Source organism: Spongiivirga citrea, from assembly GCF_010671565.1.
Lineage (GTDB): Bacteria > Bacteroidota > Bacteroidia > Flavobacteriales > Flavobacteriaceae > Spongiivirga > Spongiivirga citrea.
In genome coordinates this window covers 1-57671 of record NZ_JAABOQ010000001.1, presented here as the reverse complement: position 1 = coordinate 57671, position 57671 = coordinate 1, and the positions used below count along the sequence as shown (strand labels likewise).

The window sequence follows — 57671 nt, the reverse complement described above, 5'->3', positions numbered from 1 at the left end:
ATCCAATAGGTTTTACAGGAGTCTAATTCGGTATTACTCTTAGAAAAGTCTACATCGCCAGAGCGGAGTATAGAAAACACTTTGGTCGAATCTAGACCTGTCTCTGCATAATTAAACTGTTTCCCGCTTATGTTTTTAATTACACGGGCATTCGGCCCATAGCTACAGGATGCTTTCTTACCGCTTAAGAAAAAAGATAGAACGATTAATCCAATAGCGAATCCACCTAAATAATATCCGGCACGTTGTAATACAGTCATCTTTTTAATTCAGAATTATTGTAATGCAAAAATCGGATTTTTAATGGTCATAGTTCAATTTACAATCCACAAATTCCCAATGTTAGTTCGAGTGTTTTAAATTAATGACTATCAATTTAAAATGTATCGAGAACATTTTAAAATATCAACAGATTAATATCGCTATAAGAAAGTCCAAACCAATCGGCGACTGATTTATTAGTTAACACTCCGTGATAAAAGTAAAGTCCATTTTTAAGTCCACGATCAAAACGTAAGGAGTTTTCAAGTCCACCTGCTTCTCCGATTTTTAGAAGATAGGGTGTGAAAATATTGGAAATCGAAACGGATGAAGTTCTGGAATAGCGCGCTGGAATATTAGGTACACAATAATGTATGACTCCGTTTTTTACAAAAGTTGGATTGTCGTGGTTGGTGACCTCACTAGTTTCAAAACAGCCACCCATATCTATACTCACATCGATAACAACCGCTCCTTTTTTCATATTTTCCACCATCGGCTCAGTCACCATAATAGGCGAACGATTTTTACCGCGCACAGCACCTATAACTACATCACAACGACGCAATGCCTTGATCAAGTTCTTAGGTTGTACGGTTGAGGTATATAATTGTTTGCCGATATTAGTTTGTAAGCAGCGAAGTTTTGTAATGGAATTATCAAAGACTTTTACGTTAGCACCTAGACCAGTAGCTGATCTTGCAGCATATTCACCTACGGTACCAGCACCAAGTATCACCACCTCAATAGGTGGGACGCCACTAATATTTCCAAACATCAATCCATTACCTGATTTACTGTTTGTTAGCAATTCTGCAGCGATCAATATTGATGCTGTGCCAGCAATCTCGCTTAAGGTTCTGACAGCGGGAAAGGTGCCATCTTCATCACGAATAAACTCAAATGCAATAGCCGTTATGCGTTTTGCAGCGAGTGTTTCGAAGTATTTTTTTTCTTGTGTTTTAAGTTGTAAGGCAGATATGATAATCGTTTGCGGATTGATCAACTCTAATTCAGTTAACGAAGGTGGTTCGACCTTTAATAACATCGGGCAGCCAAAAACCTTTGCCGTATCCTGAGTGATCTCGGCGCCAGCTTCACTATAATCCTTATCACTAAAATTAGCGCCTAAACCGGCCTCGCTTTCGACTAAAACGCGATGACCGTGCGCTGTAATGGCCGCAACAGCATCTGGAGTAAGACAAACACGTTTTTCTTGATAGGATGTTTCTTTAGGAATACCAATAAACAACTCGCTTTTACTTTTAAGCACTTCTAGCATTTCCTCTTGCGGGAGCAGTTGCGCTTTGGTAAAGGGAGTGATTGGTGTACTCATATACTATTCTATTTCGAGTGAGTCATCATGGTAATCTTCCAGATGTTCTAGCCTTTCTAATTCTTCATCTAATTTTTTCAGATCAATACCATGGACCACTTTATCAAATATTTTTAATCTTATAAGATATACAAATGGTATAATCACCATCATTATAGGAATTAAATAGTAAATTTCTACTACATCGAAAATTCCATTTTCACTGTTGAACAAGGAAAATAATTGAAAAACATACATGGCAATTGGAATTAGTATTACATGATACCACCAATGTTTACATGTAAAGAACCAAAAAATAAGTAAGATTAAGGGAATAACTTTACCTGTCCATATCCACAACATTAGATTAACAGATGCGTAGACGTTGGTTTTAATATCAAAAAAGTAAGTGTTCCACACTTGGGAATCTGTTGGTGCAGACTCATATAAATAAAATAGATAAGGGCTTATTGCTATTACTAGTGCGATTAAAGAACCAGATAATACACTCTTTTTTAATAGTTTTCTTGAAGTCACTTTTTTTTTGTCCATGGGGTTTGAAACATTCATTGGATAAATTATCCTTACCAAAGTGAAACTAACAATTATTTTATTAATAGCGTAGTTTTAAAACGAAATAATTGTTGACACCTTTTTGTAAGACAAAAAAAAGCCCTCAGCTAAGGAGGGCTATATATTTTATAACTAAATTAATCTATCCATTCTTAGGTGCGGCATCTAGTTGTTTAGCATCAACACCTTCAATTGTATCATAAGTGTTGGTATCATCCGCAATGCTGTCAGGAGTACAAGATGCGAAAAGAGCTACAGAAAAAATTACTAATAATAGGGCCGAGATAAGTCTTTTAGTTGTCATTCTAATTTGTTTAAGGGTTTTACAGGGACAAACATAAGGCGAAATAACATACGGATATTCAGAAAGTTAGTCGTACTTTTGCAAACTTATGTTGTTATAAACAACTATTTTTTAGAGGAAATTATAAGAAGAGGTTACGAATATATACAAATCTTTCTTAAATTATTGTTAAGTCTAACTATTTGTACTTCAGCGTAATTATAGGGTATTTCATCGACTAATAGTTCAGGCCATTCCACTAAATTCCACTCTCCGGAATGAATATACTCTTCAACCCCAAAATCATACAGTTCTTCGGTTTTCTGTATGCGATATAGGTCAAAATGATACAAGAACCCGTCAGAAATTTCATATTCATTGACAATTGAGAAGGTTGGAGATGTTAAAGTTTTGTTAAATCCCAACTGTTTTGCAATCGATTTAATCAAAGTTGTTTTTCCAACCCCCATTTCACCCTTAAATAAAATGGTTTTTGAATCGACTAATTCTAAAACTTTTTGAGCAATGAAATCAATTTCATTTATGGTATACTCAAAACAATATGCTTTCTTCTCCATATAGGCAAAATTAGAATTTGTTAATTAATTATCTTGAAAAATGTAATTAACCTACTTAACAATTTTAAAAGTTGGCTATATTACCCGCCTTTTAAATTCTTCCCCCTAATGAGGCAAGTTGTAATAAGTAAGTCTTTTGTTTTTGAAGTTTTGATAATGATGTTAGTTGCATCATCATCTTTTTTATTCTACTGTTATTTGTTAGTGCCTAACGAGAAAGATGTTGTTTTTTTTGGATTTAGATATAGCACACCTTATTTCGAATCGGCTCAGTATGCAGCGTGGCATTTAGTTTTGAAAGGGCAAGTTGTCTACCTTCTTATTATTTGGTATCTGTTTTGTAATTACTGGTGGAGGAATTTTTTATTATTTCCGTTTTACTTCTTCACTTATCTCTTTGTTTCGATTTTCATAGTTGATGTAATTGGTTTTTCTGTTTCAACTAAGTTAGTTCTGCATATGTACACTATTATACTTACGTCGGGTTTAGTAGTATTTAGAAACTACTTGTTCAACTTTTCAAAAAACGCCATGTATCTTAGACATATCAGAAATTTTGAAAAAAGTTTGATTTCCTCTAATAAATTGAATGAATCGAATCTTGCATTTAGAACAATTTTATCGGACGATTCAATAAACAATATTAAAATTCGACTTAAAAACCTAGTTTTACTTAAAAGTAATTTACAATCAAATTCAAAAATCTCATTAGGAGAAAGTGACTTGAATTTACTTGAACGGTCACGTGCTGATTACATTTTGTGTTTATTTTTGATAACCTCACCACTTTTGTTTTTTCTATATAAACTCGTGCCGGTAAAAGAATCGATTGAGATAGGCAATTACACAATTACCGCTACTATTTTTTATGATTTAAATATGATGTCTTGGTATTTAATGAATAAGATAATTCCCTTGATTTTACTCTGTATTTGGTTTGTGAAATCTGAAAATTGGTGGAAGCATTCTATTTTGATCCCGATTACCGTTTACATTTATCAAATTGTTGCAGTTTTGGGTCAAAAAATTGATATTGTAGACGAATACGAATTCATCCAATCACTTCCAATAACCATCCCAATAATCCTATTATTAATCTGGCTCTCCAGAAAAATGAATTATGTCTCTCTTACCAAAGACCTAATCTTAGAAATTGAAAAAGAAATAAACCGTACGCTCGACCAGCTTGCAAGTCAAGAACGTGAAAAAGAAAAGCAAAGTTTTACTGAAAGATTAGCTCATTTAAAAGCAACCAAAAGCCAGTATACAAAAGATGAATACCTATTGCAAATGGTCAAATTACGTAATGAGATTGAATAAATGTAATTCATTGTACAAATGGTCTTAAGGAAGTTGAGTAAGCAGCGAAAGAAGTTTTGGATTGAGGTTTTAATGCTTTTAGTTCTAGCTACTTCTCCCTTTCTTTTTTATTTGTATACACTTGCTCCGGAAGACAAGAAGATTATTAGTTTGTTTGGCTACGATTTTGAAGCCAAAAACTTTAGTGATTTCAATCTGTTTTTATTTTATGTTGGAAATAAAGTCTTGCCAATTATTCTGCTATCCATTTGGTTCATTTTTAATAGAAACAGATGGTATATTCTAATATTAATTCCGTTACTGATGTATCATTATCAATTGGCTTTGGTATTAAATACTGCTGAGTTTGGATACTTTGTATCCCAGTGGCATCTTTTTTATTTCGTGGGATCGATTTCAATTGTCGTATTATTATTACTACGGATATTACTAATCAATTATTTTAGTTTAGACGATTTGAGACGGGAAATGAGCTTCCTTATTGACAAGATTGGAAAGAATTTTTATAAAAAAACAGCAAACGTTTATCAAAAACTTGTTAATAATAAATCAATTCTTTCGTATAAGAATCAGCTTTATGAATTACTTAGATTAAGACATGCCGTTGATAACTCTGGCCATGTTCACTTAAATCTGAAAGAAAAGAAGAGTAATAAATGGCAAGATTACTTTTTCTCTATAATGTTGATTTCCTCTCCATTAATAACTTATTCTTATCTGCTTATTCCGGAAGGCACTTCTCAAATTGATTTATTTTTTTTCAATTTACACTCAGGTTCGTTTCTTTCAGTTGATGTGCTTATATGGTATGTTCTAAGTAAATTAATTCCTTTCCTATTATTATCAATTTGGTTCATAAGTTCAAATGATTGGTGGAAATATGCAGTACTAATTCCCTCCACAATTTATTTATTTCAATTTCGGTCCGGGATGTTGTCGAGAAGTCGCGTTGACGAATACGAATTCATCCAATCACTTCCAATAACCATCCCAATAATCTTATTATTAATCTGGCTTTCAAGAAAAATGAATTATGTCTCCCTTACCAAAGACCTAATCCTAGAAATTGAAAAGGAAATAAACCGTACGCTCGACCAGCTTGCAAATCAAGAACGTGAAAAAGAAAAACGCAGTTTTACTGAAAAGCTAGCTCATTTAAAAGCCACGAAAAGCCAGTACACAAAAGATGAATACCTATTGCAAATGGTCAAATTACGTAATGAGATTGAATAATATTGAAGTGTAAAAGGAACTTCAATAATTAAACAGTAGTTAAAAAGTAAATCTAACTATTTGCTTTGATCTCGTGATCAATTTCAGCAATAATCTCTTTTTTAAGCTGCTTACGCTCTTCTATCATACGAGCGTCAATACGTTCGTTTACGATTTGCTCAATAATAGAAGGTGCAACTTCAGAAGTAGCGAACTCTTCAGCGGGTAAAAACATTTCGCCTTTACCAGTCATTAACCATACAAGGTTAATACGAGGATACACTTTTAAGATTTTTTCAATAACGTCACTTCCGACAGATGCATTGTTTTTATGCATGCGGAGTGTGTAGCCATTAGAAGCGCCGATGGAAATATCAAATTTCCGTGCGCTTAATTTCATATGCTTTATAAAAAGCATGATGCGATCGATGGTTTTCATTTTATTAAAGTATTGTTAGGGTGTATAAAAGTATCAAATTAATTGCAATTTCTCTTCAATTTGTTCTAATTGTAACTAATATGTACTAAATACCACACCCTTGGGTTTATATGAACATTGTTTTTTCGGATTTTGATTAAGAATCCACAATGCTAATTTTTATTATCTGGGTTGTAAAACCACGAAGGGAATGATCATTTCTTGTAAACTAACACCACCATGTTGATAGGTATTTCGGTAATAACTTACATAATGGTTGTAGTTGTTAGGGTATGCAAAAAATAAATCGCCTTTCGCAAAAATAAAACTACTACTTACATTTATTGCAGGAAGATGGATGTCCTTAGGTCTTTCAGCAGCTAATACATCTTTACTTTCATAAGTCAGGCTTTTACCTGTCTTATAACGCAAATTTAAACTCGTATCGCGGTCGCCAACTACCTTAGATGGGTTTTTAACGTTAATCGTACCGTGGTCGGTCGTAATTATTAGTTTAAAACCTAGTTGCTGCGCTTGTTGAATAATCTCTAACAAAGGTGAGTTTTTAAACCAACTTTGAGTGAGTGATCGGTATGCCTTGTCATTAGATGCAAGTTCTTTTACAACTTCCATCTCTGTCTTACTATGACTTAACATATCAACAAAATTGTATACCACTACAGTAAGATCATTGTCTTTTTGCGATTTAAAATTATCAGCAAAACGCCGTCCACCTTTTAAGCTCGTTATCTTGTGGTATTCGCATTTAATATTAAGTCCTAAGCGCTTTAACTGCGCCTTTAAAAAGTCTTCTTCATGCAAGTTCTTTCCTCCTTCGTCTGTATCGTTCTTCCAAAAATTAGGATGTAAACGTTCCATATCAGCTGGCATTAAACCTGAAAAAATTGAGTTCCTGGCGTATTGCGTAGCTGTTGGGAGTATACTGTAATATGGAGTTTCTATATTCTTTTTGTAGTAATTGTTTACCGTCGGTTCAAAGGCTTTCCATTGATCGTAGCGTAAATTGTCAATTACAACTAACAAAGTCGGTTGCTCCTTGCTTAATTCGGGCTCGATCATCTCCTTAAATAGGGTATGCGACATTACTGGTGCATCATTACCACTAAACCAATCTTTGTAATTATTGTCGATAAACTTTGAGAATTGGGTATTAGCCTCCACTTTTTGAGATTCTAGAATTTCGATCATCCCAATATCTTCAATATCTTCTAGCTCGATTTCCCAATAAGTAAGACGTTGATATAAATCAGCCCATTCTTCCCAGCTATTTACCATCGATAAATCCATGGCAATTTTCCGGAATTCTTGCTGGTAGTTTGAGGTTGTTTTTTCTGAAATTAAACGAGAATGATCAAGGTTCTTTTTTAAACTAAGAAGTATTTGACTGGGGTTTACCGGCTTTATCAAGTAATCGGCAATTTTACTACCGATAGCTTCTTCCATTATATATTCCTCTTCACTTTTCGTAATCATAACTACCGGAATATTAGCTTGTTTTTCCTTTATTTCGGCCAGCGTTTCTAGGCCAGTTAAGCCGGGCATATTTTCATCTAGAAAGACAATGTCAAAGCTTGCTTGGTCAATTACTTCAATTGCTTCAGTACCGCTTTGACAGGTCGTTATTCCGTAATTTTTTTGTTCTAAAAAAAGGATATGTGGTTTTAAAAGATCAATTTCATCATCAACCCAAAGTATATTTATCTTGTTCATTATATGTAGCTATATTTGCGATACATTAAACCTTCGCCTGTTTGAGTAAAAGTAACAAACTTAAGATTTTAAACGACCCTATTTACGGATTTATTACGATTCCGAATGAGGGAATATTTGACCTGATTGCCCATAAATATTTTCAGCGTTTGCGGCGTATTTCTCAAATGGGATTGTCGTATTTGGTATATCCTGGCGCACATCATACTCGTTTTCATCATGCTTTAGGTTGTATGCATCTCATGAAAAAAGCGGTTAATGTGCTGCGTTTTAAGGGTGTTGCTCTTTCTAATGAAGAGGAAGATGCATTGTTAAAAGCTATATTACTACATGATATAGGTCACGGACCTTTTAGCCATGCTATGGAGCATAGTTTAGTGGAGAATGTTTCACACGAGGAAATATCCCTGCTATTTATGCAGAATTTGAATGCTGAATTTAACCAAAGTTTAACGCTGGCAATCCAAATTTTTAAAGGCGAATACCATCGAAAGTTTTTAAATCAGTTAATATCGAGTCAACTTGATATGGATAGAACTGATTATTTGAAACGAGATAGTTTTTATACTGGTGTTGCCGAGGGTAATATTAATAGCGAGCGTATTATCACCATGTTAAATGTGGTAAATGACGAATTGGTAGTAGAAGAAAAAGGTATATACTCAGTAGAAAAATTCTTGGTAGCTAGGCGCCTTATGTACTGGCAAGTGTATTTGCATAAAACTAGTTTAGTCGCTGAGCAATTGCTAATAAGAGTTTTAAAAAGAGCCAAAGAGTTATGTTCTTCTGGAATAGAAGTTCCAGCCAGTAAGGCATTCTCCTTCTTCTTAAATAATAAGATTACTTTAAATGAGTTTAATGAGGATGTACTTGATATTTTTTCAAACTTAGATGATGTTGATATTTTGTCTGCAATGAAAGAATGGATGTATCATGATGATTTTGTCTTGAGTAATTTAAGCCAGATGATTATTGAACGAGACCTTCTCAAAATCGAAATTGCCGACGAGCCTCAAGAAATTGAATCTCATAAAGAACATATAGATTATTTAACCAAAACATATGGCATATCGGATGACGAAGCTAAGTATTTTGTGTTTGGTGGTGCTATTGCCAACCAAGCGTATATGTTAGATAATCAAAATATTAATATTTATTATAAAGACGGAACTGTAAAAGATGTAACTGAAGCCTCTGACCAGTTTAATTTAAGGTCATTATCCAATAAGATCACAAAGTATTATCTATGTTATCCAAAGCGAAAATGATCTTTCAAAAATTTCTATTTTTGCGATAATGAAATTTACAGCCAACCAGATTGCCGGAATACTCGAAGGGGCTATTGAGGGAAACCCAGAAGCAGAAGTTTTTAAACTATCTAAGATAGAAGAAGGAGCAGTTGGGTCACTAACCTTTTTAGCTAATCCGAAATACACTCCCCACCTATATACTACTAAAGCATCGGTTACAATAGTTAATAAAAATTTTGAAGCGGAAGCTGATTTTTCAACCACACTTATTCGGGTTGATGATGCCTATAAGTCCTTTTCCAAATTATTAGAATATTACAACCAAGTAAAGATGAACAAAACTGGAATTGAAAACCCAGTTTATATTTCGGAAAGTGCTACTTATGGAGATGATATATATTTAGGAGCATTTTCTTATTTAGGAGATCAAGTTGTAATAGGTGATAATGTAAAAATATATCCTAATACATATATAGGTGACAATGTGACGATAGGAAACAATGTAACAGTTTTTTCTGGTGCTAAGATCTATTCTGAATCCGTTATTGGAGATAATTGTGTTATTAATAGTGGTGCTATTCTTGGTGCCGATGGTTTTGGATTCGCACCAAATGAAAAAGGGGAGTACAATAAGGTACCACAAACTGGCAACGTAATCTTAGAAGAGTATGTAGATATTGGTGCAGGTACGACCATAGATCGAGCAACCTTAGGTTCTACTGTAATAAGACGAGGAGTAAAACTTGACAATCAAATACAAATAGCACATAATGTAGAAATAGGAGAAAATACTGTTATTGCAGCTCAAACCGGCATTGCGGGTTCTACAAAAATCGGTAAAAATTGTATGATTGGTGGTCAAGTAGGAATTGTAGGGCATATTACTATAGGCGATAATGTTAAAATACAGGCACAATCAGGTATTAGCAGAAATGTAAAAGATAATGAAGTACTGCAAGGCAGTCCGGCATTGGGCTATGGAGACTACAATAAGTCGTATGTTCATTTTAAGAACTTACCCAGATGGGTCGATAAAATTCATAAGATCGAAAAACAATTAAAGGGCGATGATTGAAACGATTACTAGCAAACAAACAACAATAAAAAAGGAAGTTACGCTCAAAGGGGTAGGACTTCATACTGGAAAAGAGGTTACCTTAACCTTCAAGCCAGCACCTGTAAATCATGGGTACGCTTTTATGCGTATTGATCTTGAAGGAAACCCAATAATTGAGGCTGACGCGAATTATGTTATCAATACACAGCGCGGGACAAATTTGGAGAAAAAGGGTGTGAAAATTCAAACTTCAGAGCATGTATTGGCAGCCCTAGTAGGTTTAGATTTTGATAATGTACTTATAGAGCTAGATGCATCAGAACCCCCAATTATGGATGGCTCTAGTCGCTATTTTGTAGAAGCTCTAGAAAAAGCTGGTAAAGAAGAACAGGATGCCAGTCGCGAAGAATATGTTGTTAAAGAGGTTATATCGTATGCCGATGAACAATCAGGCAGCGAAATTACCATTATTCCGGCTGAAGAATATCAAGTGACGACGATGGTCGATTTTGGGACCAAAGTATTGGGAACTCAAAATGCAACCATGAATCACATATCCGATTTCAAAAATGATATCGCTGATTCTCGTACGTTCAGTTTTTTACATGAGTTAGAAGCATTGTTAGAGCATGGCCTAATAAAGGGAGGAGATTTAAATAATGCCATTGTGTATGTCGATAAAGAATTATCTGCTGATACTATGGAAAAACTTAAAGTCGCATTTGGCAAAGACTCTATTAAAGTTAAGCCAAATGGGATTTTAGATAATTTGACTTTACATCATCCTAACGAGGCAGCAAGGCATAAATTATTGGATGTTGTAGGGGATTTGGCATTAATTGGTACACGAATTCGTGGAAAAGTAATCGCTAATAAACCGGGGCATTTTGTAAACACCCAGTTTGCAAAGAAGATGTCTAAGATCATTAAAAACGAGAGACGAAATAACGTTCCTTCTGTTGATTTGCATGCAAAACCTTTGATGGATGTGAATCAGATCATGGAAATGTTACCTCACCGACCACCTTTTCTGTTGGTTGATAAGATTTTAGAATTATCTGATAAGCATGTTATAGGAATGAAAAACGTGACCATGAACGAACCATTCTTCGTAGGTCATTTTCCAGGCGCACCTGTAATGCCAGGTGTTCTTCAAATTGAAGCTATGGCACAAACAGGAGGAATTTTGGTTTTGAGTACAGTACCAGATCCGGAAAACTACCTGACATATTTATTAAAAATTGATAATGTACGTTATAAACATCAAGTTGTGCCCGGGGACACACTTATTTTTAAACTAGACTTAATGTCTCCTATTAGAAGAGGTATTTGTCAAATGCAAGCTCGGGCATATGCCAATGGTAAATTGGTAAGTGAAGCTGAAATCATGGCTCAAATAACTAAAGTAAAAAACAACTAATTATGAACCAGCCTTTAGCCTATGTTCATCCGAGTGCTAAGATCGCTAAGAACGTGGTGATCGAGCCATTTACAACAATCAGCGCCAATGTAACCATTGGCCAAGGAACTTGGATTGGCAGTAACGTAACCATTATGGATGGCGCACGTATCGGAAAGAATTGTAATATTTTTCCAGGAGCTGTTATATCGGCAATACCACAAGACCTTAAATATAATGAGGAAGAAACTGTCGTAGAGATAGGTGATAATACCACAATAAGAGAGTGTGTTACAATTAATAGAGGTACTGTTGACAGACTAAAAACCAAGATTGGAAAAAATTGTTTGTTAATGGCATATAGCCATGTTGCACATGACTGTTTTGTTGGAGATAATTGTATTTTCTCGAACAATAGTACCTTAGCTGGGCATATTACTGTAGGAGATTTTGTTGTATTCGCTGGAATGACTGCAGTTCAACAATTTTGCTCTATAGGTAGTCATGCTTTTGTAACTGGAGGGTCACTAGTGCGTAAAGATGTTCCACCTTTTGTTAAGGCTGGGCGTGAACCATTATCTTATGTTGGTATCAACTCTGTTGGCCTTCGAAGACGTGGTTTCACTACTGAAAAGATCAGAGAAATTCAGAATATCTATCGCATTTTATATCAAAAAAACTACAATAATAGTCAGGCAGCATCTATTATTGAAGCTGAGATGGAAGCGACTCCAGAACGCGATGAAATTCTACAGTTTATAAAAGATTCACAACGAGGTATTATGAAAGGATACCTTACCAATAACTAAAACAACGAAACATATAATGGCAAGTACTTCAGATATTAGAAACGGTTTATGTATTAAATACAATCATGATATTTTTAAAATAGTTGAATTTCTTCATGTAAAACCGGGAAAAGGACCAGCTTTTGTTCGTACTAAATTAAAAAGTGTTACTACAGGAAAAGTAATTGATAATACTTTTTCTGCGGGGCATAAAATTGATGAGGTTCGTGTAGAGACCCATAAATTTCAATATTTATATAATGAAGGTGAGACATTTCATTTTATGAATACTGAAGATTATAATCAAATTACCTTAGAAAAGTCAACGCTAGATGCACCTGGCTTATTAAAAGAGGGAGAGGTTGTAACTGTCTTGATAAATACAGAAGATGGTATGCCACTTTCAGTAGAAATGCCACAAAGTGTAATTCTGGAAGTAACAGCTACTGAACCTGGTGTAAAAGGAAATACTGCAACAAACGCCACAAAACCTGCAACTGTAGAAACAGGTGCGACGGTTATGGTTCCTTTATTTATTAATGAAGGTGATAAAATAAAAGTGGAAACGGAAAAAGGCACTTACAAAGAGCGTATTAAGGAGTAATGAAGTTTTCTAAGCGGCAAACACTTAAACGTATAGCGTCTATTATTGATGCGAAATATGTAGGGCCTGATGATTTTCCGGTACAGGGAATGAATGAGATTCATGTCGTAACTCCAGGAGATATTGTTTTTGTAGATCACCCTAAATACTATGACAAGGCATTGTCATCCGCTGCAACCGTTGTTTTAATTAACAAGGAGGTTGATTGTCCAGAAGGAAAAGTTTTGCTGATTTCCGACGATCCATTTCGTGATTTTAATAAATTGACTAGTCATTTTTCGGCTTTTCAACCTTCCCAAAATGTCATTTCACCATCCGCTGTTATTGGAAAAGACACACATGTACAACCCAATGCTTTTGTTGGAAATAACGTAGTGATAGGGGATAACTGTATCATCCATTCTAATGTAAGTATTGGTGATAATTGTATTATTGGTGATAATGTAATTATCCATGCCGGAACAGTATTAGGTGGTGATGCATTCTATTATAAAAGGAGACCGGAAGGCTATGATAAACTATTGTCTTCAGGGAGGGTGGTTGTAAAAGATAATGTTGAAATTGGTCCGCTTTGTACATTAGATAGAGGTGTTACTGGTGACACGACTATTGGTCAAGGTACCAAGTTAGATAGTCAAGTTCATATAGGGCATGATACCATAATAGGTAAAGATTGCCTAATCGCTGCCCAAACGGGTATTGCAGGATGTTGCATTATAGAAGATGAAGTAACCTGCTGGGGGCAAGTCGGTACTACTAGCGGAATTACAATTGGCAAAGGAGCCGTTGTACTTGGACAAACAGGAGTTACAAAAACCATAGGGGGAGGAAAGGTATATTCTGGTACGCCAATAGAAGAGGCGAGGGAGCGTCTCAAGCGTTTTGCATATACCAAACAAATCCCAAACATGATTAATGAAATAAAAGAAATTAAAAAGAATGAGTAGAAACGCGAAGGAAATTGTTAGAGACTTTTATGAGTCTGATTTTATGCACAATACTGGTGTGCTTAAAGACTATTTACATGAAGATTGCCAATTGCATTGGAATAGTAGTAAGGGTTTCACCATTCTTGGTTTTAAAGAAATAGAGGCGCTTATTTCTGAGACTGGAAAATCGTATGAATCGATCAGGGGAGAGATAAGTCATTTATTAGAAGATGACAATTTTGTAACCGTTCGTTACACCTATGTTGCCAGAACTATTGAGCAGCCGGACAAGGAAACGGCAATAGCCCATTTTATAACAATTTGGGAAATGAAAGACGGTAAAATGTATCACGGCTATGAAATGAGCCAGCTTGCAGATGAAGACCCAAAAAACATTCAATCATATACACAGATAAAAGTTTAAAAAAGCTTTTTAAAACAGCCCCCAACAACTATTTTTGTCGGGAATAAAACAATCAGAAATGAGTGTACTTGTAAATAAAGATTCTAAAATAATTGTCCAAGGATTCACAGGTAGTGAAGGCACATTCCACGCAGGTCAAATGATCGAATACGGAACTAATGTTGTTGGTGGTGTTACTCCAGGAAAAGGTGGACAAACACATCTAGATAAGCCTGTTTTTAATACTGTTAAAGAAGCTGTAGAAAAAGTCGGAGCTGATACCACAATTATTTTCGTCCCACCAGCCTTTGCTGCTGACGCAATTATGGAGGCAGCTGACGCCGGGATTAAAGTGATTATTACTATCACAGAAGGTATTCCAGTGGCGGATATGATCACGGCATCAAATTATATCAAAGGGCGTGACTGTCGTTTGGTAGGTCCTAACTGCCCGGGTGTTATTACACCAGGAGAAGCGAAAGTGGGTATCATGCCTGGTTTTGTTTTCAAAAAAGGAAAAGTAGGTATCGTATCTAAATCAGGTACATTGACATACGAAGCTGCGGATCAAGTTGTAAAGCAAGGTTTAGGCATTACAACGGCAATTGGTATTGGTGGTGACCCAATTATTGGAACAACTACTAAGGAAGCCGTTGAGCTATTAATAAATGACCCTGAAACGGAATGCGTAGTAATGATCGGTGAGATTGGTGGTCAGTTAGAAGCGGATGCAGCACAGTGGTACAAAGAAAGCGGATCTAAAAAACCGGTTGTTGGTTTCATCGCTGGAGAAACTGCACCCGCGGGTCGTACTATGGGACATGCTGGAGCAATCGTAGGTGGTTCTGATGACACCGCACAAGCTAAGAAACGCATCATGAGAGAATGTGGTATTCACGTAGTAGATTCTCCTGCAACAATAGGTATCAAAGTTGCCGAAGTATTAGGCTAGCCTGTTAAAAATTATATAAAAAAATTTTAGTTTAAATCCATCCTCATACCTTGGGGGTGGATTTTTTTATTAATCAATATTCAACCATATGAAATTCAATAAAATACTTGTATTTGCTGCACTTGCTCTAGCAGTAATTAGTTGCGACAAAAAGGAAACTAAAACATACAAGGTAAGTACTCAAACTGATGCTAATGGCTATTCCTACGAAACCGTTGAAAATGACCCTACAGGATTGCGGTTATATACTTTAGATAATGGCCTAAAAGTTTATCTAAGTAAAAACGAAGAAGAGCCTAAAATTCAAACATTTATTCCCGTAAGGGCAGGGTCAAAATATGATCCCGCAGATAATACTGGACTTGCTCATTATCTAGAGCATATGGTATTTAAAGGTACAGATGAAATAGGCACTACAGATTATGAAGCAGAGAAAGTGTATCTAGATCAGATAAAACAGTTATATGAAGACCATAAGGCCGAAACTGATCCTGAAAAGAAAAAAGCCATTTACAAAAAGATTGATGAGGTTTCACAGGAAGCTTCAAAAATTTCGATTGCGAATGAATATGACAAAATGGTTGCTTCTTTAGGTGCCGAAGGTACAAATGCCTGGACATCGTTTGAAGAAACGGTGTATGTAAACAAAATACCATCGAATGAATTGGACAAATGGTTGAAAGTGGAAAGTGAGCGTTTTAGTCAGCTGGTACTTCGACTATTCCATACTGAAATTGAAGCAGTTTATGAAGAATTCAATCGCGGACAGGATAGTGACGGTCGTAAGAAATACTTTGCCGTATGGGAGGAGTTGTTTCCTACACATCCCTATGGTACCCAGACAACAATTGGTACTTCTGATCATTTAAAGAATCCATCGTTGGTAGCTATCCAAAATTATTTTGATACCTATTATGTGCCTAATAACATGGCTGTTGTAATGGTAGGCGACCTAGATTATGATGAAACAATACAAAAGGTAGATAAAGCATTTGGTGGGTATAAATCAAAAGAAGTAACCCACCCAGTTTTCGAAAGTGAAGCTCCTATTACGGCTCCTAAAGTTCGCGAGGTATTTGGCCCAACAGCGGAATCAGTTTATGTAGCTTATAGAACCGAAGGTGGGTTAGGAAGTGAAAATGAGAAATATGTATATCTCATCGATTTCATTTTAGCCAATAGCCAAGCCGGTTTAATCGATTTGAATTTGAACCAATCGCAAAAGGTACAAAGAGCAAGTTCATTTACGACTGTTAATATTGATAATGGTGTGCACTTTTTAGATGGTACACCAAAGGCGGATCAGACTTTAGAAGAAGTTAAGGATTTACTGCTTTCACAAATTGAAGAAATTAAAAAAGGAAATTTCGAAGACTGGATGATTGATGCCGTAGTAAATGATTTAAAGCTTAGCGAAATGCGCCAGTACGAAAACGCATCCTCAACTGCATTTGCCTACGTTGATGCGTTTACGAAGTTCCAAAATTGGAGTGATAAAGTTAAGTTTGCTGATGATCTCAAGAAAATTACCAAACAGGAGTTAGTTGATTTTGCAAACAATCACTACAATGACAATTACGTAATTGTATACAAAAGAAAAGGCCTTGATGAAAATATTGCCAAAGTTGAAAATCCAGGGATTACCCCAGTGCAATTAAATAGAGACAAACAGTCGGATTTTATCAAGGCATTTAATGAGACCCCTTCATCTAAATTAACGCCAAAGTATGTTGATTATGCAAGTGAAATTAAGAAGACAAAAACGAAGTCTGGATTAGAAGTTGCCTATATTGAAAATAAGACCAACGACCTTTTCAATCTTAATATCATATTTGATATGGGACGTGATAATGATAAAAAACTCGCTACAGCTATTGGGTATTTAGAGTATTTGGGCACAGATAAGTACTCGCCTGAGGAATTGAAAAAAGAGTTTTATAAACTTGGTATCAACTATTATGTAAGTGCAGGAAATGATAAATCATATGTTGGCTTGAGCGGTTTAAAAGAAAACTTGTCTAAGGGGCTTGATTTACTAGAACACCTATGGTCAAACGCCGTGGCCGATCAAGAAACATATAATAAATATGTTGCGCAGATTGATAAGAGGCGTCAAGACAACAAACTACAAAAAGGACGTATTCTGCAGTCCGGCCTAATGAATTATGCTAAGTACGGAGAGAATTCTCGTTTGCGTGATATCATTCAAACAAGTGAGTTAAAGGAATTGAATCCTGAAGAGCTCGTTGATATTGTTAAGGATCTTAGAAATTTCAAACAACGTGTTTTTTATTATGGTAAAGATGTTGAAAATGCCGTGGCAGCTCTAGACGAAAAACATAGCACTCCAGAAACGCTAAGAGATTATGCACCAGCCGTGAAATATGAAGAAAAAGAAACGGGCGGAAATGTATATTTTGCGAATTACGATATGGTACAGGCCGAAATGATGTTTGTAGCTAAAAGTGATCCATTCTCAACCGAGAACTTGGCAGCCTCAAGGTTGTTTAACACCTATTTCGGAGCTGGGTTATCGTCAATAGTTTTTCAAGAAATTCGTGAATCTAAGTCATTAGCGTATTCGGCCTACTCTTTTTATTCAAATGCCAGAAAGAAAGACGAATCTAACTATGTAATGGCATATATTGGTACCCAAGCTAACAAAATGCCCCAGGCAGTCGATGCGATGTTAGAGTTGATGAATGACATGCCAGAGTCTGAGGAGCAATTTCAAGCAGCTAAGGAAGCTACATTGAAGAAATTAGCGTCTGAGCGTATCACAAAATCAAACATTTTTTGGAATTACGAACGTCTACAAAACCAAGGTATTAATCATGATGTACGCGAGGATATTTATAATGCCGTAAGCAAAATGACAATGGATGATCTCAAAACCTTTTTTAATGACAATATTAAAGGCGAAGATTACAATATGGTAGTAATTGGTAACAGAAATGACGTCGATATGAAAGCCCTAGAAAAAATGGGTAAAGTACAAGAAATGAATATCGATTACTTATTTAACTATGAGCTTGCCAAAAAAGATATTGAGATTCAGTAAATCAAAATAGGACCTCGTCCGATTGAGCGCAGTCGAATCATACACAGTTATAAGAACTATGTATGATTCGACTGCTCTTAATTTTTATAAAAGAATTGGTATTATTCATATACCGACTTATGTATCTTTGATATATATTAGTTTTTTAAACAAACAACAACCAACTTAAATATTCTAGTGTGAAATTATTAGAAGGAAAAACAGCAATTATTACAGGTGCCAGTCGCGGTATCGGTAAAGGCATTGCAGAAGTATTTGCAGATCACGGCGCTAATGTAGCATTCACTTATAGCTCGTCATCTGAAGCGGCTAATCAGCTTGAAAATGAGCTAAATGCAAAAGGAATTAAAGCAAAGGCTTACAAAAGTAATGCTGCAAGTTTTGATGAGGCTCAGCAATTAGTAGCTGATGTTTTAGAAGAGTTCGAGACTGTTGATATACTAATCAATAACGCTGGCATTACTAAGGATAATTTGTTAATGAGAATGAATGAGGAAGACTTTGATAAGGTGATTGAAGTCAACCTAAAGTCCGTATTTAATATGGTGAAAGCCGTACAACGTACCATGCTAAAAGCGCGCAAGGGATCCATCATCAATATGAGCTCTGTAGTAGGAGTGAAGGGTAATGCAGGTCAAGCAAATTATGCAGCCTCAAAAGCGGGTATTATTGGTTTTTCTAAGTCGGTTGCCTTAGAATTGGGTTCAAGAAATATTAGGAGTAATGTAATTGCGCCAGGTTTTATTGAAACGGAAATGACTGCTAAATTACCTGAAGATGTGGTAGCTGGCTGGAGAAGCAGCATCCCATTAAAACGTGGAGGCACTCCAGAGGATATAGCAAATGCATGTGTGTATTTGGCTAGTGATCTTTCGTTATATGTTACTGGTCAAGTATTGAATGTTGATGGTGGAATGTTAACTTAAAAAATAGACACTTTTTAATGCCCACATCCACAATTTTATTAATCATCCTTGTAGGACTACTGGCATTGGCATTAAGTGTTTTTTATTATAGAATAAAGGCGAAAAGTAGTGGTAAAAACACCATTCTTTTTGCCTTTTTCCGTTTTTTCACATTGTTTTTCATTGGATTACTGCTTATCAATCCGAAGTTTAAGAGTACCGAGACGCAATTAGAGAAACCGAACTTGGTAGTGATAGCTGATAATTCTTCTTCTATCCCATTTATAGATAGAGATACATTGTTGAAAAACACATTTTCAAAATTGAAAGCAGATAATGATCTCCTTGAGAAGTTCGACATTGGTAGTTACACATTTGGCAAGACAATTAATCAAGCAAATGAGGTTTTATTTACTGATAATCGTTCAGATCTAGAAACCGCACTAGCATCAGTAAAGGAAATTTATAGAAATCAGCCTTCAGCGGTGGTAGTGCTAAGTGACGGTATTCAAACCTATGGTAACGATTATCAATATACCAAAATGGGAGATAATCAGCATATTTTCCCATTGGTTGTGGGTGATACCTTGACTAAAGAAGATATTCGAGTAGATCGAGTAAATGTCAATAAATATGCCTATCATAAAAATCGATTTCCTGTCGAAGTTTTTGTGAGTTATAATGGAACTTCTCTAATTTCAAAAGAAGTTATTATTTCAAAAGGAAGAAGTACGGCTGCAAAGCAGAAAGTGGAATTGTCAAGCCAGAATTCTTCGGCAATAGTTACGTTTGAGCTTCCTGCAAATAGTATTGGCGTTTCAACATACAGTGCATACATACAAACCCTAGAAGACGAAAAAAACACAAGAAATAACCGAAAAGCTTTTGCTGTCGAGGTTATTGATCAGAAAACGAAGGTGCTCATCGTATCAGATATAAAGCATCCAGATATCGGTGCACTTAAAAAGTCAATTGAAAGTTCAGAACAACGAGAAGTTTGGTTGTCAGATACTAGCTTGAGAAATATCGACCTTAACGATTTCAACTTAGTAGTACTTTTTCAACCAAATAATCGTTTTAAGACGGTTTTTGAAAAGGCTGATGCACTTAAGAAAAACAAATTAGTTATCGCTGGTCCCAAAACCGATTGGCGTTTTTTAAATCGTACACAAACTAATTATCAACAACAGCCAACTAGTCAAAAAGAAGAAGTGCAGCCTGTTTTAAATATCAACTATAATGCATTTATAACAGATACAGATTTTTCTACCTACCCACCTTTACAGACCACATTTGGTCAGCTCAATTTTAAAGTACCGCATCAAGTATTATTGTCACAGCGTATAGGTTCTGTAGATACTGAAAATAGCTTGTTCGCTACTTTTGAAATTGATGGAAGAAAGGAAGGTGTTTTATCAGGCGAGGGTTTATGGAAATGGCGATCGCAAGATTTTCAAAATACAGGTGATTTTAAACAGTTTGATGGTTTTATGGCCAAAGTGATTCAATACTTGGCTTCTTCTAAAAAGAAAAACCGATTGACCGTTAACTACGAATCCTTTTACTATGGAAATGATGATGTGACTATAGAGGCTCAATACTTTAACGAAAGCTATGAGTTTGATCCGCGAGTTGGCTTATCTCTAGCAATTACCGATACAATAAGTAAGCAGCAACGAACTATTCCTTTTGTACTGAAAAATCGGACATTTGAAGTCGACTTAAGCGCCTTGCCATCATCTACCTATAATTTTACTGTTAAGGTAGATGGTAAGAATATTTCACGTTCCGGACGCTTTAAAATATTAGAGTTTGATGTGGAGAAACAGTTTTTCACTGCGAATGGAAAAAAGCTCGGACAACTTGCTGAAAGTACTGAAGGATCTGTTTTTTATGAAGATCAAATTGATGATATGATCAATCAATTAAAACAGGATGAGCGCTTTAAAACGATCCAAAAATCTAAGGAAAAAGTCATACCTTTAATCAACTGGAAATACCTGTTGTTTTTCATCATTTTAAGCCTCTCAATAGAGTGGTTTTTAAGAAAATACAACGGACTTATATAAATAAAAATAACAAAGATGGAACGTTTACCAAAGATTGGATTACCGATTATTTTATTAGTCATTGCTTTAATTGTTGTTGTAGCAAAATCAGCAGTAGTTATTGATTCTGGACATGCAGGAGTACTTTATAGAAGTTTAGGAGATGGTGTTGTGACAGACAAGCCAGCTTTAGGAGAAGGATTTAATCTAGTCGCGCCTTGGAATAAGGTTATTGAGTTTGAGGTTAGACAGCAGTCAAAATCATACCGAATGGATGTACTGTCTGTAAATGGCTTGGAAATTAAAGTAGATGCAACTGTATGGTTTGAGCCGGACCCAAGTAGTTTGGGCAAGTTGCTTCAAGAAAAGGGTATCGATTATGTCGAACGAATTTTAACTCCGGCGATGAGTGCAGCTGCTAGAGAAGTAGTAGGACGTTATACACCAGAACAGTTGTACTCTAGCAAGCGAGATGTTATTCAAAAAGAAATACTTGATGAAACAAGTAAAGGAGTTGAAGGACAGTATATCAATATCAATAGAATTCTGGTTAAAGATGTTACTTTGCCACCAACTATTAAAGAAGCGATTGAGCGTAAATTAAAACAAGAGCAGGAATCCTTGGAATATGAATTTAGACTATCTAAAGCGGAGAAAGAAGCACAACGTCAGCGAATTGAGGCAGAAGGTAAAGCCGCGGCAAACAGAATTTTAAGCGCATCTCTAACAGACAAAATCCTGACCGAAAAAGGAATTCAAGCCACATTAGAACTTTCTAAATCACCAAATAGTAAGGTAATTGTAGTAGGCGGCGGAGAGAGCGGAGGATTGCCGATTATTTTAGGTAACAACTAGGCTATAAGTCTACTGTAATTAATGTAAAATAAAAACCTCCAAAATATTCTTAAAATATTTTGGAGGTTTTTTTATGGAGTAAAGCTAGATATTTTACGATAACTACTCCAATCCAAGATCAGTTCGCATAGACTCAAACTTATTAGCATTTTGTCTCCAGTATGGAGTTTTTATACTTTTAATCTTGGTAGCTTTTGTAGTTAGCTCTTTTGCATTTGGTCCGAATCCACTTTTAAAAGTCTCTTCCCATGAAATAATTTCGTGTGGGAAAACTGTCTTATAGTTTATACTCAGGGATCTATTTAATGTAGGATATGTAATCGTATAAGTGGTTTGGTCATCGCCAGGATCTAATTCGGTTTTAGCTGGATATGCTTTTATTTCAATATGCTTTAGTCTTGCGTATTCAAAAGAAGGAATCATTGTTGTCTGACCTATCGATAGCATACTTGGATCAATGCGTATTTGTTGCCAAATTTGATTCTCAAGCTTGGTTTTTTCTAGCGTAAACTCTTTGTCTTCCTCACCTTCAAAATAAGAATGTGCTTTAATCTCGTACTGCTCTCGATTATTTAATTGTGTATAGATTTGTCCGCACCATTCCTGCATGCTCGTAGTTACTTTTATAGCATTTGCATTATTTGCAACTGGATAGAAAGTACTACTCATAATGCTATACGGATAAATTCCGGTGTTAAAATTCTTGGTTGCATTCAACTTTAAAACCGGAATATTACTCTTACCATAGTTATCAGCTTTCACTTGGCGATCGGGTAAAAAGTCTTCAGTGACAAATATCATCGCTGCTTTTCCTTTCCGGATTTCACCATAACGTGCCTGTTCTAGTTCGTATGAGGTAATTTCAGCTTCACCGGCGTACCAGTATTTCTTAAATTCTTCAGAGGTAGGGTTTACTGGTATTTCTTCTGCAATTGTTTCGGTAATAACGTTTTTATTTTCTTTGCTATTTGCCGTAGCCTCCGCACAGGACGAAGTAATTGCTATAATTGGCGCCACCAGAATTATGGCGCCTAAAAAATGTTTGATATGCATTTTCATAATCGGTTTTTTATAAAGTTACAAAATGGCTATCGCTCAGCAATATCTGTTAACACTTTATAAACTTTTGCCATAGGCATGCCCATTACGTTTAAGTACGACCCTTCTAGCCTAGTAACACCTATTTGACCTATCCATTCTTGAATGCCATAGGCACCAGCTTTATCAAAAGGTTGAAACGTATCTATGTAATAATGAATCTCTTCATCAGTAAATTTTTTGAAGGTGACTTTCGTTACGTTGTTCACCGTCTTGGCAAAATCAGTCATTGTAAAACATACGGATGAAATAACATCATGTGTTTTTCCTGACATTGATTTGATCATGTTAAAGGCTTCCTCCTTGCTTTTTGGTTTCCCCAATGCCTTGTCCTCGTGCCATACGATGGTATCCGAAGTAATTAAGATGTCATTTGGTTTTAATGTTTCTTTAAACGGCAGGGCTTTTATCTGTGCTAAATAATCAGATATATTGCTTCCTTTTAAGCGCTCTGAATAAATCTCATCAACTGGTTTTAATTTAATCTCAAAGTCAATATCTAATTCCTTAAAAAACTGTTGTCTTCTCGGCGAACCCGAAGCAAGAATAATATTGAATTTTCTTAGTTTTTCTCGAAGCATATGATATTGTATGAAGATTATAAAGATGAAAAGGTTATGAGAAAAATTCCAATAAAGGAAATTCCAAATTCCAATTTTTGATTCTTTCTAAACTCAATTAGGCATTATCAGCATCAAAGTTACCAGTCCATTTACCTTGTACTTTTAATACTTGTTCTATTACATCACGGACACAACCTTTGCCGCCATCTTTGTAAGAAACGTATTTAGCGATATTTTTTATTTCGGGAACTGCATCTTGTGGACATGTCGGCAGGCCTACTAATCGCATTGCAGGTTCATCAGGAATATCATCGCCCATATATAATACATTTTCCGCCATGATATTTTTGGTGGAAAAATATTCTTTCAGTTGTTCAGTTTTATGATGAGCACCTAAGTAAATGTCTTTAATACCAAGTGCGCTTAGTCTGTTACGAACACCTTCGTTCGTTCCTCCAGAAATAATACAAACATTAAATCCTTTGGTCGTTGCTGTTTTAAGTGCATAACCGTCTTTAATATTCATTGTTCGTAGTAATTCTCCATCTGAGGTTACAATGACAGAGCCATCGGTAAGAACACCATCCACATCAAAAATGAATGTGGTTATATGTTCTAAATATTCCTTATAATTCTTTTCCATATAGGTTGGCAATTAGTTGACTAAAAGTAGTGTAAACTTCTTTTTGTTTCTCGTTTTCTAATAATTCAAGGTGCTTGTTGACTGTTTTTGAGTCGCCTCGCTTTGCTGGACCAGTTTGTGCCATAAAGGGGGTCAAGTCATCAAGTTTAGATGCTGTTTCCTTTATTAGTGGCTTTAGTATATCAAAAGGAACTCGATTTGATTCACAAAGTTCATGTCCAATTCGGTATAAATGATTGGTAAAATTATTTACAAAAACGGCTGCTAAATGTAAACTTCGACGTTGATCTGTACTTAGTTTATGAGTTGTGCAGCCAAGATGTTCAGCTAATTGTTGAAGCAATTGCTCATCTTCTTTATTTTCTGTTTCAATGCAAATAGGAACTTCGCTAAAATTAATTTGTCGCTGTATACTAAAGGTTTGTAACGGATAGAAAACCCCGCGCCGATGCTTTTTATCGATAGCATGCATTGACGTATTTCCTGATGTATGAACTACCAGCTTACTTTTAAGCTGAATTTTTTGTGAGACGGAAATTATTGCATCATCGCTTACTGTCATAATATACACATCTGCATCTTCAAGTTTATCAAACGAATTTGCAATAGGGGTAGTTTTCGGTAGATTTTTAGGAAAAGAAGACTTTCTATTATAAATCTGAACTATTTCAACATCATTTAAAGGTTTTATAGCATGATATAAATGAAAACCTACATTTCCGTAACCGATTAGTACAACTCGAATCATATTGCTAAAATAGCTATTATCAATGTAGATGAAAACCCATTTCAAATGGAAATTACCATTAGGTTAACTTATCACAACAATACGATAACTACCATAAAAAAGATGTATATTTGCTCGCAATTAATTTTAGATTGATTGCTATGACTGCTCATGATTCCAAGTTTGTCGGTGAAGGTTTAACCTACGATGACGTTTTACTCGTACCGGCTTTTTCTGAAGTGCTTCCAAGAGAGGTAAGTATTGCTTCAAAATTCACAAAAAACTTAACGATTAATGTTCCAATTGTGTCCGCTGCGATGGATACAGTTACGGAAAGTAGAATGGCAATTGCGATGGCACGTGAAGGCGGTATTGGAGTACTACATAAGAATATGACAATCGAGGAGCAGGCAATTAAAGTACGTCGTGTTAAACGTGCGGAAAGCGGAATGATCATTGATCCCGTAACGCTTCCTATGAATTCGAAGGTGAAGGATGCCAAAAGCAATATGAAGGAACATAGTATTGGTGGAATTCCAATTGTAGACCAAGAAGGCTTTTTAAAAGGAATTGTTACCAATCGTGATCTTCGTTTCGAGAAAAATGATGAGCGGCCCATTATTGAAGTGATGACTAGTGAAAATCTCGTCACTACAAGTGAAGGTACTTCATTACAACAAGCTGAAGTTATTTTACAAGAAAATAAGATTGAAAAACTTCCAGTAGTAGATAATGACAATAAACTTATTGGACTTATTACTTTTCGAGACATTACAAAACTTACTCAAAAACCAATGGCCAATAAAGATAAATATGGCCGTTTATTGGTTGCTGCTGCAGTTGGTGTCACTGGAGATGCAGTCGATAGAGTAGAAGCACTTGTAAATGCAGGTGTAGACGCAGTAGTTATCGATACAGCTCATGGCCATACGAAAGGTGTGGTAATGGTGCTTAAAGAGGTTAAAAGTAAATTCCCGGAATTGCAGGTTGTTGTTGGTAATATTGCTACTGGTGAAGCTGCAAAGTATTTAGTCGAGAATGGTGCAGATGCTGTGAAAGTCGGAATTGGTCCTGGTTCTATTTGTACAACACGAGTTGTTGCCGGTGTTGGATTTCCCCAGTTTTCGGCAGTATTGGAAGTTGCAGCTGCTATAAAAGGTTCGGGAGTACCAGTTATTGCTGATGGTGGAATTCGTTATACGGGTGATATCCCTAAAGCTATTGCTGCTGGTGCTGATTGTGTAATGTTAGGTTCTTTATTGGCAGGGACGAAAGAATCACCAGGGGAGACCATAATATATGAGGGGCGTAAATTCAAATCGTATCGGGGAATGGGATCTGTAGAAGCAATGAAACAAGGTAGTAAAGATCGATATTTCCAAGATGTGGAGGACGATATAAAGAAATTGGTTCCTGAAGGAATTGTTGGTCGTGTTCCTTACAAAGGAGAACTTTTTGAAAGCATTCACCAGTTTATTGGCGGTTTACGCGCAGGAATGGGGTATTGCGGATCTAAGGATATAGAAACCTTAAAGGAAACCGGTAAGTTCGTGAAAATTACTGCAAGTGGAATTCACGAAAGCCATCCACATGATGTTACGATTACCAAAGAGGCGCCAAATTATTCTAGATAAATATGAGGATCAAGAGCAAAGACTTGTTACTCTTTGTCAAATGAATGATCTTCTCGACTATTTTTCCATCTAAAAAATCGTCTCGTATCCTGATTCTATAAGCGAAGTGGTCCAACTTCTGCTTTGTAGTTGCCTAAAGTTGCCGTACTTTTAAATTTCAATTAAAATAGAATATGGCTTCAAAGAAGAAAGGTTTAAATACTATCTGCACGCATGTGGGTGAGGTGCCTGATAATCAATTTAAAGGCGCTGTTTCACCTATTTATATGTCATCATCGTATGCATATACCGATGTCGATGTAAAACGATATCCACGATATTTCAATACGCCAAATCAAGAATATCTTTGTAAAAAGATAGCTGCACTAGAGCATACTGAAAGTGCGTTGATTTTCGGATCAGGAATGGCCGCTGTAAGCACTACTTTATTTGCGTTTCTTTCAAAAGGAGATCATGTGGTATTGCAAAAGACTTTATACGGTGGTACTTTTAATCTTACCAAAGAAGAATTTGCGAAACACGGAATTGAATACACCATTGCAGACGGTTGGGATATTAGCAGCTTAAAGAAGGCTATTAAGAAGAATACGAAAGTAATGTATGTAGAAACACCTTCGAATCCGTTATTAACAATAACAGATTTAAATGCTGTTTCTAAGCTATGTAAAAAAGAAGGAATCATTTCGATGATCGATAACACTTTTGCGTCACCCATTAATCAAAACCCAGCTGATTTTGGAATTGATATCATCATACATAGTGGTACGAAGTATATGGGCGGTCATAGTGATATTTGTGCTGGTGCTGTTGCAGCTTCAGTTGAGCATATTCATAAAATATGGAATGTTGCAAAAAACCTGGGTGGCAGTCTCGCCGATTTTATGGTATGGATGCTCGAGCGAAGTATGAAGACTATGGCGATTCGGGTACAAGCACAGAATAAGAATGCGATTAAATTGGCTAAGTTTTTAAATAAACACAAGGCAATTGAAAAAGTATATTATCCTGGATTAAAAACCCACGAAGATCACAAACTTGCTAAAAAACAAATGAGTGGTTATGGCGGAATGTTGTCTTTTGAATTGAAAAAAGGCATAGATGCTCAGAAATTCGAAAAGAACTTAAGGCTTATTAAGTCATCGATGAGTTTAGCTGGGGTTGAATCAACAATGTTGTCTCCAGCCCAAACTTCACACTCTCTTTTATCTAAAAAAGACAGAAAGAAACAAGGTATTAGTGATGGACTGATTCGTTTTTCGGTTGGTATTGAAGATGTGAAAGATATTATAGAAGACATTGAACAAGCAATCAATAAATTATAAGCCTCAATTTATAGGAGTATGAAGTTAGATATTTTGGCATTTGGAGCACATCCTGACGATGTTGAGTTGGGCGCGGGTGCTACGGTTGCAAAAGAAATTGCGAATGGCAAGAAAGTCGGTATTGTCGACTTAACAAGAGGTGAACTAGGTACAAGAGGTACTCCAGAAATACGTGATCAAGAAGCAGAGGCAGCGGCAAAAATACTCGGAGTTGCAGTAAGAGAAAACCTTGAAATGTCGGATGGATTCTTTAAGAATGATAGAGAACATCAGCTAGAGATTATAAAAATGATCCGAAAGTACCAACCCGAAATTGTTTTATGCAATGCAATAGATGATCGTCATATTGATCATGGAAAGGGGAGTAGGTTAGTGAGTGATGCTTGTTTTTTATCAGGTTTGATTAAAATTGATACCAAACTTACTGGAGATGATCAATGGCAGGAGGCTTGGCGACCTAAATTGGTTTATCATTATATTCAATGGAAAAATATTGAACCGGATTTTGTAGTTGATGTTAGTGGATTTATTCAGTATAAAATTGATGCTGTGATGGCTTACACTTCTCAATTTTATGATCCAAAAAGCGACCAGCCACAAACACCTATAAGCAGTAAGAATTTTTCTGATAGCATTGATTATCGAGCAAGAGATCTAGGAAGACTTATAGGTGTAGCGCATGCGGAGGGCTTTACAGTAGAGCGTTTTTTGGCGGTAGATTCTCTTTACGATTTAAAATAATTTTTTGCATTATTTCTTTTGCAGTAGGATTGAAATATATTAAATTTGCACCCGCTTGAAAAAGCAACTTTTATGGTGGTTGTAGCTCAGTTGGTTAGAGCGCTGGTTTGTGGTACCAGAAGTCGCGGGTTCGAATCCCGTCTTCCACCCTTTGACGAAAAATCTTCCTATATCAAGGAAGATTTTTTTGTTTTAGATCGTATTGACCTAAATTAAAAATGCCAGATGAATTTCTTGATTCATCTGGCATTTTAGTTTTGTTTTTAAGCTACCTACTCAGCTGAAGCTTCAGCTTTATCGGCTATAATTCTCTTATCCCTGTTAGCAACTTCCCAAGCCGTGTGGAAAACTAACTGTGCTCTTTTTGCCATTAATTCATATTCAATTTTATCTGGCGTATCAGATGGCTGATGATAGTCATCATGCGTTCCATTAAAATAGAAGATGATAGGCACATTGTGCTTTGCAAAGTTGTAGTGATCAGACCTGTAATAAAAACGATTCGGATCATTTTCATCATTATAAGTATAGTCTAATTCTAAATTGGTGTACTTGGTATTTACCGCTTCCGACAACTCGTGTAGCTCAGTACTAAGCTTATCAGATCCAATTAAATAAATATAATCTGCACGACCTTCTTTACGCTTAGGATCCGTGCGCCCAATCATATCAATGTTAAGGTCTGCAACCGTTTGCGACATTGGAAATATTGGATTGTTAGAATAATATTCCGATCCTAATAATCCCTTTTCTTCACCAGTAACATGTAAGAATACCATACTGCGTTTTGGTCCATTTCCGTCTTTTTCAGCTTGCTTAAATGCTTGAGCTATTTCCAGAATAGAAACCGTTCCAGAACCATCATCATCAGCCCCGTTATATATTTTACCATCTTTAATACCTTCATGGTCTAAATGAGCAGATATCACCACATATTCATCAGGAGTTTCACTTCCTTTGATATAAGCAACCACATTTTCTGAATCCACTTTTTGAGAAGAAGAATTAAAGGTAATACTAAATGATTTTGTTATTTCTTTTGATTTCTCATAAGTATCTATACCGTCAAAAAATGCATTTGCCAATGATTTATTTATGAATAGGTAGAAAAAATCATCTTTTTTATCAGCTAATCTCATAGAACCACCACCACTAGCAGCGCGTTTTTTCATCATGTCATACTGACCTTTTAGTAAAGGAATATTAGAACCATCATAAAACAAGATACCAGCCGCTCCCTTATCTTTAGCCGCTTCAATTTTTGAACCAAATGCTTGACGCAGATTTGACCACTTAGATGTTTCACTTGAGCCACTTATTTTAAAAGTACCATCAGCGTTTTTAGGCTCACCGGCTTTAATTAAAACAACTTTTCCTTTAATATTGAGATCAGTATAATCAGAATACTTTTCATCTTCAATCCCATAGCCCGCATAAACTAAATCGGTAAAATTAGTTGTGCCACTTTTTCCAGCAGCGTAAGTAATTGCTGCTTCGCCAATTTTGTAATCTCTTTTATCAATTGCTATAGAACCTTCTGGTACCCCTGTTCTTTCAAGAGGAACAGGTTGGAAATAGTTTCCATCGCCATTTGCTGCAGGAATTCCCATTTTGACATAGGCATCTTTTAGATAAGCTATGGCTTTCTTTTGGCCAGGAGCGCCCGTTTCTCTTCCTTCAAACTCATCTGAAGCATAGGTGTACAAATGATCGCTCAATTCGCCTGAGGTTATTGTAGCTGCATAAGTAACAGGATCTGCAACCGTTTTTTTAGCAGTGGCCTGAGTGCCTGCTTGATGATTGGTTTTGCATCCTAAAAACGATAGCAATGCAACAAATAGTATTTTTTTCATTTTTGATTTAAAATTAAATGGTGCGCTAAGATATTGAAAAAAGCTAGTATAGAATTAGTTAATAAAATGTGAATATTTGTATTACTAAAGTAAAGGTGTAATTAAGCTTAAATAATACTACCTTAAGACTCAATATTGTGAAATTAGCGGCAGAGTGTATAAGTAAAGAATAAGGGAAAAACACCCTACTTTTTTTCTTAAATTGAATTTCAACGGTATTATAGACGGCTAGGCACAAAAAGTAGCTTAAGCTTTAAGGTATGTTGATATTTGCCGCAAATAACTAAGAACAAATTCCAATTGGATAAAAATATGAGTGCCCCATTCAAGGAAAAACTTAAGGACGCAAAAGTGCTAGTAACGGGAGGAGCTGGATTTATAGGGTCTAACTTATGTGAAGTGCTTTTAACAAACAAGGCCAAAGTTGTTTGCTTAGATAATTTTGCCACAGGTAAGCAATCAAATATTGAACATCTGTTGAGTAGTCCAAACTTTTCATTTATTGAAGGTGATATTAGAAACCTATCTGACTGTCAAAAAGCAGTAGCTGATGTTGATTATGTCTTGCATCAAGCTGCGCTAGGTTCGGTGCCAAGATCATTAAATGATCCTATTACAAGTAATGATGTTAATGTTTCAGGCTTTCTAAATATGCTGGTGGCTTCAAGAGATGCAGGGATAAAACGGTTTGTTTATGCCGCCAGTTCATCTACTTATGGAGATTCGAAAAATCTTCCCAAGGTCGAGGACAAAATAGGAAAACCATTATCTCCTTATGCTATTACTAAATATGTAAATGAGCTTTATGCTGATATATTCAATAAAGCATATGGCTTAGATACAATAGGATTAAGATATTTCAATGTTTTCGGTAGAAAGCAAGATCCTAATGGTGCATATGCGGCAGTAATCCCAAAATTTGTAATGCAGTTCATGAAATATGAATCACCAGTAATTAATGGTGACGGATCTTATTCTCGAGATTTTACGTATATCGATAATGTGATTCAAATGAATATTAGGGCTATGTTATCTGATAATAAAGATGCTGTAAATCAGGTTTATAATGTGGCTTATGGTGAGCGCACTGATCTTAATGAGTTAGTTGGTTTGTTAAAAGAATACTTATCAGAATTTGATTCTAAAATAAAAGATGTAGATGTGAAGTACGGACCTAACAGGAAAGGTGATGTTCCACATTCATTGGCGTCAGTTGACAAGGCTAATTCACTTTTAGGATATGCACCAGAATTTGATATTAAAACTGGTTTAAAAGAAGCTGTTAGTTGGTATTGGGAAAATCTTTAAAAGGAAGAGAATTCGTTAGGGTTTTTGACTTTGAAGTTGTTATAAATAAAAACTGAAAACTTTGAGTAAAATAAAAATAGGAGTAATCGGCTTAGGTTATGTGGGATTGCCACTAGCACGACTTTTTGCCACTAAATATGCCGTAGTTGGGTTTGATATTAATCGTGCCCGAGTAGATGAATTAAATAAAGGAATAGATAGTACCCTGGAAGTCGACAACGAAGTCCTGAAGTCAGCTTTGGTTCCTTCCGCTCAAATGGAAAAAGGTTTATACTGTTCGTCTGATGTTATGGATATCGCTGATTGTAATTACTACGTAGTTACTGTTCCTACACCAGTCGATAGTACGAATAGGCCAATTCTAATTCCACTTTATAAATCAAGTGAGACCGTAGGTAAGGTTCTTAAGAAAGGCGATATTGTTATTTATGAGTCGACAGTATACCCCGGCGTAACTGAAGATGAATGTATTCCTGTACTTGAGCAAGAAAGTGGATTAAAGTACAATAAAGATTTTTTTGCAGGATATTCACCAGAACGTATTAATCCAGGAGATAAAGAGCACACAGTTGAAAAGATACTGAAAGTAACTTCGGGGTCAACTCCCGAAATAGGTAAGAGGGTCGATGAATTATATAAGTCTGTAATTACCGCGGGAACACATTTAGCTCCGTCAATAAAAGTTGCTGAAGCAGCCAAGGTTATTGAGAATTCTCAAAGAGACATTAATATTGCTTTTGTTAACGAACTTGCAAAGATTTTTAACTTAATGGATATTGATACTCATGACGTATTAGAAGCCGCAGGTACCAAATGGAATTTTTTACCATTTAAACCGGTTTGGTGGGTGGACATTGCATAGGTGTTGATCCGTATTATTTGGCACAGCGCGCACAGCAATATGGTTATCATCCTGAAATTATTCTTGCAGGAAGGCGATTGAATGATGGTATGGGGCAATATGTAGCCTCAGAAGTTATAAAACTAATGCTTCAAAACGATGTTAAAGTCAAGGGAGCGAATATTCTTGTTTTAGGAATCACTTTTAAAGAAAATTGTCCGGATGTTCGAAATACAAAAGCGGTCGATGTTATTTCGGGACTTCAAAGTTATGGGACTAACGTTACCGTATACGATCCCTGGGCTAAGCCGAGTGAGGTGAAGCATGAGTATAAAATGGAAACAACAAAAGAACTTCCTAAAGCTAAATTCGACGCTGTTGTACTTACTGTAGCTCACAGAGAATTTTTTGAGCTCGAGTTGGCTACATTACTAAAGAATCCTGGAGTTATTTACGATGTAAAGGGGGTGCTTCAAGAAAATGTAACCGCAAGGTTATAATCTATTAACTTTTTCCAACTACTTAATAAGTGAGTCAACTTAAAAAAGGAGCCGTTTTAAATTACACCACTATTTTTTTAATTAATGTAGGAGGGTTATTACTCACACCATTTATACTTAGTCGTCTTGGTCAGGAGGAATATGGTATTTATATTACTATCGGTGCACTTGTTGGAACAATTTCATTGTTTGATTTTGGACTAAATAATACAGTAGTTCGTTTTGTGGCGAAATATCGTGCAGAGAAAGATGGAGAAGGAGAGGAAAACTTTTTGGCTGTTGTTATGTGGCTTTACTTAATAATAGCAGGGCTAGTAATAATATCAGGTTTAATATTCTATCAGTTTATCGACAGTTATTTTACCAAGATGGAGCCAGATGAGCTTCATATAGCAAAAATGATGTTCATCATTTTAGTATTGAACTTAGCAGTCAGTCTTCCAGGAAATGCCTTTACAGGTATATGTTATGGGTATGAAGAGTTCGTTTTTCCAAAGGGCCTGAATATTATAAAATACATAACAAGATCATTAAGTGTTGTTGGCTTATTGTTGTTTGGAGGCAAAGCTGTGGCCTTAGTTATTTTGGATACCGTGTTTAATTTTGGAGTAATTGCCATTACGGTATACTTCGTATTTAAAAAACTAAAGGTTCGTATAAAGCTTCATAATTTTTCTAAAAAGTTTGTAAAGGAAATATTTTCCTATTCTACATGGATTTTTGTTTTCGCCATTGTGGGAATATTTCAATGGAAAGCTGGTCATTGGGTTCTTGGAAGAATGAGCGAACCCGGTGTGTTAGCTATCTACGGTATAGGAATAACCTTAGGTACGTATTATGGGGCATTTTCTACCGCAATATCGAGTGTTTTTTTACCCAGAGCAACACAAATGGCTGTCGATAAAGCATCTGGAGAAGAACTTACAGATATGATGATTAAGATCGGAAGGATTTCTTTTATAGTCCTCATGTATGTTTTAGGTGCCTTTTTATTTTACGGAGAACAATTTGTATTTCTTTGGGTTGGCGGGGAACTTGGTGTCGAAGGTAGTTATCAGGCTTGGCTTATTGCCATGATGATAATGCTTGCGTATACTTTGCCTTTAGTTCAGGGCTTTGGAAACTCAATATTGGAAGCTAAAAATAAGTTACGTTTCAAGGCGATTCTATATTTAAGTTTTATGATAGCGGGAACAGCTTTAGGAGCATTTTTAGCATACGATTTCGGAGCAGTCGGAATGATCACGGGCTCTGTTTGTGGTTGGATTATAGTCCAAAATGTAATGAATATCTATTATCACAGAGTTATCACTATTAATATTTTTCGTTTTTTTAAAGAGCTATTGAAAAAAACTGCGTTGGCTATTGGTATTGCTTTTGGAATGGCATACCTTATAAACTTCATACCAGGTTCGGGATGGCTTAATTTTGTTTTGAAAGCGTCAGTTTATTCAGTTATCTTTTTACCTATATCGTATTATGTTGGTATGATTCAGTTCGAAAAGAACTTGATACTAGACTCTTTAGCACCTTTGTCTAAGTTTATAAAATCTCGGAAGAATGCTTAAACTAGATCAAATAGAATTGGTTGAAAACAATACCAGATTTAATTATCGGTATACTACTAAATCTGGTGCTGCGAAATATTTTAAAACTACAAACTTGTTTTATGCGAAATATGATAGAGATATTAGTAGCGTACCTGAAAGCTTAGCGGTTATACCTTTTTTATCGAATGTTATTACAATAGCTTGGTTCGCAGGATTTAATATTTATGTAAATGAAGTTGACGAAGATTTCTATAAGAGTATTCAAGAATTAAGGAATGTTTTCCAGAAATGGTATCCCAATAAAAAATTAAACGGAGAACTAAAGGCTAAAAATCTAGTCAAAAATACGCTAGACAAAAATAATACTGCAATGCTATTTAGCGGAGGGGTTGATGCATTTGCCACATATATCAGAAATTTTGAACAAAAGCCAGACCTTATTACTATACATGGCCCTGATATTGCTATTGAGGATACAAAACAGTGGTTTGACCTGAAGGAGTTTATCCATAATGAAGAGTTACTTTCTCAAAACAGCAAACATACTATTGAATCGAACGTAAGAGATTTTTACACGTACAAAGTAAACTTACTTATAGAAAATTTAGGATGGTGGGGAAAAGTTCAGCATGGTATAGCACTATTAGGTTTAACCGCGCCCTTGTCCTGGGTCAAGGGATATGAATATATTTCAATAGCATCTTCCTATACAAAGGATGTTGATATTAGCTGGGGATCTACACCGGAAACGGATGAAATATTGTCCTGGGCCGGGTTACAGGTACATCATGATGGTTATGAATTAAGAAGACAAGATAAAGTAGACTTAATAGCAGATTTTTCAGAAAGGACCGGAAATAATTTTAAGCTTCGTGTTTGTTATTCAGAACGGCGCGATGGTTTTAATTGTAGCAAATGTGAAAAATGTTACCGAACTATTTTGGGACTCGTTCTTGCGGGACAGGACCCAAACAATTTTGGATTTAATGTAGATGGAGGGTTTTATGAAAAAATGTTTCTAACCATTGGAGAGGGAAGTTCCAGCAAGGGTATGAACTATTTTTGGTGGGAGTTGAAGGAAAAGGCCCAAGACACAAAAGATCCTTTTATATTTGATGATTTAGATACGGAAATAAAGTTTATCAAGTCGATTGCAGAAGGGCAAATAAGTAATAAACTTAAAACTAAATTGGTAGCGAGTAATCAAAAACGAGAAAGGTTGAAATTTATCCTTAGAAATAAGTTGGCGCCCTTGTACGAAACCTACCTTAAATTAAGATATAACAGATAGTTATTATGAAATACGGATTACTTAGTTATGAAGAAAATAGACGTTTTTTTAACGTTGGTGATAATATACAAAGCTTGGCTGCAAAGCAGTTCTTGCCTCAAGTTGATGTGTTCTTGAACCGTGAGAAATTGGCTGATTTTAAAGGCGAAAGGACAAAACTAATTATGAATGGTTGGTTCACCCATAATGTGGATAATTGGGTACCATCAGAAGATATTGATCCAGTCTTTGTGTCGTTTCACATGAACAATACAGCGGCTCCTTTTATGCTAAGCGAAAAAGGTATCAATTACTTAAAAAAGCATCAGCCTATAGGATGTAGAGATCAGTTTACGGCAAATACGTTAAAGGAAAAAGGAATTGACGCTTACTTTTCTGGATGTTTAACTTTAACTCTGGATTCTTATAAAGTTGAAGATTCTCTTAGAGGTGAGCAAATCTATATAGTAGACCCGCTTTATAATTATCCCAGACCTGAAAAAATATTTTATAATGCAAGGCATACTGTTAAGAATGTTCTTAATGGTAAGGCCTTTCAGTTGGGCAAAAGCAAAAGACACCTTAAGAATTTTGTTGATCAATCGGTACTGCAGTCTGCTATATTTATAAAGCAAGAACCGCCTTCAAATCAATATTCCGAAAAGGAAAAGTTTGATATGGCCGAGGATTTACTAAATAAGTATGCAAAGGCTAAGTTGGTTATAACTTCAAGGATACATGTTGCTTTACCCTGTCTTGCACTTGGTACTCCGGTAATTTTTATTAATGGTTTCGATAGTTTTGTCGATTCCTGCCGTTTTGATGGTATTTTAGAACTTTTTAACCGGATAGATGTCAATAGTGATACTGGCGAGTTCAAAGCAAATTTTGATTGGAACGGTAAAATCACTCAGGAAACAATTGTGAAAAATTTGGAAAAACATCATGATTTGGCCGATAACTTGAAGAAAATAGTACGAGAAAAAATAACTATTTAAAAAGACATCTTCTTAAAAAACCAATTCCTTTAAAACTACTAACAAACCACAATTAACTTATGAAAGATAGTATTAAACGATTTGCTAAAAAGACGTTCTTTTCTGCACCAAAATCAATGAGTCAAAATCACATTCAATTTTCTCAGGATCAACTGAATGAATTAAGAGGATCTATAGAGAGAAACTATCTGGATAGGGGCAATACGAAAAGCACCCTAGGAAAGGTAGAGTATGAAGATGCTATTTCCGGTCAATTATTCGAACGTTTAGATTACAATCGAAATAGAGTAGCTCCTTGGCTGAATAGTGTTAAAAATCTTAAAGGATTAAATATTCTTGAAATAGGCTGTGGTACAGGTATATCTACTCTCGCTCTTAGCGAGCAAGGAGCAAATGTTGTTGGCATAGATGTTGACGAGGGAGCGCTAGCTGTTGGCAGAGATCGTTTAAGAGTTGCTGGGTTCGAACCAGAAATGCACTTAATGAATGCCGATGCTATTGAAACCAATTTTAAAGATCGAAAATTTGATTTTATAATATATTACGCTGTTTTAGAACATATGACGGTAAACGAACGGTTAGTTTCGCTTAAAGCAGCTTGGGATATGTTACCTAAGGGATCATTCCTATCAGTTATCGAAACTCCAAATCGTTTATGGTACTACGATTCGCATACCGCAGCTATGCCTTTTTATGATTGGCTCCCTGATGATCTAGCGTATGCATATTCAAAGTTTTCCCCTAGAAAGGTTTTCAATGACTCATATTCTTACGAGAGTTTGGACGAAGCAAATATGAATAAGTTTTTGCGTTGGGGAAGAGGAGTAAGCTATCACGAGTTTGAAGTAGCCATAGCGCCACTCAATAAGTTAAATGTAGTAAGTAATTTAATGAACTATGAAAAAACTACTTTTCTTAAAAGTGGTTTTAAGGGATTGAAATACATCAAGTTTTTAAAATCACTAAAAAACGGAATCCCCTCTGGTTTTTGCCACCCTTATTTGGATATAGTTCTTCAGAAGTAATTGTTTTAAAAACAGCTGGTTTACATGTTAATATGGGTTTAAAGATCCTTTACATAACGAATGGGATATCTGGGCCTGGTGGTTTGGAAAGAGTTTTGTCTATAAAGGCAAGTTACCTTGCAGACACCTACGGATATGATGTTCATATCATGACACTTAACGAAAACCACGGAGACTTTTTTTATTCCTTTAGCTCGAAACTAACTATACACAATGTTGATTTAAAGCATAATAGAACAACATATCTGTTTAAATACAGATCAAGGATTAGAAACTTGATTAAACAAATTGGTCCTGACGTTATTTCGGTATGTGATGATGGTTTAAAAGGGCTAATGCTTCCTTTATTAAGAAGAAATAAGAATATTCCTGTTATATGCGAGCGACACGCCTCGAAACAAATTTTTATCAATAGCAACAATGAGAGTTTTATTGATAGATTGAAGTATACTTTTAAAGAAAAGTTACTGAATTTTTTTGCCAAAAAGTTTGATGCAGTAGTGGTGCTAACAAATGGAAGTTTGTCAGAGTGGAAGCTCTCAAATTTAAAGGTTATCCCTAATCCGCTATCATTCTACCCTGATAATTCAAGTACGTTAAAAAACAAAAGAGTAATTATGGTTGGAAATCATGGTTTCCAAAAAGGGATTGACCGTTTGCTTAATAGCTGGAAGACGATTACAGGCGGATTTGATGAATGGAAGCTTGAAATTTATGGCAAAAAGGACAAGGATGGGATTCATTTAAAGTTAGCCGAGAAGTTAAATATTCGCAATAGTGTGGAATTTTATGACCCGGTTAAAAATATTGCAGATAAATACAAGCAGGCTTCAATTTATGTGATGCCTTCCAGATCAGAAGGATTTGGAATGGTCCTAATTGAGGCAATGGCTTTTGGAATCCCATGTGTTTCTTTTGATTGCCCGCATGGTCCCGCAGACATAATTACTAATGAGGTAGATGGATTGCTGGTAGAAAATGATAATGTTGAAGCGTTTGGAATATCGTTAAAAAGGCTTATGTCTGATGAAGGTTTAAGAAAAAGAATGGGGGGAGAAGCAAGAAAAAACGTTAGAAGATATCTAATTGAAGATGTCGCGAAAGAATGGGACGCACTGTTTAAATCGTTAGTTGCTTAAAATGAAAAGGATAGCAATATTAACGGATTCGATTAACAAGATTGGCGGAATAGAGAGTCTGATTCAGCTAAAAGCTAATTATTGGAGTACTCGAAAAAATTATAGCGTGCATATTGTTACTACAGAACAAAAAGGGCAGGAGCCCTTTTTAAAAATGTCACCTGAAGTCGATTTCCATGATCTTGGAATAGGATATGACAGGAATAAAAGCTATTTCGGGTTGAAAAACTTACCTAAGGTGGCAAAGAATTTTTTTTTATTGCAAAAAAAAATAAATCAAATTAAACCCGATGTTGTCATCGTTGCAAATCACATTCCAGTTAGCTTTTTCTTTATTTTTTTGAAGACCAAAGCCAGGTGGGTGAAAGAGTTTCATTTTTCTAAATTTTATAGATCGAAATTAAAACCAACCCTTTTTACGCGTTATGAGCAATTTTTAGAATCAAAATATGACCATTTAGTGGTACTAAATCCGGAAGAACGTAATTTTTATCCGTCTGAAAATGCTGTAACAATCCCTAATCCTGTTTTAACTATAGAAGAAAAGGAGCTAGTTGATTATGACAACCGTTCTAAAATTGCAATAGCAGCTGGGAGAATTTCTTATGTCAAGCGAATGGATATTTTAATTGATATATGGCAAGAATTTGTAAAACATAACAGTGATTGGCAACTACATATTTATGGCAACGGCGAATCGGGGTATGTAAAAAAGCTTCATGATAAGATAGAATCGTTGCATTTAGATAAATACATTAAATTCATGGGAGCCATTGATAATGTCCCCGAAATAATGAAAAAGGCAAGTCTTTACTTAATGACATCGAGTCAAGAGTGTTTTCCGATGGTCTTGTTGGAAGCCCAATCAGTAGGCTTGCCTATAATTTCGTTTGATTGTCCTACGGGTCCTAGAAATATTATAACTCATGAGTACGATGGTATTCTAGTTGAAAACGATAATAGAAGTTCGTTTGTCGAAAATTTGATAAAATTAGCTTCTAACGAACAAGAAAGAAAGAGATTAGCAAATAATGGTGTAGAAAGCGTGCAAAAATATCATGTTGATGCTATTATGGCTAAATGGGATGATCTCATAATTAAGTCGAAGTAGTAAACTATTAATGAAATAGCAATGAATACTTTAGTTTCTTTAGATTGGTACTATCCTCTATATCTAAATGGGTGCTTTTTCCTTGTGTTTTTAACGCTATTTCATTCAAGTATTTTAAAACTAAATAATAGTAAGAATCTGTTATATATTAATGGAGTAGGGTATATTTTATTAATCCTGCTCATATTACATATGGGGTTACGGCCCATTAGTGGAAAATTCGGCGACACTATTAACTACAATACCGGATATCAAAATTATATATTAGGAGCAGAAATCGCAGACGTTAATGATTACGGTTGGCATGTATTCATGCAAGCATCTGCTCAGGTAATGTCAATTCATGCTTTTTTTACAATATGTGCATTTATTTACATATACCCAATGTATCGTATATCTCGGGAGTTTTTTAAAGAGTATTGGTTCTATGCGTTCTTTATGTTTGTCGTATCCTTTTCGTTTTGGACATACGGAGTAAATGGTGTTAGAAATGGAGCAGCATGTTCGTTATTTCTTTGGGGAGTAAGCCATCATCGAAATAAAGTGGTAATGGCAATACTTTTTGCTCTTGCTACTATGTTTCACAAAACATTGTTTCTTCCTATTGCAGCGTTTCTAGTAACCTATTTTTATAATAAACCTAAAACCTACTTCTTTGGATGGCTTGCTTGTATTCCTTTATCGTTAATCATGGGTGGAGTGTGGATAACTCTTTTTACCAGCTTGGGTTTTGGAGATGATAGACTGTCAGGATATTTGACTTCACAGGCAGAAGAAGGGGTATTTAAAAGTACGGGCTTTCGATGGGATTTTTTATTCCATAGCGCATTCGCTGTTTTTGCTGGATGGTATTTTGTTTTTAAACGCAAGTTTAAAGACGAAATGTATTTTAAACTTCTAAATACCTATCTATTATGTAATGGTTTTTGGATATTAATTATACGAGCTAACTATTCCAATCGATTTGCATATTTGTCATGGTTTATGATGGCAATTATCATTATTTATCCGTTCTTAAAACAACGTTTTTTCAAAAATCAAAACCTGATGATTGGTAAGGTAATGTTCGTTTATTTCGCATTTACCTATTTCATGTATTATTTCTATGGAGCGTAATTTTTAGCATTTAATTAAATGAAAACACTAACAGTATTTACACCAACTTATAATAGAGCATATTGCTTAGATAAGTGCTATGAGAGCTTGATTAGGCAGACTAGTGATGATTTTTTATGGTTAATTATTGATGACGGTTCTACTGATAATACAAAGGAGTTGGTAAAAACCTGGATAGAGGATGATAAAATACAGATCAAATATCACTATCAAGAGAATCAAGGAATGCATGGGGGACATAATGCAGCCTATAGGCTGGTAGATACAACTTTAAATGTTTGTATTGATAGTGATGATTTTATGCCTGATAATGGTGTAGAGAAAATATTGCAGTCATGGAGTTTGATAAAGGATAAATCTGAATACGCTGGGATTGTTGGACTAGATGCAGATCCAAGCGGAACTATTATCGGTACAAAAATGCCAAATGACTTAAAAGAGACTACTTTATATGATATTTACAATAAGTACAAGGTAAAAGGAGATAAGAAACTAGTTTTAAGAACCGAAGTTGTAAAAAAGTACCCTCCATACCCAATTTTTGAAGGCGAGCGTTTTGTTCCCTTAGGATATCTTTATTTATTAATTGATCAGGATTACAACCTTTTTCCTGTAAATGATGTGTTCTGTATAGTTGAATATATGGAAGATGGATCGACTAGAAATATATTAAAACAATATAGAAGGCATCCTAGAGGGTTTGCATTTTCTAGAAAAAACCGAATGCAATTGGGTAAAAGTTTCAAGGAACGCTTCAAAAATGCAATTCATTATGTATCGAGCTCAATGTTTACCAAAAATGCTTCCTTTATAAAGGAGTCTCCCAATAAATCACTTACCATATTCGCAGTTCCCTTAGGAGTGTTGCTAAATGTATATATAAGATATAAAACCAGAGGGGAGTTTTAATGGTGGGTATTAGAGTACTACAAGTTTTTACCATTATGGATCGTGGAGGAGCGGAATCAATGATTATGAATTATTATCGTGCTTTGGACCGTTCTAAAATTCAATTTGACTTTTTAGTTCATAGGGAAAAACGAGGTCATTTTGATGATGAAATAGAGAAATTAGGTGGTCAGATTTTTAGAATGAACCCAATCAATCCGTTCTTTCCAAACTCATATTATGTGCAGTTAAGAAGTTTTTTTGAAACACATAAAAATTATAAAATAGTTCATTCGCATATTAATACGTTCAGCTATTTTACTTTAAAAATTGCTCAGGAATTTGGATTGCCTCATCGTATAGCACATGCTCATATAGCAATGAAGAAATTGACAATTTCAGACTTCTTTTTGGGAGGAGAAGGATTAAAGGATACGTTAAAAAAAATTATTAAGCTTCGGCTGAGAAAGAGAATTCATCAACACGCAAATTATTATTATGCCTGTGGAAATCTTGCCGGTAATTGGTTGTTTGGTAAAAAAACGGATTTCGGTATTATGAATAATGCTGTAAATTCTCGAGATTTTCAACCAAATACTGCGGTGTCAAACACATATAAAAAGGAGTTTGGGATTGAAACTGATTTGATTATTGGTCACGTTGGAAGGTTTGTAAATCAAAAAAACCATCATTACTTGCTTAAGGTTTTTAAAGAAATAGTGAGTAAGAAGAGCAATTGTAAACTTATATTAATAGGAGATGGGCCTTTAAGACAAGAAGTTGAACATCAAGGTAAGCAATTAGGAATTGATACCAATATCTATTTCCTTGGAGTAAGAGATGATATACCACAACTATATCAAATGATGGATGTTTTCATATTTCCTTCTTTATATGAAGGATTACCAGTTACATTGGTGGAAGCACAAGCAGCAGGATTAAAGATTTTTGCTTCGGATAGCATTACTCCAGAGATAGCAATTACAGATGATATTAAATTTTTATCAATTACAGAAGCACCCAATTTGTGGGCTAAGGAGGTCTTAAAATATACGAAGCCAGAAAAGAAGAATAATATAGAGTTAGTAGTCAATAATGGTTTTGACATTGTAGAAAATGCCAGGGCAATGGAGTCATTTTATTTGGGTTTAAATAGTTAAGTATTAATAGTTATGAGTAAATCAGCAATGTCCTTATATAATCGGTTACCATATTCTTTAAAGGTGATGGCATTGAACCTCAAAGGGTTTCTAAATAATAGGCAGCGGTATAATAGCGATTTTAAAAAGTACTTAAGTCAATATCTAAGTAACTGGTACGGTATAAGCAAAGATATCAATGCGTCTCAAAGAGCAAGTTTATTGATTTTGCTATCAGAGGTTTATCAACATTCTAATTGGTACTCTTCTAAGATGAAAGCACTCGATATTTCACTTGAAGATATACAAACAGATCCTTATGCAGTACTGGATAAAATGCCCATATTAGAAAAAAAGCATAGAAAGGAAAATGTACTTGATCTATCAAATGAGAGCAGAAAAACTGCAATGGTGCATTACACTAGTGGAACATCAGGTACGCCAACAGTTGATTATATAGATACTGATTCTATTAATAGGTCATTTGCCTTTTGGAAACGTTTTCATCATGTTATTGGAATTGATAGACGGGCGAAGCAAGTCCGATTATCGGGAAGGTTGATTGTTAGTCCTAGTAGAAAGAAAGCTCCTTTTTGGGTTTTCAATAGGATAGAAAATCAATTATTGATGTCGACTTATCATTTGACCGAGAAAAATATCGGCAAATACATACAAAAACTGAATAACTTTAAACCAGAATTGATTGATGGTTATCCATCCGCGGTTTATATTTTAAGTAAGTTTATTATTGAAAACAACATTGAACTTGATTTTATTCCCAAAGCCATAGCCGTTACGGCTGAGACACTTTTTGATTATCATCGTGATACTATTCAAAAAGCATTTAAATGTCATGTTTTTAATCAGTATGCATCCAATGAGGGTAGTCCACTTATTACTGAATGTACTGCGGGTGGCTTGCATTTAAATATCGATTCAGGGGTTTTTGAATTTTTGAGCTTAAATGGGATACCTGCTAAACCGGGTGAGATGGCGCAGCTTATTGTTACTAGTTTTATTAATTATAAGACTCCCCTAATTAGATATAGAATTGGTGATACGGTTTTGTTACCCGAAGTTGATACTGATTGTTCATGTGGGTGTGAAATGCCTATGGTAGAAAAGATTTTAGGCCGTGATGATGACATTTTGTGGACGGAGGAAAAAGGTTTTGTAGGAAGAATGGATACCGCTTATAAGGGCTTAACAGGAATGGAAAAAAGTCAGATCATTCAGGAAAGCCCCACCAATATCATTGTCAATTTAATTGCTAACGACAAGTATGATGAAAAAATTGAACAAGAGTTTATTCAAAACTTAAGAGATCGTCTTGGAAACAACATTAAAATTTCAATTAATAAAGTGAATGATATTCAACTAAGCTCAAATGGAAAGTTTATTGCTGTAAAGCGAAAATTTGAAATTCCACAATTGAATTCTTGATTATTTCACATCCTAATAATAGATCAACATAAAAAGTAATGGAGCCAATTAGGGTTTTACAGGTATTAACAATTATGAATCGTGGTGGAGCTGAAACCATGATTATGAATTATTACAGAAATATTGATCGATCAGTTGTTCAGTTTGATTTTTTATTGCACCGTAAGGAAGAAGGGGTGTTTGACTCTGAAATAAAAGGGCTAGGTGGAAGAATATATCGTTTACAGAATATTAGTCTAAAAAATTTGAGTTCATATAAAAAAGAGCTTTCTCATTTTTTTGAGAACCATCCCGAGTACAGGATTGTCCATTCTCATTTAAATGCACTTAGTGTTTTTGTGATGAAGGCTGCTAAAAAAGCTAAAATACCAATTCGTATAGCACACAGTCACACTAGTTTGTATAACCTAAATCTAAATCCTTTTTCTGATAAAAAACATGATTTATCATTCGCAATACGTTTTTTTGCACAAAACTTTTACAAGCGTAAAGTTCCATCATATGCAAACGTTTATTTTTCATGTGGTAAAAAAGCGGGTAACTGGTTATTTGGTTCGAAGAATAGTGACAAAGTTAGAATTATAAATAATGCAATTGATACCCATCAATTCACATATAATCCTGAAATATCCAAAACCAAAAAAATAGCTCTTGAGCTGTCGGATAAATTTATCGTTGGCCATGTGGGTAATTTTGTACAAGAAAAAAACCATCGGTTTATAATAGAAATATTTAACGAACTTCTAAAACAAGAAAAGAATGTTTTACTTGTTTTAGTTGGGGCAGGAGATGATAGTGACATCAGAAAATTAGCGGATCAGCTTGGTCTTGAAAATCAGGTAGTATTTCTTGGGGCCAGAAATGATGTTCCTGAAATTTTACAAGCGATGGATATATTTCTGTTCCCCTCAACAAATGAAGGCTTGCCCGTCACTTTAATTGAGGCACAAGCAGCAGGATTGCCTATAATTGCCTCAGACGAAATTTCTAAAGAGCTCAATGTAACGGGTCTGGTTAACTTTTTATCTTTGAAGACACCACCTTTAAATTGGGCTAAAATCTTGTTAGGGTCAAGGTTTAATAGGCGTTCAGATATGTCAAAAAAGATAATAGAAGCAGCGTATGATATCAAAAGTAACGCAAAAGAGCTTCAGGAATTTTATTGTAATAATTAAATAGCCACACATGTGCGGAATTAATGGAATAATAAGTACTTCCAGAAATAATGACGAGCTTCAATCTGGTATCAATGCTATGAATGATTTAATAGTTCATAGAGGTCCAGATGACGATGGTACTTTTATTGAGCAGCAAAAGAATTTTGGTATAGCCATGGGGATGCGAAGGCTTTCAATTATTGACCTTAATACCGGTAGCCAACCGATTTATTCTGATGATGGACAGTTGGTGATTGTTTTTAATGGTGAGATTTACAACTACAGAGAGCTTCGAAGTTTCTTAGAATCCGATGGTGTTAAGTTTACCACGCAGAGTGATACAGAGGTGATTTTAAGAATGTATGAAAAAGAGGGAACTTCATCTTTCAAGAAATTAGACGGTATGTTTGCCTTTAGCATCTTTGATAAGAGAAAAAATAAAGTGCTAATTGCTCGTGATTTTTTTGGTGAGAAACCACTTTATTACATCCATAAAAACAATGAGCTGTTATGGTGCTCAGAATTAAAATCATTAATAAATCAGCTCGATAAAAAGCCCGAAATTTCAACTTCAGGGTTAAATCTTTTTTTTCGACTTACATATATTCCTGCACCATTTACTATTTATGAAAATGTTCATAAGTTAGAACCGGATCATTACTTAAGTTACTCTATAGAAGAACAAAAAATTGAGATAGTTCCTATTGAAGAAACGGTTCCAATCATCAAAAAGCGTATATCCAAAGAAGATGCAAAGGCGAATGTTAAAAAATTAGTTACTGAAAGCGTCATAAGTAGATTAGTTGCTGATGTGCCTGTAGGAACTTTTTTGTCTGGTGGTGTTGATTCATCGATTGTGTCATTATGCGTAGCCCAGAATACAAATAAGGAAGTTAACACCTTTTCTATTGGATTTACAAAAAAATCCTACGATGAGACTGATAAGGCTAAAGAAGTTGCTCAACTAATTGGTAGTACGTATAACGAGTTTATTATTGATGAAAACAATCTGCGAGAACATATTGATGATATATTGTTGAATTTTGATGAACCCTTCGCCGATTCTTCATCAATACCAACCTACATGGTTTCTAACAAAACATCAGACTTTGTTAAGGTAGCTCTGACTGGGGATGGTGGTGATGAAGTTTTTGGAGGATACAATAAGTACTATATGGGAAAGATAAATCGTAGATATACCAGATTTGTTCCCAAGTTTATGCATAGAGTTTTTTTAAAAATATCAGATAAGTTGCTGAAATCTAAGCATGATGCACGTGAAGGAATTTTTAAAATCAAAAGGTTGTTGACAGCCATTGATTACTCAGGGAACCATTATTGGGATATTATCTCTTTAGGATTTGCAGGAAATTCTTTATCTAAATACTTATTACCAGATAAATATGATAGTACACCTTTTCAATATTATCAAAAGAAAACGGGTATAGAAAAACCAACTAGTCTAACGGATTACAGAATCATAGATAAGCATATGAGTCTAGAAGGTGATATGCTTGTAAAAGTTGATAGAACCAGTATGTTAAACTCCTTAGAGTGTCGAGCACCTTTTCTGAATAAGAAACTTTGGAATTATGTAAATACGCTTCCGGAAGAATACCTGCTGAATGGTTGGGACAAAAAGCATATACTTAAAGAAGCTTTTAAAGATGAGTTTTCTCCCGGATTTCTTGATAAATCTAAGGAGGGATTCGCGGTTCCGGTTGGCGACTGGTTAAGATCGACTTTAAAAGAAGAACTTATGCACTTTGTTAATGACGATTTTTTAACTAAGCAAGGTGTTTTTGATCCTGAGCAGATACAGAAATTAGTAAATGACCATTTAACAGGGAATGATCAAACATTTAAAGTATGGTCGTTCTTCTGCTTTCAGAAATGGTATTCCAAAAACTACTTGTAAATAAAAAAGCGCGGTTTAATAACCGCGCTTTTATTGTAAAGTTTACTAAATTTCTAGTTACAACTATTTCCAGTTCTTGATACTTCGCTCTCACTGGTTGTACTATTTATAAGAATACATTCAAAATTAGAGGGTTTGGTAATCGTATTGTTATTAATGGTAATGTTAGTGTTTACATTGCTAAGCGCAATGCCATGACCATTATCCGTATTAATTGTATTTGTAAGAATTTCGACACCTGAAGATGCACTCATTTGAATACGAGCTAAAGACTCGTTATTTTGGAAAATTACACCACTCGTTTTGGAGAATTGAACCACCGCATCAGAGGTATCAAAATTATTCCGCTCAACAGTAATAGTATTATTTGCATATTCAGCACCTTGATTCAAATCAATGAAATTTAAATGGGCAGTTTGAACATCAATACTATTGTTCGCGATAAGCACATTACTTGCATGGGTAATTTGGAAGGTGATTCCTCGGCTATTACCTCTGCTTGATAGAATTGTATTGCCTGTGATTTCAGCATCATAAAATTCAAATAATTGAATGGCGTTTATAGTATTATTTATGGTGTTGTCATAAATTTTCATTTTACCAAGATAGCCAGTGATACCAGTTGAATAACCGGTAATTGTATTACCGTAAATTTCATTGTTGAAAACGGTATCACCTGATCCACCTGCTATGATCGCTGGTTTGTTTAGAATACTTTCAGCAGTAAAGGTGTTATTTCTAATCTTAGAATTCGATGCAAAACTCCAACCAGCACTAGTATCTAAATTGTTATTTTCTATAATAATATTATCACCAACAAAAATTGTGAACGAACCAACTCTACTATTTCTTTCAGTATTACCACGTATAATAACGTCTTGTACACGCTGATAATCAATAATTTCATTAGTCGCCGCGTCTCTTTGACGAACAGGCTCGATATCAATAGCATGGCCTACAACACCTCCATCGGAGTCTGGGGTTGGTTGAGCAGTATCAATAAACGTGTTATTTTCAATTAAAATATCACGACCATCAGTCAAAGCCAAGGCAATAGTTCTAACTTTTTCGAAGACACAGTTGCGAACTGTCACGTTCCGTGTGGGATTGTAGTTATCGGTAAAAGTAAATCCAGTGGAATTAATATTAACACCGCTTAAAGCCCCTTTCACGAACTTTATACCATCTAAAACTACATTATTTCCCGATCGTATGGTAAAAAGATGTGAGCCTTCTTCAGCATTAGGTCTAGTGTAATTATAAAGGTCTCTGGCTCCGTAAAGAACTCCCCCTTGTACATTAACATTAGATACCTCATGTATTGCTAAAAGTGAAGCAGCATTATTGCTATCAGTTGGAAACACACGAAGAACAGTTTCATCACTCATTATTAAATTGAAATCGCCGGGAATATTTACAGCTTCGACGAAAGGATAAAAGTTTTGATCAGAAGTAGTGCTTGTTACTTTATTTATTTCAAAATAGGCATCAAATTTTCCCATATTGAAAGTGGTAGCACTTAAATCTTTTACGAAGAACATTAAACCCTCTAAGTTATCATTATTTTTCTGTGCTATATCAGATGTAGTTTCGCCTTGTACAAAATCCCACCGCTCTGGATAGAAATCAAAAATTTCGCTAATTAATGTAGCGCTACCTGAAATTTGTAAATCCTTATTAAGTAGCCTACCATCAATTTGACCATTATCAAAATTTAGGGTTCCATTTATTATTTGTCCCCCATCATATTCAAGAATCACATTAGAAGGTAAAGTAACAGTTTGTCCGCCTAAATCTAATGTACATGAAATTTGGTATGTTTGACCACTTGCAAAAGTATCTGCTCCATAATCACATGGAGTTTCATTAATAGGAAGCGTACCAACTTCGTCAGTATTTGGTGGATCGTCTGGTTCAGTTGGGTCTGTGGGTTCATCAACGGGTTCATCTTCGGGCGATTCTTCTCCGTCAGTCGGGTCATCTGCCATTTCTTCTTCTGCTTGTTTAATAATGAAGTCTAAATCCTCTTCTGTAGAGCAAGAAGAACTTAGAAAAAGAAATGAAAATAGGATTAAGTAGATTGTGGAAGTTTGTAATTTTTTCATTTTACATTTAGTTTTTGGGTCACGTTGTGTCGACTAAAATATGTTTTTAACGACAAAAACGCTTAAAAAATCGATAAAATGCATTAATTTTATCTTTTTTCACTTTTATTTAACATTTTTGGTGATCTGAAAAAATAGTCAATTTTAAGGTGATTTACAAGAGTTCGTTTCCTTGTTCGATACATAACGTTCTTTCAATCAATTAATTGTAGTTAATCAATTCCCTGAAAACACACTTGTCATTCATTTAAGACTAGAAATAAACTACTTGATTCTATTTAAATCAGATTTGATGTAAGTACGAGAAAAATCTTCATTTGGATTAGGGCGAGATTATTTTTTCGTTGAACGGGAATAAAGAGAAAGTTGCTTTTGTCCTATACTACTTGTTTTATTTTTTTAACAGCTATAAAGAGTGGTCTTGAATTAGCAAAGTTGGTAAACAATTTTCGTTTAAGTGTGTTAGAGTATACTTTAACAGGATAATTATTATTTGCCCTTAATTTTTTCAGAGAAGCGGTTACAAACTCTGTTTTATAATTAAATCGGTAAAGACTAAAGAGTAGACCATATAGATAATTTCCCAGCCATTTATTAAAAGCTAATTTTTTTCTTGAATCTTCTATTGAATTTACAAGAACTCTCAAGTCGTTTCCAACAGTAATACTATCATTGGCCAGCTTATTTAGGTGCGCTTCAGATCTTTTATTCATTAATGAAGCAGGATTTTCAATATAATTATAGCAAATAAGATTTATTGACCTTAAGCGATCAATTTTATTTAATAACCTAAAGCTAAAATGAAAGTCTTCTGGCCCTCGCACATCTTCTTTAAAAAGAATAGAATGTTCTGTAAGCACCCGAGCTTTGATGATTTTACACCATACTGAATTCACAAAAAAATTACGCTCTAAAAGCTCTGGAACTAGTAGGTCCTCATCCGGAACTGCATGTAAAGCTTCTATTTGCCCTTCGGTTGTTACCGTTTGATGACCTACAATATATAAATCAAGATCATCTTCTAATTCCGAAATTACTTTGGCTACCACATTACTTTCTAGGTAATCATCTGCATCAATAAACCAGATGTATTTTCCTCTGGCTTGTTTTATTCCAAAATTTCGGGTGAAACCTGGCCCATGGTTCTCATTAATATAAAGTTGAATAGCTGGATGTTCTTCGGCTAATTGTTGACAAACCTTTTGGGTATTGTCAGTAGACCCATCATTAACAATGATAATTTCATAAATAGTATGATCAGAAAATTGAACCGAAATGGAAGTAACGCATCGTTCGATAAACGCTTCTGCATTGTACGCGGGAATAATAAAGCTTAATAACATACGATAGCCTTTTAATTATCATTTTAAAGCATTTAAGTAGTACTAAGACTTTTCTAAAATTTGGGATTTCAAAAAGTAATGTTCAGATATAATCTGATTTAGATGTGGAAAGGTAAGAAAGAAATCTCAATGTGATGAATGGATTTACTGTGTTTAGCGAATTAATAAGGTGTTCATCGAAAAAGGGGTATTTCCCCTTTATCCAAGAATCATATTTTTCCTACAAATTCTTTCCTTGGAATAATTTGTATCTCTTCAAGCCAATGTGCAAGCGATTTGTAAGCAGTACGACTTCGGGATGTACGTTTAAGTGGCGCTTTCTTAATGTTTGATTTTCTTACAGATACTATTTATATGCCTTTCAACGAATATCGTATTTGTTTGGTCGATATCTAAATTAAAATCAAATATAATATACCGAGATTGGGGTTCCCATTTACGCCAAGACCTATTTATACTTCAATTAAAATAAAATAGGGGCGATAATGAACAAGCATGAGCAGATAGGATTTTGTAAAAGATGCACAAAATCTAAATTAAAGAAAATTTACTATACTTTTTTACTTACTTTTTTCACTTTCTCTTTGTGGGGCCAACAAATCAATTTTGGGTCTACAGGTTTAGTTGGAGAATCTGTTATTAATCCAACATCCCTAGAATTTGGTCCAAATGGAAAGCTATATGTTTCTCAACAAAATGGTATTATTTGGGAGTTTACTATAGAAAGAGATGATGCGACTCCAGGAAGTGGAACCTATACAGTAATAGAAAGTAATTCAATTAGCTTGGTTCAAACAGAGACACCAAATCATAATGATGATGGTACCATTAACACTTCTAACACTAGACAAATCACCGGATTGCTTACTGCTGGTACCGCTCAAAACCCTATTCTATATGTTACATCTTCAGACTCCCGTATTGGAGGTGGTGGTGGTGCCGGAAACGATACAAATCTGGATACAAACTCGGGTGTAATATCTAGGTTAACTTGGAATGGCAGTTCCTGGGATAAGGTGGATCTTGTTAGAGGATTACCGCGCTGTGAGGAAAATCACTCAACTAACGGGCTAGATCTTTTTACTCTCAACGGGAATACTTATTTATTAGTACAACAAGGAGGAAATACCAATCAGGGGTCCCCAAGTAATAATTTTGCCGGTTCTACCGAGTTTTATTTAGCTGGAGCGTTATTAATAGTTAACGTAACTCAGCTCGAACAGATTGAATCTCAAAATGGCGGTCCATACATCGATTCTCGTCAGGGTAGTACGGCCTATATATATGATTTACCGACTGTTGACGACCCTGAAAGAATAAATATTGACAATACAAGCCCATCTTTCCCATACCCCTTGGGGCACCCGATGTACAACGCGACCATCGATTTAGGTGATCCTTTCGGTGGAAATAACGGGCTAAATCAAGCATTTTCTGAGACAGGAGGTCCTGTTCAGATATTTTCGCCTGGTTATCGAAACGCTTATGATATTGTAATTACCGAAGGCGGTCTAATTTATACTGGAGATAATGGGCCTAATGGAGGCTGGGGAGGTACACCAAGAATTTATGATAGTAATGGTAATTTGAAAGGACAGCATTATAACACTACCTATGAGCCGCAAAATGGAGATTACGTCACAAATGAATTTAATATTGAAAATGGACGCACACATGGAGATGCGTTACATTACGTGGGTACTATTAATGATGCAAATGGCACTTACTACGGGGGACACCCAGTCCCTATTCGTGCTTTTCCCGAGCAGGCGGGAGTATATAAATATGAGTATAATGGTACTGATTGGGATAATAATGGCTCTTATAATTGGGCTGATATTATACAAGGAGTATCTGGTTATTTCAACACAAATTTTACAATAGCTGATTTCCCAAATGATACGAGACAAGGAGAATATCTAGCCGATAATAGCAACCCAACTAAGGTTAATATCCTTGATGTTGTCAATTCTTCTACCAATGGAATTTGTGAGTATACTGCGACTAATTTTAGTGGGGTAATGCAAGGAGATATTCTTACAGCATCGTTTAACGGTAATATTAATAGGTATTCATTAAATGCCGCCGGTGATGGTACTACTTTAATTGATAATGGGTTCTTAAGTGGTTTTGGAAACATTCCTTTGGATGTGATAGCTCAGGGTGATAACGACCCCTTTCCTGGTACAATCTGGGCAGCAACTTATGGTGCAGATAATATTACAATTTTTGAGCCAAATGATTTTGGTGATTGTTTCCAACCAGGTGATACCGAATATGATCCCTTAGCGGATTATGATGGTGATGGCTATACGAACCAAGATGAGATCGACAATGGAACTAATCATTGTTCAGCAGGAAGTAGTCCTAATGACAATGATGGGGATTTAATTTCGGATTTAAATGATCCTGATGATGACAATGACGGAATACCTGATCTCCAGGATGCTTTTTCTATTGACGCCCAAAATGGTACTAACAAAAATTTGCCGGTACTTCATCCTTTTTGGAATAATGATCCTGGAACTGGATTTCTCGGACTAGGCTTTATGGGCTTAATGCTCGATCCTAATGGAGCTACGGACTATTTAACGCAGTTTGATATCGATAATATGTCTTTTGGCGGTGCTGGAGGAAAAGCAACGGTTGATGCTGTGACTTCTGGAACTGCTGAAGCAGGAAGTAACACGCAACAGTATGCATTTCAATTTGGCGTAAATGTCGATTCAAATTCAAATACATTTACGGTTCATTCAAAGATTGAAACTCCTTTTGGCGGTGTACCGCCTCTTGTAGGTCAATCATACGGTATTTACATTGGAAACGGAGATCAGGATAATTATCTTAAGGTAGCCTTAATGAATGGTGTGAACCCTGGAGACTCTGTAGACGGAATTGAAGTGACACTAGAGGAGAATGGGATAGTAACATCTAATACCTATGACATTCCTAATTTGTTGGCTGCAACTGGAGTTGATATTTATATTAGCATAAATCCTTCCCAAAATTCTGCTCAGGTCTTTTATTCTTTAAACAGTGGATTAGACATTACTAGCTTAGGTGGGCCAATTACAATACCAGCTAGTTTCCTAGATGCTTCTGATAATAAGGGTATGGCAGTTGGGTTGATAGCTACTTCAGGAAGTTCTTCTTCTCCTTATATAGCAACATGGGATTTCATCAATATTACCGAAGATCAGCCAAGCGCTTTGGTGGCGACACCTTCATCACTAGATTTTGGACAATTAGATATCAATAGTAGTGCTGCTGAATTAAATATTACGGTAGTAAATCAAGGAGGGCCAGCCGATGGACCGATTGATGTTAGTGCAATTAATATTACGGGCTTTGACGCAAGCTTATTTAGCACAAGTGCTTCCGTTCCTTTTGCTGTAGGAGCCGGATCGGAGCGTATTGTTCCAATAACTGTTAGTCCTGATGATATTCAAGGCCTTCGACAGGCTAATCTAGAGATTGTTCATTCTGGGCAAAATTCACCATTGATAATTCCGCTATCGGTAACCTTAGCAGAACCAGTTATTACAGGACCTTTAGTTCGTATTAGTGTAGGTAGCCTATCCGCGGTTACTGCAACTGATGATGGCCCGGACTGGGAGTCTAATCCAAATAACGGTGCCTACAATGGAGTATCCTATAGTGTGAATACAGGTAGTAATGCTAATTCAAGTATTCAATATGCAAATCGCCATTCTTCAATTCCTGCTTATATTGATCAAGCTACATTTGGTGGTCTTTTCAACCGCGAGCGTTATGATGTTGCAAGTGGGGAGGAAATGGAGTTTACTATTCCCGTTCAAAATGGCACTTATACTGTGAATTTATTCATGGCTAATAACTATGGAGGAACGGCCAATCCTGGTGATCGCATATTTGATATTTTGGTAGAAGGAGTTGTAGTTGAAGACAATCTTGATCTGGTTGCTACTTATGGACATAAGGTTGCAGTAATGTTAAGCTATCCAGCTACAGTAACGGATGGTGTTTTAAGCGTTTCTTTCGGACATGTTGTTGAGAACCCATTAATTAATGCGATTGAAATATTGGGAGGTGGTAGTTCTGTGAATCAAGCCCCAAGTGCAATTGCAGGGGCTACGCCCCTAAGCGGAGAAACTCCTTTAGAAGTTACTTTTACTGGAAGTGGCTCTACTGATGATAATGGTATTGTTAGTTATTCATGGGATTTTGGGGATGGAGGTTCATCAACTGATGCTGACCCCGTTTATTCTTACACTGGAATCGGAGTATTTAGCGCTACATTAACCGTAACTGATGGTGGCGGGCTTTCGGATAGCGCATCGGTTCAAATTACGGTGAATGATGTGAATTCGGGACCGTTGACGATCGATCCAATAGCGGATCAGTTTAATAATGTAAATGATACTCCAACAGTTAGTGCATCGGCATCGGGAGGAGACCCGAATGAAAATGTAACCTATTCGATAACTGGGCAGCCTGCTGGGGTTACTATTGAACCCACGAATGGACAAATTATTGGAGTCATTCAACAAGCGGCGCTTACTGGCGGTCCTAATAGTGATGGTGTACATACAGTAACAGTTACTGCTGCTAAACCAGGATCTGTGGATGTTTCAACTCAATTTAGCTGGACAATTTCTCCCTCTGGAACTTTAGCATGGTTTGACAAGGATGAGGACGAAAATTATACCGCTAGACACGAGTGTTCGTTTGTGCAAGCGGGGGATAAGTTTATCATGTTTGGTGGAAGAGAAAACGCGAGAACCCTTGATATATACGATTATGGTACTAATACATGGGCTTCCTTAACAAATTCTGCTCCAATTGAATTTAATCATTTTCAAGCAGTAGAATATCAGGGACTTATTTGGGTTATTGGTGCATTTAAGGATAACAACTTTCCTGATGAAGTACCCGAAGATCATATTTGGTCATTCAATCCTGCAACACAAGAATGGATTCAAGGACCAGAGATTCCTCAGAGCAGAAAACGAGGATCAACAGGCTTAGTTGTTAATAATGATAAGTTTTATATTCTGGCGGGTAACACAAATGGACATAGCGGAGGTTTTGTCCCCTGGTTTGATGAATATGATCCAGCTACTGGTATATGGACTGCACTACAGGATGCTCCACGAGCTAGAGACCATTTCCATGCTGCTGTGATAGATGGGAAATTGTATGCAGCCTCAGGTAGGCTTTCAGGAGGCACAGGTGGTGTATTCGGGCCTGTTATTCCCGAAGTAGATGTGTATGATTTTAGCACGTCAACATGGAGCACCCTGCCGGTTGGGCAAAACCTACCGACTCCAAGAGCTGCTGCTGTTGTTACTAACTTTCAAAATAAGCTACTTGTAGCGGGAGGGGAAGTTCCAGGCATTATAACTACTGCACTTACCACAACCGAAATCTATGATCCGGTGACCGGATCATGGGACACGGGCACTGACTTAAACCATGGACGACATGGAACTCAGGGTATTGTATCTGGTAATGGAGTCTTCGTAGCAGCAGGTTCACCAAATCGAGGAGGTGGAAATCAAAAAAACATGGAGTTTTATGGCGAAGATAGCCCTACCGGGGCTCCAAGTATTGCAAGTATTTTAAACGCTGATGCATCAGTACAATTTACTCCTGGTGAACAAAAAAATACACTAGTGAATATTTCCGGTGGCAATATCGGAATAATCATAAAATCAATTAGTATTGCCGGGACGGATGCAAGTGAGTTTAGTATTCAATCTGGTGATTTAACGAATGCTTTATTAAATGCTAATAGTCAACATACGATTAATATCGTACATACAGGTAGCCAATCAAACAGAACTGCCGATTTGATTATTAGTTATAATGATTCGAGTACTCATACAATTACATTAAATGTATCTGATTCTGGAGCAAATCAGGCTCCCGTTGCGGTGGCAAATGCAACACCACAAAGTGGTCTGGTACCTTTACAGGTGACTTTTACAGGCAGTAGTTCGACAGATGATGTAGGAATCACCAGTTATGCGTGGAATTTTCAAGATGGAAATACATCAAATCTTGCTGATCCTACTCATACCTTTAATAACATAGGAACATACAATGTAACTTTAACTGTAACAGATGGCGAAGGACTTACTGATTCGACAATAGTCACGATAGTGGTCGATTCTATTCCGGTTAATCAACCCCCTGTTGCTATTGCTTCTGCTACCCCATTGAGCGGTACTGTTCCATTAGAGGTTAGTTTTACGGGGAGTAATTCTACTGATGATGTGGGTATTACATCGTATAGTTGGAATTTTCAGGATGGTT

General features: G+C 35.7%; 45 protein-coding genes, 1 tRNA gene and 1 pseudogene (1 of these 47 running past the window's edge). 33 read left to right on the top strand and 14 right to left on the bottom strand.

Annotated elements, in window-relative coordinates; translation table 11 throughout:
* The 5 genes from GWK10_RS00235 to tsaE all read right to left on the bottom strand — a co-directional run.
* Positions 1-260 carry the 5' portion of a hypothetical protein gene (locus tag GWK10_RS00235; protein ID WP_164028892.1) on the bottom strand. Its footprint begins 85 nt before the window's first position, so 260 of the gene's 345 nt are visible here — the first part of the coding sequence; it begins with the start codon at positions 258-260; its stop codon lies beyond the left edge, outside the window.
* A gap of 137 nt (positions 261-397) precedes the next feature.
* The gene (locus tag GWK10_RS00230; RefSeq protein WP_164028891.1) at positions 398-1597 is read right to left on the bottom strand and encodes an alanine dehydrogenase; all 1200 of its coding nucleotides are present in this window, start codon (positions 1595-1597) and stop codon (positions 398-400) included.
* A gap of 3 nt (positions 1598-1600) precedes the next feature.
* On the bottom strand, positions 1601-2146 hold the full coding sequence (locus tag GWK10_RS00225) for a hypothetical protein (protein ID WP_239540647.1): 546 nt from the start codon (positions 2144-2146) through the stop codon (positions 1601-1603).
* Positions 2147-2291: 145 nt separating this feature from the next.
* Positions 2292-2453, bottom strand: a complete 162-nt coding sequence (locus GWK10_RS00220) for a hypothetical protein (protein WP_164028890.1) — start codon at positions 2451-2453, stop codon at positions 2292-2294.
* A 134-nt stretch (positions 2454-2587) separates the two neighbouring features.
* Entirely contained in the window at positions 2588-3010 is a 423-nt protein-coding gene (gene tsaE, locus GWK10_RS00215) for a tRNA (adenosine(37)-N6)-threonylcarbamoyltransferase complex ATPase subunit type 1 TsaE (protein WP_164028889.1), read from the bottom strand.
* 108 nt (positions 3011-3118) lie between these two features.
* Between tsaE and GWK10_RS00210 the strand changes: the two genes are divergently transcribed.
* Positions 3119-4330, top strand: coding sequence for a hypothetical protein (locus GWK10_RS00210; RefSeq protein ID WP_164028888.1), 1212 nt, complete (start codon positions 3119-3121; stop codon positions 4328-4330).
* Positions 4331-4348: 18 nt separating this feature from the next.
* Positions 4349-5563, top strand: a complete 1215-nt coding sequence (locus GWK10_RS00205) for a hypothetical protein (protein ID WP_164028887.1) — start codon at positions 4349-4351, stop codon at positions 5561-5563.
* A gap of 52 nt (positions 5564-5615) precedes the next feature.
* On the opposite strand, the gene GWK10_RS00200 is transcribed toward GWK10_RS00205, so the two are convergent.
* Together GWK10_RS00200 and porX are read right to left on the bottom strand one after the other, a co-directional pair.
* Positions 5616-5981, bottom strand: a complete 366-nt coding sequence (locus GWK10_RS00200; RefSeq protein WP_164028886.1) for a hypothetical protein — start codon at positions 5979-5981, stop codon at positions 5616-5618.
* 162 nt (positions 5982-6143) lie between these two features.
* Positions 6144-7691 carry a T9SS response regulator signal transducer PorX gene (gene porX, locus GWK10_RS00195; RefSeq protein ID WP_164028885.1) on the bottom strand — a complete coding sequence of 516 codons (1548 nt, stop codon included), beginning with the start codon at positions 7689-7691 and terminating at the stop codon, positions 6144-6146.
* A 41-nt stretch (positions 7692-7732) separates the two neighbouring features.
* Between porX and GWK10_RS00190 the strand changes: the two genes are divergently transcribed.
* The 12 genes from GWK10_RS00190 (at position 7733) to GWK10_RS00135 (ending at position 21942) form a co-directional block, all read left to right on the top strand.
* Positions 7733-8959 (top strand): HD domain-containing protein, encoded by a 1227-nt coding sequence (locus GWK10_RS00190; RefSeq protein ID WP_164028884.1) that lies wholly within the window; start codon positions 7733-7735, stop codon positions 8957-8959.
* Positions 8960-8987: 28 nt separating this feature from the next.
* The gene (lpxD, locus tag GWK10_RS00185; protein ID WP_164028883.1) at positions 8988-10016 is read left to right on the top strand and encodes a UDP-3-O-(3-hydroxymyristoyl)glucosamine N-acyltransferase; all 1029 of its coding nucleotides are present in this window, start codon (positions 8988-8990) and stop codon (positions 10014-10016) included.
* Positions 10009-11418 (top strand): bifunctional UDP-3-O-[3-hydroxymyristoyl] N-acetylglucosamine deacetylase/3-hydroxyacyl-ACP dehydratase, encoded by a 1410-nt coding sequence (locus GWK10_RS00180; protein ID WP_164028882.1) that lies wholly within the window; start codon positions 10009-10011, stop codon positions 11416-11418. The genes lpxD and GWK10_RS00180 overlap by 8 nt, the downstream gene beginning before the upstream one ends.
* 2 nt (positions 11419-11420) lie before the next feature.
* Positions 11421-12206, top strand: coding sequence for an acyl-ACP--UDP-N-acetylglucosamine O-acyltransferase (gene lpxA, locus GWK10_RS00175; protein ID WP_164028881.1), 786 nt, complete (start codon positions 11421-11423; stop codon positions 12204-12206).
* 16 nt (positions 12207-12222) lie between these two features.
* The gene (gene efp / locus GWK10_RS00170; RefSeq protein WP_164028880.1) at positions 12223-12789 is read left to right on the top strand and encodes an elongation factor P; all 567 of its coding nucleotides are present in this window, start codon (positions 12223-12225) and stop codon (positions 12787-12789) included.
* Positions 12789-13736: a UDP-3-O-(3-hydroxymyristoyl)glucosamine N-acyltransferase gene (locus GWK10_RS00165; protein ID WP_164028879.1), complete on the top strand. Its 948-nt coding sequence runs from the start codon at positions 12789-12791 to the stop codon at positions 13734-13736. The genes efp and GWK10_RS00165 overlap by 1 nt, the downstream gene beginning before the upstream one ends.
* The gene (locus GWK10_RS00160; RefSeq protein WP_164028878.1) at positions 13729-14142 is read left to right on the top strand and encodes a nuclear transport factor 2 family protein; all 414 of its coding nucleotides are present in this window, start codon (positions 13729-13731) and stop codon (positions 14140-14142) included. The genes GWK10_RS00165 and GWK10_RS00160 overlap by 8 nt, the downstream gene beginning before the upstream one ends.
* A gap of 58 nt (positions 14143-14200) precedes the next feature.
* The gene (gene sucD, locus GWK10_RS00155) at positions 14201-15073 is read left to right on the top strand and encodes a succinate--CoA ligase subunit alpha (RefSeq protein WP_164028877.1); all 873 of its coding nucleotides are present in this window, start codon (positions 14201-14203) and stop codon (positions 15071-15073) included.
* Between the two features lie 88 nt (positions 15074-15161).
* Positions 15162-18134, top strand: coding sequence for a M16 family metallopeptidase (locus tag GWK10_RS00150; protein WP_164028876.1), 2973 nt, complete (start codon positions 15162-15164; stop codon positions 18132-18134).
* Between the two features lie 179 nt (positions 18135-18313).
* Positions 18314-19060, top strand: a complete 747-nt coding sequence (gene fabG, locus GWK10_RS00145) for a 3-oxoacyl-[acyl-carrier-protein] reductase (RefSeq protein WP_164028875.1) — start codon at positions 18314-18316, stop codon at positions 19058-19060.
* 17 nt (positions 19061-19077) lie between these two features.
* Positions 19078-21108: a VWA domain-containing protein gene (locus tag GWK10_RS00140; protein ID WP_164028874.1), complete on the top strand. Its 2031-nt coding sequence runs from the start codon at positions 19078-19080 to the stop codon at positions 21106-21108.
* A 15-nt stretch (positions 21109-21123) separates the two neighbouring features.
* The gene (locus GWK10_RS00135) at positions 21124-21942 is read left to right on the top strand and encodes a prohibitin family protein (RefSeq protein ID WP_164028873.1); all 819 of its coding nucleotides are present in this window, start codon (positions 21124-21126) and stop codon (positions 21940-21942) included.
* 102 nt (positions 21943-22044) lie between these two features.
* On the opposite strand, the gene GWK10_RS00130 is transcribed toward GWK10_RS00135, so the two are convergent.
* The 4 genes from GWK10_RS00130 to GWK10_RS00115 form a co-directional block, all read right to left on the bottom strand.
* Positions 22045-23001: a septum formation inhibitor Maf gene (locus GWK10_RS00130; RefSeq protein ID WP_164028872.1), complete on the bottom strand. Its 957-nt coding sequence runs from the start codon at positions 22999-23001 to the stop codon at positions 22045-22047.
* 29 nt (positions 23002-23030) lie between these two features.
* The gene (locus GWK10_RS00125; RefSeq protein ID WP_164028871.1) at positions 23031-23621 is read right to left on the bottom strand and encodes a Maf-like protein; all 591 of its coding nucleotides are present in this window, start codon (positions 23619-23621) and stop codon (positions 23031-23033) included.
* A gap of 97 nt (positions 23622-23718) precedes the next feature.
* On the bottom strand, positions 23719-24246 hold the full coding sequence (locus tag GWK10_RS00120) for a KdsC family phosphatase (protein ID WP_164028870.1): 528 nt from the start codon (positions 24244-24246) through the stop codon (positions 23719-23721).
* Positions 24230-24994 carry a Rossmann-like and DUF2520 domain-containing protein gene (locus tag GWK10_RS00115; protein WP_164028869.1) on the bottom strand — a complete coding sequence of 255 codons (765 nt, stop codon included), beginning with the start codon at positions 24992-24994 and terminating at the stop codon, positions 24230-24232. The genes GWK10_RS00120 and GWK10_RS00115 overlap by 17 nt, the downstream gene beginning before the upstream one ends.
* A gap of 140 nt (positions 24995-25134) precedes the next feature.
* Here GWK10_RS00115 and guaB point away from each other — a divergent pair, with 140 nt between their 5' ends.
* The 4 genes from guaB to GWK10_RS00095 all read left to right on the top strand — a co-directional run bounded on the left by guaB (position 25135) and on the right by GWK10_RS00095 (position 28820).
* Positions 25135-26607 carry an IMP dehydrogenase gene (guaB, locus tag GWK10_RS00110; RefSeq protein ID WP_164029529.1) on the top strand — a complete coding sequence of 491 codons (1473 nt, stop codon included), beginning with the start codon at positions 25135-25137 and terminating at the stop codon, positions 26605-26607.
* A 173-nt stretch (positions 26608-26780) separates the two neighbouring features.
* Positions 26781-27929, top strand: coding sequence for a trans-sulfuration enzyme family protein (locus GWK10_RS00105; RefSeq protein WP_164028868.1), 1149 nt, complete (start codon positions 26781-26783; stop codon positions 27927-27929).
* 18 nt (positions 27930-27947) lie between these two features.
* Positions 27948-28670 carry a bacillithiol biosynthesis deacetylase BshB1 gene (gene bshB1 / locus GWK10_RS00100; RefSeq protein WP_164028867.1) on the top strand — a complete coding sequence of 241 codons (723 nt, stop codon included), beginning with the start codon at positions 27948-27950 and terminating at the stop codon, positions 28668-28670.
* A 74-nt stretch (positions 28671-28744) separates the two neighbouring features.
* Positions 28745-28820: transfer RNA gene (locus tag GWK10_RS00095), tRNA-His, on the top strand.
* Between the two features lie 122 nt (positions 28821-28942).
* Here the strand turns inward: GWK10_RS00095 and GWK10_RS00090 are convergent.
* On the bottom strand, positions 28943-30523 hold the full coding sequence (locus tag GWK10_RS00090; protein WP_164028866.1) for a M28 family metallopeptidase: 1581 nt from the start codon (positions 30521-30523) through the stop codon (positions 28943-28945).
* A gap of 312 nt (positions 30524-30835) precedes the next feature.
* Between GWK10_RS00090 and GWK10_RS00085 the strand changes: the two genes are divergently transcribed.
* The 14 genes and pseudogenes from GWK10_RS00085 (at position 30836) to asnB (ending at position 47926) form a co-directional block, all read left to right on the top strand.
* Positions 30836-31831 (top strand): SDR family oxidoreductase, encoded by a 996-nt coding sequence (locus GWK10_RS00085; protein ID WP_164028865.1) that lies wholly within the window; start codon positions 30836-30838, stop codon positions 31829-31831.
* Positions 31832-31892: 61 nt separating this feature from the next.
* Positions 31893-33172: pseudogene (locus GWK10_RS00080) on the top strand (nucleotide sugar dehydrogenase).
* 29 nt (positions 33173-33201) lie between these two features.
* Positions 33202-34740 (top strand): lipopolysaccharide biosynthesis protein, encoded by a 1539-nt coding sequence (locus GWK10_RS00075; RefSeq protein ID WP_164028864.1) that lies wholly within the window; start codon positions 33202-33204, stop codon positions 34738-34740.
* Positions 34733-36013 (top strand): hypothetical protein, encoded by a 1281-nt coding sequence (locus tag GWK10_RS18360; RefSeq protein ID WP_239540645.1) that lies wholly within the window; start codon positions 34733-34735, stop codon positions 36011-36013. Before GWK10_RS00075 ends, GWK10_RS18360 begins: the two co-directional genes overlap by 8 nt.
* Positions 36014-36018: 5 nt before the next feature.
* On the top strand, positions 36019-36990 hold the full coding sequence (locus GWK10_RS00065) for a polysaccharide pyruvyl transferase family protein (protein ID WP_164028863.1): 972 nt from the start codon (positions 36019-36021) through the stop codon (positions 36988-36990).
* A 59-nt stretch (positions 36991-37049) separates the two neighbouring features.
* On the top strand, positions 37050-38015 hold the full coding sequence (locus GWK10_RS00060; RefSeq protein ID WP_164028862.1) for a class I SAM-dependent methyltransferase: 966 nt from the start codon (positions 37050-37052) through the stop codon (positions 38013-38015).
* 32 nt (positions 38016-38047) lie between these two features.
* Positions 38048-39154, top strand: coding sequence for a glycosyltransferase family 4 protein (locus GWK10_RS00055; protein ID WP_164028861.1), 1107 nt, complete (start codon positions 38048-38050; stop codon positions 39152-39154).
* Between the two features lies 1 nt (position 39155).
* On the top strand, positions 39156-40265 hold the full coding sequence (locus GWK10_RS00050) for a glycosyltransferase family 4 protein (protein ID WP_164028860.1): 1110 nt from the start codon (positions 39156-39158) through the stop codon (positions 40263-40265).
* Positions 40266-40286: 21 nt separating this feature from the next.
* Positions 40287-41381, top strand: a complete 1095-nt coding sequence (locus GWK10_RS00045; RefSeq protein ID WP_164028859.1) for an EpsG family protein — start codon at positions 40287-40289, stop codon at positions 41379-41381.
* Between the two features lie 18 nt (positions 41382-41399).
* Positions 41400-42290 (top strand): glycosyltransferase family 2 protein, encoded by an 891-nt coding sequence (locus GWK10_RS00040; protein WP_164028858.1) that lies wholly within the window; start codon positions 41400-41402, stop codon positions 42288-42290.
* A complete protein-coding gene (locus GWK10_RS00035; protein WP_164028857.1) occupies positions 42290-43429 on the top strand; it encodes a glycosyltransferase family 1 protein in 1140 nt (379 codons plus the stop codon). Before GWK10_RS00040 ends, GWK10_RS00035 begins: the two co-directional genes overlap by 1 nt.
* A 12-nt stretch (positions 43430-43441) precedes the next feature.
* Positions 43442-44851, top strand: a complete 1410-nt coding sequence (locus tag GWK10_RS00030) for a phenylacetate--CoA ligase family protein (protein ID WP_164028856.1) — start codon at positions 43442-43444, stop codon at positions 44849-44851.
* Between the two features lie 38 nt (positions 44852-44889).
* Positions 44890-46026 (top strand): glycosyltransferase family 1 protein, encoded by a 1137-nt coding sequence (locus GWK10_RS00025; RefSeq protein ID WP_164028855.1) that lies wholly within the window; start codon positions 44890-44892, stop codon positions 46024-46026.
* Positions 46027-46036: 10 nt separating this feature from the next.
* Entirely contained in the window at positions 46037-47926 is a 1890-nt protein-coding gene (asnB, locus tag GWK10_RS00020; protein ID WP_164028854.1) for an asparagine synthase (glutamine-hydrolyzing), read from the top strand.
* 53 nt (positions 47927-47979) lie between these two features.
* Here the strand turns inward: asnB and GWK10_RS00015 are convergent, their stop codons facing one another.
* Together GWK10_RS00015 and GWK10_RS00010 are read right to left on the bottom strand one after the other, a co-directional pair.
* Positions 47980-50031, bottom strand: coding sequence for a right-handed parallel beta-helix repeat-containing protein (locus GWK10_RS00015; protein ID WP_164028853.1), 2052 nt, complete (start codon positions 50029-50031; stop codon positions 47980-47982).
* A 377-nt stretch (positions 50032-50408) separates the two neighbouring features.
* Complete coding sequence (locus GWK10_RS00010; RefSeq protein WP_164028852.1) at positions 50409-51374, bottom strand: glycosyltransferase family 2 protein; 966 nt, start codon at positions 51372-51374, stop codon at positions 50409-50411.
* A 485-nt stretch (positions 51375-51859) separates the two neighbouring features.
* Between GWK10_RS00010 and GWK10_RS18605 the strand changes: the two genes are divergently transcribed.
* The coding region (locus GWK10_RS18605; protein ID WP_164028851.1) for a PKD domain-containing protein at positions 51860-57671 on the top strand (5812 nt) is incomplete at its 3' end.

Excerpts from the sequence above, each read along its gene's own strand:
- GWK10_RS00230 (WP_164028891.1), bottom strand. The coding sequence starts at position 1,597 with ATGAGTACACCAATCACTCCCTTTACCAAAGCGCAACTGCTCCCGCAA.
- GWK10_RS00225 (WP_239540647.1), bottom strand. The coding sequence starts at position 2,146 with ATGAATGTTTCAAACCCCATGGACAAAAAAAAAGTGACTTCAAGAAAA.
- GWK10_RS00220 (WP_164028890.1), bottom strand. The coding sequence starts at position 2,453 with ATGACAACTAAAAGACTTATCTCGGCCCTATTATTAGTAATTTTTTCT.
- tsaE (WP_164028889.1), bottom strand. The coding sequence starts at position 3,010 with ATGGAGAAGAAAGCATATTGTTTTGAGTATACCATAAATGAAATTGAT.
- GWK10_RS00210 (WP_164028888.1), top strand. The coding sequence starts at position 3,119 with ATGAGGCAAGTTGTAATAAGTAAGTCTTTTGTTTTTGAAGTTTTGATA.
- GWK10_RS00205 (WP_164028887.1), top strand. The coding sequence starts at position 4,349 with ATGGTCTTAAGGAAGTTGAGTAAGCAGCGAAAGAAGTTTTGGATTGAG.
- GWK10_RS00200 (WP_164028886.1), bottom strand. The coding sequence starts at position 5,981 with ATGAAAACCATCGATCGCATCATGCTTTTTATAAAGCATATGAAATTA.
- porX (WP_164028885.1), bottom strand. The coding sequence starts at position 7,691 with ATGAACAAGATAAATATACTTTGGGTTGATGATGAAATTGATCTTTTA.
- lpxD (WP_164028883.1), top strand. The coding sequence starts at position 8,988 with ATGAAATTTACAGCCAACCAGATTGCCGGAATACTCGAAGGGGCTATT.
- GWK10_RS00180 (WP_164028882.1), top strand. The coding sequence starts at position 10,009 with ATGATTGAAACGATTACTAGCAAACAAACAACAATAAAAAAGGAAGTT.
- lpxA (WP_164028881.1), top strand. The coding sequence starts at position 11,421 with ATGAACCAGCCTTTAGCCTATGTTCATCCGAGTGCTAAGATCGCTAAG.
- efp (WP_164028880.1), top strand. The coding sequence starts at position 12,223 with ATGGCAAGTACTTCAGATATTAGAAACGGTTTATGTATTAAATACAAT.
- GWK10_RS00165 (WP_164028879.1), top strand. The coding sequence starts at position 12,789 with ATGAAGTTTTCTAAGCGGCAAACACTTAAACGTATAGCGTCTATTATT.
- GWK10_RS00160 (WP_164028878.1), top strand. The coding sequence starts at position 13,729 with ATGAGTAGAAACGCGAAGGAAATTGTTAGAGACTTTTATGAGTCTGAT.
- sucD (WP_164028877.1), top strand. The coding sequence starts at position 14,201 with ATGAGTGTACTTGTAAATAAAGATTCTAAAATAATTGTCCAAGGATTC.
- GWK10_RS00150 (WP_164028876.1), top strand. The coding sequence starts at position 15,162 with ATGAAATTCAATAAAATACTTGTATTTGCTGCACTTGCTCTAGCAGTA.
- GWK10_RS00140 (WP_164028874.1), top strand. The coding sequence starts at position 19,078 with ATGCCCACATCCACAATTTTATTAATCATCCTTGTAGGACTACTGGCA.
- GWK10_RS00135 (WP_164028873.1), top strand. The coding sequence starts at position 21,124 with ATGGAACGTTTACCAAAGATTGGATTACCGATTATTTTATTAGTCATT.
- GWK10_RS00130 (WP_164028872.1), bottom strand. The coding sequence starts at position 23,001 with ATGAAAATGCATATCAAACATTTTTTAGGCGCCATAATTCTGGTGGCG.
- GWK10_RS00125 (WP_164028871.1), bottom strand. The coding sequence starts at position 23,621 with ATGCTTCGAGAAAAACTAAGAAAATTCAATATTATTCTTGCTTCGGGT.
- GWK10_RS00120 (WP_164028870.1), bottom strand. The coding sequence starts at position 24,246 with ATGGAAAAGAATTATAAGGAATATTTAGAACATATAACCACATTCATT.
- GWK10_RS00115 (WP_164028869.1), bottom strand. The coding sequence starts at position 24,994 with ATGATTCGAGTTGTACTAATCGGTTACGGAAATGTAGGTTTTCATTTA.
- guaB (WP_164029529.1), top strand. The coding sequence starts at position 25,135 with ATGACTGCTCATGATTCCAAGTTTGTCGGTGAAGGTTTAACCTACGAT.
- GWK10_RS00105 (WP_164028868.1), top strand. The coding sequence starts at position 26,781 with ATGGCTTCAAAGAAGAAAGGTTTAAATACTATCTGCACGCATGTGGGT.
- bshB1 (WP_164028867.1), top strand. The coding sequence starts at position 27,948 with ATGAAGTTAGATATTTTGGCATTTGGAGCACATCCTGACGATGTTGAG.
- GWK10_RS00090 (WP_164028866.1), bottom strand. The coding sequence starts at position 30,523 with ATGAAAAAAATACTATTTGTTGCATTGCTATCGTTTTTAGGATGCAAA.
- GWK10_RS00085 (WP_164028865.1), top strand. The coding sequence starts at position 30,836 with ATGAGTGCCCCATTCAAGGAAAAACTTAAGGACGCAAAAGTGCTAGTA.
- GWK10_RS18360 (WP_239540645.1), top strand. The coding sequence starts at position 34,733 with ATGCTTAAACTAGATCAAATAGAATTGGTTGAAAACAATACCAGATTT.
- GWK10_RS00065 (WP_164028863.1), top strand. The coding sequence starts at position 36,019 with ATGAAATACGGATTACTTAGTTATGAAGAAAATAGACGTTTTTTTAAC.
- GWK10_RS00060 (WP_164028862.1), top strand. The coding sequence starts at position 37,050 with ATGAAAGATAGTATTAAACGATTTGCTAAAAAGACGTTCTTTTCTGCA.
- GWK10_RS00055 (WP_164028861.1), top strand. The coding sequence starts at position 38,048 with ATGGGTTTAAAGATCCTTTACATAACGAATGGGATATCTGGGCCTGGT.
- GWK10_RS00050 (WP_164028860.1), top strand. The coding sequence starts at position 39,156 with ATGAAAAGGATAGCAATATTAACGGATTCGATTAACAAGATTGGCGGA.
- GWK10_RS00045 (WP_164028859.1), top strand. The coding sequence starts at position 40,287 with ATGAATACTTTAGTTTCTTTAGATTGGTACTATCCTCTATATCTAAAT.
- GWK10_RS00040 (WP_164028858.1), top strand. The coding sequence starts at position 41,400 with ATGAAAACACTAACAGTATTTACACCAACTTATAATAGAGCATATTGC.
- GWK10_RS00035 (WP_164028857.1), top strand. The coding sequence starts at position 42,290 with ATGGTGGGTATTAGAGTACTACAAGTTTTTACCATTATGGATCGTGGA.
- GWK10_RS00030 (WP_164028856.1), top strand. The coding sequence starts at position 43,442 with ATGAGTAAATCAGCAATGTCCTTATATAATCGGTTACCATATTCTTTA.
- GWK10_RS00025 (WP_164028855.1), top strand. The coding sequence starts at position 44,890 with ATGGAGCCAATTAGGGTTTTACAGGTATTAACAATTATGAATCGTGGT.
- asnB (WP_164028854.1), top strand. The coding sequence starts at position 46,037 with ATGTGCGGAATTAATGGAATAATAAGTACTTCCAGAAATAATGACGAG.
- GWK10_RS00015 (WP_164028853.1), bottom strand. The coding sequence starts at position 50,031 with ATGAAAAAATTACAAACTTCCACAATCTACTTAATCCTATTTTCATTT.
- GWK10_RS00010 (WP_164028852.1), bottom strand. The coding sequence starts at position 51,374 with ATGTTATTAAGCTTTATTATTCCCGCGTACAATGCAGAAGCGTTTATC.